53 protein-coding genes, 3 pseudogenes and 1 riboswitch (1 of these 57 only partly in view) are annotated in these 56,955 nt (G+C 61.1%); of the genes and pseudogenes, 31 read left to right on the forward strand and 25 right to left on the reverse strand.

Translation table 11 applies throughout. The annotated features are described in order from the left end of the window. Positions 1-212: transposase (locus tag A9D60_RS06955; RefSeq protein WP_141117798.1), on the forward strand; the 212-nt coding region annotated here is incomplete at its 5' end. 159 nt (positions 213-371) lie between these two features. Here A9D60_RS06955 and A9D60_RS06960 read toward each other — a convergent pair. Next, positions 372-1,136, reverse strand: a complete 765-nt coding sequence (locus A9D60_RS06960) for an IS110 family transposase (protein ID WP_175392912.1) — start codon at positions 1,134-1,136, stop codon at positions 372-374. Between the two features lie 140 nt (positions 1,137-1,276). Between A9D60_RS06960 and A9D60_RS06965 the strand changes: the two genes are divergently transcribed. Genes A9D60_RS06965 through A9D60_RS06975 form a run of 3 tightly spaced genes read left to right on the forward strand, consistent with a single transcriptional unit; the run spans position 1,277 to position 4,877 of the window. Beyond that, on the forward strand, positions 1,277-2,509 hold the full coding sequence (locus tag A9D60_RS06965) for a site-specific integrase (protein WP_065266902.1): 1,233 nt from the start codon (positions 1,277-1,279) through the stop codon (positions 2,507-2,509). Next, positions 2,506-3,876 (forward strand): tyrosine-type recombinase/integrase, encoded by a 1,371-nt coding sequence (locus A9D60_RS06970; protein ID WP_065266903.1) that lies wholly within the window; start codon positions 2,506-2,508, stop codon positions 3,874-3,876. The genes A9D60_RS06965 and A9D60_RS06970 overlap by 4 nt, the downstream gene beginning before the upstream one ends. After that, the gene (locus tag A9D60_RS06975; protein ID WP_065266904.1) at positions 3,873-4,877 is read left to right on the forward strand and encodes a tyrosine-type recombinase/integrase; all 1,005 of its coding nucleotides are present in this window, start codon (positions 3,873-3,875) and stop codon (positions 4,875-4,877) included. Before A9D60_RS06970 ends, A9D60_RS06975 begins: the two co-directional genes overlap by 4 nt. A 111-nt stretch (positions 4,878-4,988) precedes the next feature. Here the strand turns inward: A9D60_RS06975 and A9D60_RS06980 are convergent. After that, a pseudogene (locus tag A9D60_RS06980) lies at positions 4,989-5,240 on the reverse strand (IS110 family transposase); the annotation flags it as partial. A 53-nt stretch (positions 5,241-5,293) separates the two neighbouring features. On the opposite strand from A9D60_RS06980, the gene A9D60_RS25445 reads away from it, so the two are divergent. Further along, positions 5,294-5,803 carry a transposase gene (locus tag A9D60_RS25445; protein WP_217492041.1) on the forward strand — a complete coding sequence of 170 codons (510 nt, stop codon included), beginning with the start codon at positions 5,294-5,296 and terminating at the stop codon, positions 5,801-5,803. A gap of 48 nt (positions 5,804-5,851) precedes the next feature. Here A9D60_RS25445 and A9D60_RS06985 read toward each other — a convergent pair. Next, a pseudogene (locus tag A9D60_RS06985) lies at positions 5,852-6,031 on the reverse strand (IS110 family transposase); the annotation flags it as partial. Positions 6,032-6,198: 167 nt separating this feature from the next. After that, a complete protein-coding gene (locus A9D60_RS06990) occupies positions 6,199-7,362 on the reverse strand; it encodes an S-(hydroxymethyl)glutathione dehydrogenase/class III alcohol dehydrogenase (protein WP_065266906.1) in 1,164 nt (387 codons plus the stop codon). Positions 7,363-7,395: 33 nt separating this feature from the next. Between A9D60_RS06990 and A9D60_RS06995 the strand changes: the two genes are divergently transcribed. Next, positions 7,396-8,493: a GlxA family transcriptional regulator gene (locus A9D60_RS06995; RefSeq protein WP_217492044.1), complete on the forward strand. Its 1,098-nt coding sequence runs from the start codon at positions 7,396-7,398 to the stop codon at positions 8,491-8,493. Positions 8,494-8,527: 34 nt separating this feature from the next. Here A9D60_RS06995 and A9D60_RS07000 read toward each other — a convergent pair whose 3' ends face one another. The 5 genes from A9D60_RS07000 to A9D60_RS07020 all read right to left on the reverse strand — a co-directional run bounded on the left by A9D60_RS07000 (position 8,528) and on the right by A9D60_RS07020 (position 14,146). After that, positions 8,528-9,163, reverse strand: coding sequence for a DUF1826 domain-containing protein (locus A9D60_RS07000; RefSeq protein WP_065266908.1), 636 nt, complete (start codon positions 9,161-9,163; stop codon positions 8,528-8,530). A 109-nt stretch (positions 9,164-9,272) separates the two neighbouring features. Then, positions 9,273-10,484, reverse strand: a complete 1,212-nt coding sequence (locus tag A9D60_RS07005) for a GTP-binding protein (RefSeq protein WP_065266909.1) — start codon at positions 10,482-10,484, stop codon at positions 9,273-9,275. Next, positions 10,474-10,947 carry a Fur family transcriptional regulator gene (locus A9D60_RS07010; RefSeq protein WP_065266910.1) on the reverse strand — a complete coding sequence of 158 codons (474 nt, stop codon included), beginning with the start codon at positions 10,945-10,947 and terminating at the stop codon, positions 10,474-10,476. The genes A9D60_RS07005 and A9D60_RS07010 overlap by 11 nt, the downstream gene beginning before the upstream one ends. 17 nt (positions 10,948-10,964) lie before the next feature. Continuing rightward, the gene (thrS, locus tag A9D60_RS07015; RefSeq protein ID WP_065266911.1) at positions 10,965-12,884 is read right to left on the reverse strand and encodes a threonine--tRNA ligase; all 1,920 of its coding nucleotides are present in this window, start codon (positions 12,882-12,884) and stop codon (positions 10,965-10,967) included. A gap of 107 nt (positions 12,885-12,991) precedes the next feature. Next, complete coding sequence (locus A9D60_RS07020) at positions 12,992-14,146, reverse strand: CobW family GTP-binding protein (RefSeq protein WP_254656641.1); 1,155 nt, start codon at positions 14,144-14,146, stop codon at positions 12,992-12,994. Positions 14,147-14,196: 50 nt separating this feature from the next. Between A9D60_RS07020 and hisI the strand changes: the two genes are divergently transcribed. Next, on the forward strand, positions 14,197-14,670 hold the full coding sequence (hisI, locus tag A9D60_RS07025) for a phosphoribosyl-AMP cyclohydrolase (RefSeq protein WP_065266913.1): 474 nt from the start codon (positions 14,197-14,199) through the stop codon (positions 14,668-14,670). Positions 14,671-14,705: 35 nt separating this feature from the next. On the opposite strand, the gene A9D60_RS07030 is transcribed toward hisI, so the two are convergent. The 9 genes from A9D60_RS07030 to nrdH form a co-directional block, all read right to left on the reverse strand. Continuing rightward, the gene (locus A9D60_RS07030) at positions 14,706-14,888 is read right to left on the reverse strand and encodes a hypothetical protein (protein ID WP_065266914.1); all 183 of its coding nucleotides are present in this window, start codon (positions 14,886-14,888) and stop codon (positions 14,706-14,708) included. A 431-nt stretch (positions 14,889-15,319) separates the two neighbouring features. Continuing rightward, the gene (locus tag A9D60_RS07035) at positions 15,320-15,823 is read right to left on the reverse strand and encodes a flavin reductase family protein (protein WP_302621841.1); all 504 of its coding nucleotides are present in this window, start codon (positions 15,821-15,823) and stop codon (positions 15,320-15,322) included. 122 nt (positions 15,824-15,945) lie between these two features. Then, positions 15,946-16,989: a methionine synthase gene (locus A9D60_RS07040; protein ID WP_065266915.1), complete on the reverse strand. Its 1,044-nt coding sequence runs from the start codon at positions 16,987-16,989 to the stop codon at positions 15,946-15,948. Between the two features lie 61 nt (positions 16,990-17,050). Then, positions 17,051-18,016, reverse strand: coding sequence for a DUF1852 domain-containing protein (locus tag A9D60_RS07045; protein WP_065266916.1), 966 nt, complete (start codon positions 18,014-18,016; stop codon positions 17,051-17,053). Positions 18,017-18,247: 231 nt separating this feature from the next. Further along, positions 18,248-19,120: a LysR family transcriptional regulator gene (locus tag A9D60_RS07050; RefSeq protein WP_065266917.1), complete on the reverse strand. Its 873-nt coding sequence runs from the start codon at positions 19,118-19,120 to the stop codon at positions 18,248-18,250. Between the two features lie 73 nt (positions 19,121-19,193). Next, a complete protein-coding gene (gene nrdF / locus A9D60_RS07055) occupies positions 19,194-20,165 on the reverse strand; it encodes a class 1b ribonucleoside-diphosphate reductase subunit beta (protein ID WP_065266918.1) in 972 nt (323 codons plus the stop codon). A gap of 13 nt (positions 20,166-20,178) precedes the next feature. Further along, a complete protein-coding gene (gene nrdE / locus A9D60_RS07060; RefSeq protein WP_065266919.1) occupies positions 20,179-22,302 on the reverse strand; it encodes a class 1b ribonucleoside-diphosphate reductase subunit alpha in 2,124 nt (707 codons plus the stop codon). Beyond that, complete coding sequence (nrdI, locus tag A9D60_RS07065) at positions 22,284-22,700, reverse strand: class Ib ribonucleoside-diphosphate reductase assembly flavoprotein NrdI (protein WP_065266957.1); 417 nt, start codon at positions 22,698-22,700, stop codon at positions 22,284-22,286. Before nrdI ends, nrdE begins: the two co-directional genes overlap by 19 nt. Before the next feature lie 12 nt (positions 22,701-22,712). Beyond that, entirely contained in the window at positions 22,713-22,937 is a 225-nt protein-coding gene (gene nrdH, locus A9D60_RS07070; RefSeq protein ID WP_065266920.1) for a glutaredoxin-like protein NrdH, read from the reverse strand. Positions 22,938-23,023: 86 nt separating this feature from the next. After that, a riboswitch (cobalamin riboswitch) is annotated at positions 23,024-23,215 on the reverse strand. Positions 23,216-23,749: 534 nt separating this feature from the next. On the opposite strand from nrdH, the gene A9D60_RS25450 reads away from it, so the two are divergent. The 11 genes and pseudogenes from A9D60_RS25450 (at position 23,750) to A9D60_RS07125 (ending at position 32,401) form a co-directional block, all read left to right on the forward strand. Continuing rightward, entirely contained in the window at positions 23,750-23,986 is a 237-nt protein-coding gene (locus A9D60_RS25450) for a recombinase family protein (protein ID WP_441295056.1), read from the forward strand. Then, a pseudogene (locus A9D60_RS07080) lies at positions 23,934-24,341 on the forward strand (integrase core domain-containing protein); the annotation flags it as partial. The gene A9D60_RS25450 and the pseudogene A9D60_RS07080, both read left to right, overlap by 53 nt. Before the next feature lie 486 nt (positions 24,342-24,827). Then, a complete protein-coding gene (locus A9D60_RS07085) occupies positions 24,828-26,189 on the forward strand; it encodes a lysine N(6)-hydroxylase/L-ornithine N(5)-oxygenase family protein (protein ID WP_065266922.1) in 1,362 nt (453 codons plus the stop codon). Positions 26,190-26,200: 11 nt separating this feature from the next. Beyond that, positions 26,201-26,632, forward strand: a complete 432-nt coding sequence (locus A9D60_RS07090) for a cupin domain-containing protein (RefSeq protein WP_175392914.1) — start codon at positions 26,201-26,203, stop codon at positions 26,630-26,632. Next, positions 26,632-28,152 carry a class I tRNA ligase family protein gene (locus A9D60_RS07095; protein ID WP_065266924.1) on the forward strand — a complete coding sequence of 507 codons (1,521 nt, stop codon included), beginning with the start codon at positions 26,632-26,634 and terminating at the stop codon, positions 28,150-28,152. The genes A9D60_RS07090 and A9D60_RS07095 overlap by 1 nt, the downstream gene beginning before the upstream one ends. Beyond that, on the forward strand, positions 28,145-28,705 hold the full coding sequence (locus tag A9D60_RS07100) for a DUF3291 domain-containing protein (protein ID WP_065266925.1): 561 nt from the start codon (positions 28,145-28,147) through the stop codon (positions 28,703-28,705). Before A9D60_RS07095 ends, A9D60_RS07100 begins: the two co-directional genes overlap by 8 nt. Positions 28,706-28,742: 37 nt before the next feature. Continuing rightward, a complete protein-coding gene (locus A9D60_RS07105) occupies positions 28,743-29,429 on the forward strand; it encodes a LysE family translocator (protein WP_065266926.1) in 687 nt (228 codons plus the stop codon). A gap of 12 nt (positions 29,430-29,441) precedes the next feature. Next, complete coding sequence (locus A9D60_RS07110) at positions 29,442-30,509, forward strand: ABC transporter substrate-binding protein (protein WP_065266927.1); 1,068 nt, start codon at positions 29,442-29,444, stop codon at positions 30,507-30,509. Beyond that, on the forward strand, positions 30,506-30,853 hold the full coding sequence (locus A9D60_RS07115; RefSeq protein WP_217492042.1) for a cupin domain-containing protein: 348 nt from the start codon (positions 30,506-30,508) through the stop codon (positions 30,851-30,853). The genes A9D60_RS07110 and A9D60_RS07115 overlap by 4 nt, the downstream gene beginning before the upstream one ends. After that, on the forward strand, positions 30,837-31,892 hold the full coding sequence (locus A9D60_RS07120; RefSeq protein WP_175392915.1) for an FAD-dependent oxidoreductase: 1,056 nt from the start codon (positions 30,837-30,839) through the stop codon (positions 31,890-31,892). Before A9D60_RS07115 ends, A9D60_RS07120 begins: the two co-directional genes overlap by 17 nt. Before the next feature lie 38 nt (positions 31,893-31,930). Then, positions 31,931-32,401 (forward strand): GNAT family N-acetyltransferase, encoded by a 471-nt coding sequence (locus tag A9D60_RS07125; RefSeq protein ID WP_065266929.1) that lies wholly within the window; start codon positions 31,931-31,933, stop codon positions 32,399-32,401. Positions 32,402-32,447: 46 nt separating this feature from the next. On the opposite strand, the gene A9D60_RS07130 is transcribed toward A9D60_RS07125, so the two are convergent. Together A9D60_RS07130 and A9D60_RS07135 are read right to left on the reverse strand one after the other, a co-directional pair. After that, complete coding sequence (locus A9D60_RS07130; protein ID WP_065266930.1) at positions 32,448-32,843, reverse strand: nuclear transport factor 2 family protein; 396 nt, start codon at positions 32,841-32,843, stop codon at positions 32,448-32,450. Positions 32,844-32,860: 17 nt separating this feature from the next. Further along, positions 32,861-34,057, reverse strand: a complete 1,197-nt coding sequence (locus A9D60_RS07135) for an MFS transporter (RefSeq protein ID WP_217492043.1) — start codon at positions 34,055-34,057, stop codon at positions 32,861-32,863. A 246-nt stretch (positions 34,058-34,303) separates the two neighbouring features. Here A9D60_RS07135 and A9D60_RS07140 point away from each other — a divergent pair, with 246 nt between their 5' ends. From A9D60_RS07140 to A9D60_RS07195, 11 genes are all read left to right on the forward strand, one after another. Continuing rightward, complete coding sequence (locus tag A9D60_RS07140) at positions 34,304-35,269, forward strand: GlxA family transcriptional regulator (RefSeq protein ID WP_065266960.1); 966 nt, start codon at positions 34,304-34,306, stop codon at positions 35,267-35,269. Positions 35,270-35,620: 351 nt separating this feature from the next. Next, positions 35,621-36,892, forward strand: a complete 1,272-nt coding sequence (gene ectB, locus A9D60_RS07145) for a diaminobutyrate--2-oxoglutarate transaminase (protein WP_254656643.1) — start codon at positions 35,621-35,623, stop codon at positions 36,890-36,892. A gap of 75 nt (positions 36,893-36,967) precedes the next feature. After that, a complete protein-coding gene (locus tag A9D60_RS07150; RefSeq protein ID WP_065266932.1) occupies positions 36,968-38,305 on the forward strand; it encodes a SidA/IucD/PvdA family monooxygenase in 1,338 nt (445 codons plus the stop codon). Between the two features lie 18 nt (positions 38,306-38,323). After that, positions 38,324-39,631, forward strand: coding sequence for a trans-sulfuration enzyme family protein (locus A9D60_RS07155; protein WP_083194126.1), 1,308 nt, complete (start codon positions 38,324-38,326; stop codon positions 39,629-39,631). After that, complete coding sequence (locus A9D60_RS07160; protein ID WP_065266933.1) at positions 39,628-40,623, forward strand: ketoacyl-ACP synthase III family protein; 996 nt, start codon at positions 39,628-39,630, stop codon at positions 40,621-40,623. The genes A9D60_RS07155 and A9D60_RS07160 overlap by 4 nt, the downstream gene beginning before the upstream one ends. Before the next feature lie 232 nt (positions 40,624-40,855). Then, positions 40,856-41,482: a hypothetical protein gene (locus A9D60_RS07165; RefSeq protein ID WP_141117871.1), complete on the forward strand. Its 627-nt coding sequence runs from the start codon at positions 40,856-40,858 to the stop codon at positions 41,480-41,482. A gap of 731 nt (positions 41,483-42,213) precedes the next feature. Further along, a complete protein-coding gene (locus A9D60_RS07175) occupies positions 42,214-42,891 on the forward strand; it encodes a hypothetical protein (protein ID WP_065266936.1) in 678 nt (225 codons plus the stop codon). After that, positions 42,891-43,217 (forward strand): hypothetical protein, encoded by a 327-nt coding sequence (locus tag A9D60_RS07180; protein ID WP_065266937.1) that lies wholly within the window; start codon positions 42,891-42,893, stop codon positions 43,215-43,217. Before A9D60_RS07175 ends, A9D60_RS07180 begins: the two co-directional genes overlap by 1 nt. Then, positions 43,217-45,376 carry a Mu transposase C-terminal domain-containing protein gene (locus A9D60_RS07185; protein WP_141117872.1) on the forward strand — a complete coding sequence of 720 codons (2,160 nt, stop codon included), beginning with the start codon at positions 43,217-43,219 and terminating at the stop codon, positions 45,374-45,376. The genes A9D60_RS07180 and A9D60_RS07185 overlap by 1 nt, the downstream gene beginning before the upstream one ends. Before the next feature lie 2 nt (positions 45,377-45,378). Next, positions 45,379-46,356, forward strand: coding sequence for a TniB family NTP-binding protein (locus A9D60_RS07190; protein WP_065266938.1), 978 nt, complete (start codon positions 45,379-45,381; stop codon positions 46,354-46,356). Positions 46,357-46,358: 2 nt separating this feature from the next. After that, positions 46,359-48,203, forward strand: a complete 1,845-nt coding sequence (locus A9D60_RS07195) for a TniQ family protein (protein ID WP_254656644.1) — start codon at positions 46,359-46,361, stop codon at positions 48,201-48,203. Between the two features lie 163 nt (positions 48,204-48,366). On the opposite strand, the gene A9D60_RS07200 is transcribed toward A9D60_RS07195, so the two are convergent. From A9D60_RS07200 to A9D60_RS07220, 5 genes are all read right to left on the reverse strand, one after another. After that, entirely contained in the window at positions 48,367-49,617 is a 1,251-nt protein-coding gene (locus tag A9D60_RS07200) for an aminotransferase class V-fold PLP-dependent enzyme (RefSeq protein WP_065266940.1), read from the reverse strand. Positions 49,618-49,736: 119 nt separating this feature from the next. Continuing rightward, on the reverse strand, positions 49,737-50,465 hold the full coding sequence (locus A9D60_RS07205; protein WP_065266941.1) for an aspartate/glutamate racemase family protein: 729 nt from the start codon (positions 50,463-50,465) through the stop codon (positions 49,737-49,739). After that, a complete protein-coding gene (locus A9D60_RS07210; RefSeq protein ID WP_065266942.1) occupies positions 50,462-51,727 on the reverse strand; it encodes an NAD(P)/FAD-dependent oxidoreductase in 1,266 nt (421 codons plus the stop codon). The genes A9D60_RS07205 and A9D60_RS07210 overlap by 4 nt, the downstream gene beginning before the upstream one ends. Then, the gene (locus A9D60_RS07215; protein ID WP_065266943.1) at positions 51,724-53,949 is read right to left on the reverse strand and encodes a TRAP transporter permease; all 2,226 of its coding nucleotides are present in this window, start codon (positions 53,947-53,949) and stop codon (positions 51,724-51,726) included. Before A9D60_RS07215 ends, A9D60_RS07210 begins: the two co-directional genes overlap by 4 nt. Positions 53,950-54,067: 118 nt before the next feature. Then, positions 54,068-55,078, reverse strand: a complete 1,011-nt coding sequence (locus tag A9D60_RS07220) for a TAXI family TRAP transporter solute-binding subunit (RefSeq protein ID WP_065266944.1) — start codon at positions 55,076-55,078, stop codon at positions 54,068-54,070. Between the two features lie 153 nt (positions 55,079-55,231). Between A9D60_RS07220 and A9D60_RS07225 the strand changes: the two genes are divergently transcribed. Continuing rightward, the gene (locus A9D60_RS07225; RefSeq protein WP_065266945.1) at positions 55,232-56,155 is read left to right on the forward strand and encodes a LysR family transcriptional regulator; all 924 of its coding nucleotides are present in this window, start codon (positions 55,232-55,234) and stop codon (positions 56,153-56,155) included. A 177-nt stretch (positions 56,156-56,332) separates the two neighbouring features. Further along, positions 56,333-56,955 carry the beginning of a thiamine pyrophosphate-binding protein gene (locus A9D60_RS07230; protein ID WP_065266962.1) on the forward strand. The gene runs 1,069 nt beyond the window's last position, so the window shows 623 of its 1,692 coding nt (coding positions 1-623); the start codon lies at positions 56,333-56,335; its stop codon lies off the right edge, out of view.

Consider the following 56,955-nt stretch of genomic DNA (forward strand, 5'->3'; position numbering starts at 1 on the left):
TACCGGTTACCAATGCCATTGAAGCGCTGAACTCGAAAATCCGCCGCGCGGTCCGAACCCGCGGCCATTTCCCCAGCGATGAGGCGGCGGCCAAGTTGATCTATCTGGCGCTGAATGCTACCTCAGCGGAGTGGAAGCGGTCAGTGCGCGAATGGCATGCGGTGAAAAGCCAGCTCGCCATCATGTTCGAGGAACGCTTCCCATTGGCGTAAGAAATGGCGCCGGGGCACAAAATTCCGCACAGTCTCCACGTTAACGGGCTATGGCGCCCTGACAACACCACGGGGTGTTCCGGTTGCGGCTGCATTGATCATCATCACGCCGATTGCTCTTGCATCCTTGTTTGCGACAACTTGCTTGCCGCACGAAGTTTATGCAGTGCGGTGAGTTTCTCCTTTTGCCAGAATGGCCCAAGCGATCCTGGCGGTCTTGTTGGCCAATGCAACGCTGACCAACCGTGGTGGTTTGCTCTCCAGCAGGTGACGCACCCATTCTCCAGTTCGTGTTTGTGCTTGGATCGCTCGTCTGAGAACAGCCGTTGCGCCAATGACAAGAAGCTTGCGCAAATAAGCGTCCCCCATCTTCGTTATGCGTCCCAATCTTTCCTTGCCGCCCGATGAGTTTTGTCGTGGCACCAGACCAAGCCAGGCCGCGAACTGGCGGGCGGATCGGAAGAGGGCCGGATCACCAACAGTCGCTGCCAAGGCCGTTGCGGTGAGCACTCCGACCCCCGGTATTGTAGCCAACCTCTGGCTGGCCTCGCTCTGCCGGTGCCAGGTCCGTATCTCTCGATCGAGCCGAGAAATCTCATCTTCCAGGCCATCCATCTGACGGATCAGGCTTTGCAGGGCAGATTGGGCGACCTCGGGGACGCTGCAACTGTCATCCTGCAGATGGATGAGGAGTTCGCGTATCTTGTGCGGCCCGCGCGCGGCGACGATGCCAAACTCTGCCAGATAGGCACGAAGCGCATTGATCAGCATCGTGCGTTGTCGCACCAGAAGATCCCGCGCACGATGCAGCATCAGAACCGCCTGTTGATCGGTACTCTTGATCGCGACGAAATGCATATTCGGTCGATTGACGGCTTCACATATCGCCTCGGCATCCGCCATGTCGTTTTTCTGACGCTTCACTTATCATCAGGTGGCCATAATGCGGAGGACCGTGGGACAGGCGCATGAATTCCCCGCATTTCTGCCGCTAATCGACGGCTTTGCTCCGCATTATTTTCGGCCGAACCTCTGCGGTTGTTTGACCAGCGGAGGAGCCAGCGATGACAAAAGCCGATCGCCAAGTAATCACCGAACTCGAAACCGAACTGACCAGCCAAGAATACAGCCCGGTGGTGGTCAGGAATTACTGCGCCTATGCGCGTGGCTTCCTTGACCATCTTGCGCAGCGGAATATCCCGGTCGCGGATGTAACCGAAGCCCAAGTGGAGCAATACCTGCGCGAAGCGGTCACTCTGTTCCAGCGCCGTCACGGCCGCCGTCCCGGTCCGCGCTGGCACCAGATTCCGTGCGCGGGCATTCACGCGCTGCTGCGGCTTGTGCAGGGCCGCTGGCCACCGGCTACAAATGCGGCCTGTGCGGCCGACGCGTTGCGATTTACGATCTGCAACGAGTACGAGGCCTGGCTTCTCGATGAGCGTGGCCTTGCCCGGCCCAGCATCGATGCGCTTCTGTGGGAGGCCCGACACTTCCTGGCCTGGCAATTCGAACGATGCGGTGCCGAAGGCCTGATGGATCTGAGTGTCGGCGACATCGACCGCTATATGGATCTGCGTGCATTGAAGCTGACGCGCAGCTCGCTGAAATCTGTTGCGGAGCGGCTTCGTTCGCTGCTGCGTTATCTCTATAGGGCGGGCCACATTGCGACCGACCTGTCGCCGCACATCATCGCGCCGTTGCTCTACGCCTATGAAGGTGTGCCCTCGATCCTGGAACGGGGCCAAATCGCCGCGGTACTGGAAAGCGCGAGGGCGGACAAGACACCGGCGGGGCTGCGGGACTACGCGATCTTGCAACTCCTTGCAACCTATGGGCTGCGGTCTGGAGAAATCCGCAATCTGCGGATCGAGGACATCGACTGGCGGAGCGAAACCATCCGTGTCCGTCACAGCAAAACGGGAGCCTGCTCGTTTCTGCCCCTGATGGCGCCTGCGGGCGAGGCCGTTCTCGCTTATCTGCGTTCCGGACGGCCAGCGGCCGATGCCAGGGAAATCTTCCTCCGCACGCGCGCGCCCTATCGCAAGCTTGAGAAGCTATACAGTCTGGTTCGACGGCGGCTCTGCGATGCCGGCATCAAGCCGCCAGGCAAATGCGGGCCGCACATCTTCCGCCATGCGCGTGCGGTCGAGATGCTGCGCACGTCAGTTCCGCAAAAAGTCATCGGCGACCTTTTGGGGCATCGCTCAACCGCGTCGACGGCCCCCTACCTCAAGCTTGCCACCGAGGATCTCAGGGCCATTGCGCTTGATGTGCCGGGCGCGGAGGGGCTGGCATGACCGCTCGCTGGCCCGATCCCGATCGCACGATCATTGACCGCTATCTCGCAGGCCTTGGTCTGCGCAGCATGAAAAGCCGAACCTGCTACCGGCAGGTCTTGCACAGCTTCCAGAACGTCGCCGAGCATCACAGCGAACTTGGTCAGGACGTGCTGGTCGCGTGGCTGCCGGTATCGGCTGAATGCTGGGCAGCGACTACGCTGCTGCACCGCACCCGCATCGTTGACCGGTTCCTCGATCACCTTCTGAATACCGAGGCGATCGACCGCAATCCCGTCACCACCCTGCGCGAAGCATGCAATATCAAGCAGTGCATGCCGGTCTGGCGCGCTCTGGCGTCGCGCAATCCGGAAAAGGCCCTTGCCGAATTGCGCCGGCCCCGGCCGTTCGGCAGCGTGCTGGGAGAGGTTTTGGCTGAGCACGTCGCGCTGATGCGGAACCGGGGATACAAATACACTTCGCAGTCTGCCCGGTTGTTGAGATTTGACCAGTTCCTGCAGCTGAACCCGGCGCTCCAGGAACAGCCAATCGGGGTGATGCTCGATCACTGGGCGGCGGCGAAATCCACGCGCAATCACGCTGCCGAATGTGAAAATCTCAGGCGTGTCCTCACGAAAATCTTCCGTCACCGGGATCCATCGATCCCATCGCGCCGACCGGACCCGCGACCGCAGAAGGACGTGGTCAAGCAATGGCGCAAGCCCCACATCTACTCGCCTGCCGATATACGGCGGATGCTCGACGTCGCTCGTTCTTACCCCTCACCACGGTCACCACTTCGCCCGCTGACGATCTACACCATGCTGGTGCTGGCCTATTGTGCAGGCTTGCGGCGGGGCGAGCTTGCCCGTCTCGATCTTGGCGACATCGATCTCCAGAGCGGTACGATCACGGTTCGCCAAACGAAGTTCTTCAAAACCAGAATCCTGCCGCTGCCCGCCAGCGTGATGGCCGAGCTTCGAGCCTATATCAAAGCCCGGCGCCGTGCCGGCGCATCGCAGGATCCATGTGCCGGTCTGTTCTGGCACGAGCAGGGCCGCACCCGCCGCTACACGCCGGAAATGATCACCTGGCTGCTCACTAACGTCATACGGCGCGCCGGGTTGAAGCCACTGCGAGGGCGAACCGGGCCGCGCGTTCACGATCTGCGCCACTCGATGGTCGTGAACCGCATCTTGGAATGGTACAAAGCGGGCATCAATCCGCAGGACCGGCTGCCGTTCCTCGCGACTTACCTCGGGCATCGGGATATCAATTCCACCCTGGTCTACATCACCGTCACGCAGGATCTTCTGCATCACGCCAGCGAACGGTTCAGAGCCGTGGGCGCACCCTGCCTCGACCTTGGGCGGGAGGTGAGGTCATGAACAAGGCGAACCCGTTCCCGAACCTGATGCGCGCGTTCTTCTATGAGTGGCTTGTTGAGCAGCGTAACGCCTCCGTCCATACGGTCCGATCCTACCGCGACACTTGGCGGCTGTTTCTGCGGTTCGCCGCACAGCGCGCAAAAAAGACGGTTGCGATGATCACGCTGGCCGATCTGACTGCCCGCGACGTTGCTGCGTTCCTGAGGCACACTGAACATGAGCGCGGCGGCACAATCGGCACGCGCAACTGCCGGCTTGCCGCGATCCGCAGCTTCTTCAACTTCGTGGCGACCAGAGATCCAGCATCGGTCGCTCAATGCGCGGAAATCCTCAACATCCCGGTCAAGCGAGCACCGGTATCGGAACCCTGTTATCTGGAACCGGCGGAAGTGGCAGCGATCCTTGCCCAGCCAGACCGCTCGACCCTCGAAGGCATGCGCGATCACACGCTGCTCTCGTTCCTTTACAACAGCGGCGCACGAATACAGGAAGCGCTCGACCTGTGCCCCGATATGATCCGGTTTGATAGCCCAAGTTGCGTGCGGCTGACAGGCAAGGGCCGCAAGGAACGCATCTGTCCGCTCTGGCCAGAAACCGTGCTGCTGTTGAAAAAGCTGTTGGAACGAAAACCGCGAGCACCGGACCAGCGGCTGTTCGTGAACCGCTATGGCGAGCCGCTCAGTGCCTCGGGCGTCCGGTTCAAGCTTGCGGGCTATGTGAAAGCGGCGGCCGGAACCGAGCCATCGCTGCACGCCAAACATGTGACGCCGCACAGCTTCCGCCACGCCACCGCCGTGCATCTTGTCTCGGCCGGTGTCGACGTCACGGTCATCCGCAGCTGGCTTGGCCACGTGAGCCTCGACACCACAAACCATTACGCGAAGGCGAACCTGGAAACGAAGCGAAAGGCACTGGAGCAAGTCAGTCTTCCGGCAACGGCAGTTCATCCGCCGTCATGGAAACGGGATGCGAGCCTGCTCGCCTGGCTCGATACGCTCTGAAATAATGCGGAGGAATGTGGGGCGAAAACGCCAGCAAACAGCAAGTCTGCGCAGGTTCCTCCGCATTATGGCCAACTGATGATAAGTGAAGTAATGGAGAGGTGATCATTACTTGACATAAGGTTTGACGTAAGCTGGCGGGACCAGACGCACATCGTGGCCCAGAGCTGAAATCTCACGTCCCCAGTGATGCCCGGTCGCGCAGGCCTCCATGCCAATCAGGCAGGGACTGAGTTCAGTGAGAACATCAATCAAGGCGCGACGCCGGACTTTCTTTCTGAGAAGGACGTTCCCATCTGCATCGACTCCGTGAAGTTGAAAGACAGACTTGGCAATATCGATCCCCAATGTTGTAATCTGCATGTGGATGGCTCCCTTTTCTGTTGGGTTCAACAACTCCAACATGGCACATTGCGATGCCGCTGCGTGGGGCTGTCCACACCATCACGTTCATTGCTGAGATCGGCAATGCCCGCCGTTTTGAAACACCGGTGAAACTCGTGGCATATCTCGGACTCGTGCCAAGCGAATACTCTACTGGCAAGACGAGCCGGAGCGGCGGGATCACCCGGGCAGGCAATGCTCGCGTCCGTCACAAGCTGATCGAAGGGGCTTGGACCTATCGCTATCCGGCCCGGCCAGGAGCAAGAAAACTCTATATCCTGCGTGACACAATCTCCCGACGTTCAGGACATCGCCTGGAAGGCGCAATCCCGGCTGACGGCCAGCTACCGGGCGCTTCGCCGGAACGGAAAGAAGACAACCGTCATAACGACGGCCATCGTTCGCGATATGAAGGCTTTCATGCGGGACATCGCGCGACGCACCATGCCAGCGTACTAAGAAAAATCCACATGCGCCCAGTGGCAGGCGCGAGGTCCTCGGAAGGGGAATATTCTCCTTCGCGGACTTCGGTGAGCCTTTAGGCGCTTCTAATTGCGCCCAGAGGCTCATTCCTGTTTGGCTCATAGGTTGATCCTTTCGTCTACCCGGAGCCAGTCGCCATAGAGCCCAAGGAGGGTGGTGCGCATCCGAGGTGAGATTTCTGCCCGCCGATTTTCAAGGATCGCCTCAAACGAAGTCTGCAGTGCATGTCGTCCAGCGCGCACGGTGATGCTTTGCTCAATCAAGAAGCCAATCTGCGGGATAGCTGCGTTGAGCTGCGAGCGGCCTAATTCGGACACAGACATACGGCGTTCAGAGAGGCCAGTTCCAAGATCAATCGCGCTAAGTAATTACCGCCAATCCAGATGAAAAATCGGTACGCAAGGGCTTCACAAGGCCACGCAGTCCGCAGCTAGCAGCTGCGGACTCTGATTGGTCAGGCCGGAACGATGACGCCCGGCAGATCGTTCAAAAGCATGGTGTCATTCGGTTGGAAATGGATGACAGACCGGATCGACTTGCCCGCATGCAGCAAGTCGAAGGCTGTGTTGATCTGCTCATGTGTCATGTTGTGGGTGATGTACGGGTCGACATCGAAGTCCCCTCGCAGCCATTCGTCTACCATGCCTGGCAACTCGCTGCGGCCCAGCACACCGCCAAAGGCGGAGCCGCGCCAGACGCGCCCTGTAACCAACTGGAAGGGGCGTGTGGCGATTTCCTCACCTGCGCCGGCCACGCCGATCACGGTGCATTCGCCCCAGCCCTTATGGCAGCATTCCAGCGCCGCACGCATCACATTGACGTTGCCGATGCACTCAAAGGAATAATCGACGCCGCCGTTGGTCATCTCGACGATGACGTCCTGGATCGGCTGCGAGAACTCTGTTGGGTTGATGCACTCGGTTGCGCCAAGGTTTTGAGCCAGCGGGAATTTGTTCGGGTTGGTGTCGATGCCGATGATGCGGCTTGCGCCAACCATTTTTGCCCCCTGGATCGCGGCCATGCCAACCGCGCCAAGGCCAAAGATCGCCACGGTCGAACCCGGTTCGACCTTTGCCGTATTACGCACGGCGCCGATGCCGGTGGGGACAGCACAGCCCATGACGCTTGCCTTGGCCAGCGGCGCTTCCTTCGAGATCTTGGCAACCGCGATTTCCGGCAGGACGGTGTATTCGCTGAAGGTCGATGTGCCCATGTAATGATGGATCAWCTTGCCCTTGTAGGAAAACCGCGAGGTTCCGTCGGGCATCAGCCCCTGGCCCTGGGTCTTGCGAATGGTCTGGCAGAGGTTGGTCTTGCCTGACTTGATGAAGGGGCAGTTGGGGTCTTCGGGTGTGTAAAGCGGGATCACATGGTCACCCGGCACAACTGAGGTCACGCCGCGGCCGACCTCTTCGACGATGCCGACGCCTTCGTGGCCCAGAACTGCCGGGAACAGCCCCTCAGGATCCCGGCCCGCCAGGGTGAACATGTCGGTGTGGCATAGGCTGGTGGTCACGATGCGGACAAGGACCTCACCCTCCTTGGGGCCTTCCAGATCAATTTCCTCGATTTCCAGCGGGCGGTTTGGTTCCCAGGCGATGGCTGCTCGGGTCTTCATGGCAGTGCTCCTTCTTCTATTCAATTGATCAGAATGTTATATCGTAACCACATCACGCCGAAGGCTGCTGACCGGTCACATCCGGCCATTCAGCACGTCAAACCAGCCCAAAAGGACAGACGCATGACCCAGACTTCAAACCCTTTGCCAGAGAACAGCCGTTCTGTGGTGCTCGTGGTTTATCCGGGTTTTAAAGCGCTTGAGGCGATCGGCGTGCTTGCCGTGCTGAGTTACGCGGGCCAGCATCTGCAGGCTGCCAGATTGAACGGCGGTTATGACGTGACAATCATAGCGCCCGAACCCGGCCCGGTACGCTCTGACACCCTGATGTCGCTGGAGGCCAGCGCAGCCTTGCCCGAGGAAGAGTTGCTGGGCACGGTATTTATCGTTGGAGCGCAGGATATCGAAACTGTGCTAACGCGCGAGGCTGCGCTGGTGGACTGGTGCAGGCGGCGGGCCTTTGAGGCCGAGCGCTTTGCAGCCCTCTGCACAGGGAGCTTCATCCTTGCCGCCGCAGGGCTTCTGGATGGGCGAAAAACCGCCACGCACTGGAACTATGCGGCTCGTCTGCAAGCACTGTTTCCGGAGGCCGATGTCGATGCCAATGCAATCTTTGTACAGGACGGAATGCTGTGGACGTCGGCAGGAGTCACAGCGGCAATTGACCTTGCTCTGGCCTTTGTGGAACAGGATTTCGGGCGCGATATTGCGCTGCGGGTGGCGCGCGACATGGTTATGTATCTCAAGCGTCCGGGCGGGCAATCCCAGTTCAGCACGATGCTGACCGGCCAAATGAGCGGCTCTTCGGGCATGCGCGATATCCAGAGCTGGTTGAGTATGCGCTTTGATCAGCCGATGACGCTGGACGACATGGCTGCGCAGGCCAAGATGAGTGTCCGCAACTTCACGCGCGCCTTTGCCACCGAGTTCGGGGCAACGCCGATGGCCTATCTCGAAGGGCTGCGCTGCGAGCGGGCCAAGACGCTTCTGCTGGATACAGATCTGCCAATGAAGACTGTGGCCTTCCGGTCGGGGTTCCGCTCGGACGAGCAGATGCGCAAGGTGTTCCGCCGGCGCTTTTCCCTCTCGCCGCGCGATTTCCGGGCAAGGTTCAGGACGGCAGGCACATGAATGGACTAAATCCCGCCGCCCTGGTTACCCACTGTCAGTGGATAGGTGCGCCGGGCTTGTGATCGATAGCCGGATCAATCACCGCAAGAAGGCGGGTTTCGCCCGTGCCCTCTATCGGGGGCGACCGGTGCAGCAGCCCCGTTTTCTCTGTGCCGGGCCAGCGGCGGCCTCGCAACAGCACGGCACTGCAAAGGGAAACGGAGAGCGGCGAGGCCTCTGCACCTGGTTGGGCAAGCTGGGTTCCCGATCCCCGGTAGGTGCAGAGCATCCGCGCAGTCATGTTGTCGACATGGAACCTGCGGCAGGCGTTTGTGGACACAACATCCAGGCGCAGATGCAGCAAGGGCGTTTCCATGATTTCACCCATAAGAAACCCAAGTGCAGCGATGTCGCTTGCCAGCATGTCGCGCTCGGCCCCGGCAGGCGTTCCGGCCAGGCTGCAGGCCGCATGGATACAGCCTTCCACAGCATCAACACCAACAAGCGTACGCAGCTTCGGCAATTGTTCTGGCGGCATTTTTGAGATCCAACCGGCAAATTCGGACGCTGGATTGCGCTGCCAGATCGCGGCCGCGACACCCGGCTGATTGATCCCGGACAAGATCGACGCGTCGCGCGCCTGCAGGACGGAGCGTGCTTCGGCACGGATGGGAAGTTCGATAACACTCATGATGCAGAGCCCTTTCGGTACGGAAAATTGACCCGCAGCGCCGTGGTTGCTGCCTCCGCCAAGAGGCGGAGCGGCGCTAGCGGGATCATGTATTTCTAGCCGTCGCAGATCAGGCGACCTGACGCGTTCCCCACTGCGGGAAGGGATCTGGCAGCGCAGCCCAAGCTCCCGGTGTAAACTCGGCAGTATCAAGCAGAGCCGCGTTCAGCTTGGCGCAGATCGCCTCACGATCCAGCCCGACACCGATGAAGACAATCTCTTGCCGCCGGTCACCCCAGGGCTCCGCCCAGCGGCGCGCAATTTCGGCCTGTGCTTCAGGGTGGGTCGGCAGGCGGTCCTCGGGAATCGAGGCCCACCAGAGCCCAAGCGGCGCCACTGAAGACATGGCTCCAGCAAGACTGAATTCGGCGGCCCAATCAGGACGTGTTGCAATCCAGAAGTGGCCCTTGGCCCGGATCACGCCCGGCAGATCGCTATTCAGCACTGCGTGGATCTTTGCCGGATCAAATGGCGCGCGAGCATGGTAGACAAAGGAGGTAATGCCGTATTCCTCGTCCTCCGGCGTGTGATTGGCAAAGCCGTACAGTTCTTTCGCCCACATCGGATGCTCATGAGCCTTGTCGAAGTCAAACAGCCCGGTGTCGAGGATCTCGCCGGAGGGGACGTCGGAATGGTTCGCCTCGATGATCTTCGCATCGCCGTTCAGGCTGTGGATGATTTGGCGGGCAGCCTCGGTGCGCTGAGGTCCGGCATCGGCGGTTTTGTTCAGGATCACCACATTGGCAAATTCAATCTGCTCGGTCAGCAGGCTGACAAGGCTGCGGTTGTCGCCTTCTCCAAGGCTTTCGCCTCGATCGGCTAGGAAATCGTGGCTGGAAAAGTCCTTGAGCAGGTTCACCGCATCCACGACCGTCACCATGGTGTCCAGGCGCGCCGCATCCGACAGACCCTCCCCGCTCTCATCCCGGAAGTCGAACGTCGCGGCAACCGGCAGCGGCTCGGAGATCCCGGTGGATTCGATCAGCAGGTAATCGAAACGCCCCTCCTCCGCGAGGCGCCGGACCTCCTGAAGAAGATCGTCGCGCAGGGTGCAGCAGATGCAGCCGTTGGGCATCTCAACCAGCTTCTCTTCGGAGCGCGAGAGCTCGGCACCCTCACGGACGAGGTCCGCATCGATGTTCACCTCGGACATGTCGTTGACGATCACCGCGACGCGGCGCCCTTCGCGGTTGTTCAGCACACGGTTCAGCAGGGTCGTTTTGCCCGCGCCAAGGAAGCCCGAGAGGACGGTGACGGGAAGGCGGGTGTCTTTATTGGTCATGAGTACCTCGTGAATGTTTTTGTTTCCGGTCTTCGTCAGGCGCCGTCAGATGACCCCTGCTGTTAAGGTCGGCAGTACCGCAATCGCTGCACTGCCCGTGAATTTCGACCACGTGATGCGTGGGTTCGATCCCTGACTGCTGCGCCATACGTGTGAGTGAAACCAGCACCTCGGGCGCCACAGTCTCTCGTAAGGCGCCGCATTCGTCGCAAATGGACAGGATCACCGGGCCATCGGTATCTTCCGTTTGGCGCAGAGCATAAGCGTTGAGCGATTCGATCCGCAGCACTTGAACGTTGGCGCAGAGTGTCTTGAGAGCACGGTAGACCGTCATTGGTGCAAGCCGGGGAGCGGCCTTACGGAGCACGGCGAGAATGTCATAGGCCGACATCGCCTGATCCGCTCCGTGCAGCAGATACAGGATATCGGACTGCATCGCTTCGCCCTTAGTGCTCTTTCGCATGGCTTGCCGCTCTCCGCTCAGGTTGCAACTGGCGGCTGCGCGTCCTGCATTAGAATTGCGACGGCCTCGGCTAGGGGAAGCGTTTGCGTCCCGGTCCCGCCATGGCGGCGTATGGTAACCGTCCGCTCCTCCGCCTCGCGCATGCCGAGCGCGATCTGAACAGGGATTTTCTTCAGCGCGTGCTCCCGCACCTTGTAGCTGATTTTCTCATTGCGCAGGTCCGTCTCCACCCGCAGCCCGGCCGTGCGTAGAGTTTGGGCGACTTCTGCAGCCCACTCATCTGCAGCCCCAGTGATCGTCGCGGCGACTACTTGCACCGGCGCCAGCCACAGCGGCAGATGGCCCGCGTGATGTTCGATCAAGATGCCGGTGAAACGTTCCAGGGACCCAAACAGAGCCCGGTGCAGCATGACCGGCGGGAGCTTTTCGCCGGAGGCCGCGACATAAGAAGAGCCGAACCGCTCAGGCAGGTTGAAATCTACCTGCAGAGTGCCGCATTGCCAGTCCCGCCCGATGGCGTCCCGCAGGACATATTCAAGCTTGGGCCCATAAAACGCGCCTTCGCCCTCGAACAGCGTGTACGCGTGCCCGGACTCGTCCAGCGCTCTGCGCAGGGCATCTTCAGCCCGGTCCCAGCTTTGTTCGCTGCCAATCCGGTTTTCCGGCCGGGTGGACAGCTTGATGCGGACATCCTCAAAACCGAAAACGCGGTAGATGGAAAGAACCAGGTCGTTGACCTTCAGGCACTCCTCAGTGAGCTGCTCAGGCGTGCAGTAGATATGCGCATCATCCTGAGTAAAGCTGCGCACACGCAGAAGTCCGTGCAGCGCGCCGGACGGTTCATAACGATGCACCTTGCCGAATTCGGCGAGCTTCAGCGGCAGGTCGCGGTAGCTTTTGGTGCCTTGCCCGTAGATCAGCATATGGCCGGGGCAGTTCATCGGCTTCAGCGCGTAGTCGCGGTCATCCTCGGTTTGCGCAAGGAACATGTTGGCGCGGTAGTTCTGCCAATGGCCTGAGGTCTCCCACAGCGCGCGGTCCATGATGTCGGGCGAGTTCACCTCGACATAACCCGCCGCCTCCTGACGGTCGCGCATGTAGCCGATCAGGGTCTGAAACAGGCGCCAGCCGTTCGGGTGCCAGAAGATGGAACCCGGCGCCATTTCTTCGAAGTGGAACAGGTCCATCTCGCGCCCCAGGCGCCGGTGGTCGCGCTTTTCCGCCTCGGCCATCATTGTCAGATGCGCATCCAGATCAGCCCTAGAGGCGAAGGCCACGCCATAGATCCGGCTGAGCATAGGATTGTTGGCATCACCGCGCCAATAGGCCCCGGCAACGCGGGTCAGTTTGAAGGCAGCCCCGGCGTCGCCTGTGTGGCGCATATGCGGGCCGCGGCAGAGATCCAGCCAATCACCCTGCCGGTAGATGGTCACCGGCTCGCCCTCGGGGATCGCATCCAGCAGCGCCAGTTTGTAGCTCTCGCCTGCGGCTTCGAAATGCGCGCGCGCCTGGTCGCGGGTCCAGGTTTCGCACACGAAGGGTGTGCGGCTTGCGATGATCTCGCGCATTTTGGCTTCGATCACCGGAAGGTCCTCGGGCGTGAAGGGCGTCTCACGCTCGAAGTCGTAGTAGAAGCCATGTTCGATTGCTGGACCGATAGCGGTCCGGGTTCCAGGCCAGAGCGTTTGCACGGCTTCTGCCAGCACATGGGCCAGGTCATGGCGGATCAGCTCCAGCGCGCGGGGGTCATCGCGGGAGACAAGCTCCACCGCGGCCCCATCAGGGAGCGGAGCGGACAGGTCAGCCAAATGCCCGTCGACCGCTGCTGCCACAGTGCGTTTTGCCAGACTAGGGCTGATCGCCGCGGCCAAGTCAGCGGCAGTCGCGCCAGCAGAGAGCGCGCGGGCTGCCCCGTCGGGCAAGTGAACATGGATCATAGTGGTCGTTTCCTGGATGTTTCAGGCGGCACCGGGTCGTACCCCGGCACGTCCCATGGGGTGTTGAGCTTCAACGGCGCGAAAATTTGTGTGGAGCAAACGCAAGGTCACAAGGCCTCCGCGCTCAAGGTGTGAACGGTTACGCCCTGCGTTTCGTCCCTTTCCTTCGGACGCATGCGCAGCATAGCCAGGCTTTGCTCAAGGTCCTCCAGGGGGAAATCCCGGGCGATCACGACAACACGGCTGGTATGGTCGCCTGCGGGCCAGTCCTTCAGGGGCACGGGAGGTTCGAAAACGTGCTGGACACCGTGAAAGACAAAGGGCGTCGGCACATCCTCGATATGGACAATGCCTTTCAGCCGCAGGATGTCTGCGCCACGCAAAGCGATGAGCGTATCCAGCCAGAAATCAAACACCCGGGTCGGTATCGGCGTGTCGATTGTCACCGATGCGGTGACGATCCTGCTGTCTGTGGCATGGTGCGATTGTGCGCCGAACTCCGGCAGCGGGTCTGCCTTCGGCAGGTCAATTCCGGAAAGCCCCGCCAGAGGGTCCACCTGCGCAGCGGCAGGAGACGCTGCAAGCCAGTCAAGAGCATGATTGCGCGAAACTTCCTTGCGCATGGCGCTCAGCCCGAACAGCGCCCCTGAGGGTACTTTGCCCCGATCGGCTTCGATACGTTCTGCGCCTGGGTTCAGCCGGTCAAGCCGCCGCTCCAGCGCCCGCCTGGCAGCACGGTTCGCGAGGTCCCGCTTGGTCAGAACAATCCTGTCTGCCATAGCAACTTGCGCTTGCGCCTCGGCATGGCGGTCCAGCGTGTCAGCCGCTAGCACTGAATCAACCGCCGTGACAATGCCGTCCAAAGCAAAATTTGCGGCGAGATCCTTGTCTACCAGCAAGGTGTGATGCACCGGCCTGGGGTCTGCCAGTCCTGTTGTTTCAATCACTACCCGGTCAAACGATAGCTCCCCTTTTGTGCGGCGTTTCAGCAAGGACATCAGCGTCCTCGACAAATCGCCGCGGATCGTGCAGCAGATGCATCCGGCCGCCATCAGAACCACATCCTCGGCGGTTTCTTCGATCAGGTCATGATCCAGACCGGCATCCCCGAATTCGTTGACAACAACCGCAATGCGGCCCGCGGCGGGGTCGTGCAGCAAGCCGTTCAAGAGTGTGGTTTTTCCCGCGCCCAGGAAGCCAGTGAGCAAGGTGACAGGTATCTGGGTTTGCATGTCGTGCCGCTCTTTCGGGTTGCGAAGCATGATTGATCGTGATTGTTATGATATAACATATCAAACTACAAGGTATCCAAGTGAACAAAATTCGTTTCGCCGCCCGCCAATCGGTTGAGGAAGTCGAAGAGGGCAATGTACTTGCGCCCAAGTTCGGCCCCGACGGACTCATGCCCTGTATCGCCACAGATGCCGACAGCGGCGAAGTTCTGATGCTGGGCTGGATGACTGCCGAGGCCCTGCAGCTGACGCTTGAAACCGGCGAGGCGCATTATTTCAGCCGTGCCCGGCAGACGCTCTGGCACAAGGGCGCAACATCCGGCCTGATCCAGCAAGTTATCGAAGCGCGCATTGATGACGACCAGGACGCCGTCTGGCTGCGTGTGGCGGTCGCAGGCTCAGGTGCCTCCTGCCATGTGGGCTACCGCTCTTGCTTTTACCGTTCAGTTCCAACCGGAAGCGAAGCAGGCGCCCCGCTTGTCTTCATGGAAGATCAGAAGAGTTTTGATCCGGTGGCCGCTTACGGCGATGCGCCGAACCCGACGCAGCTGTGAGCTTTGCCGCTCAAATCAAAGGGAAGGCTGCCACGCTATGGCATATCCAGCGCGTAAAGCGCATGGTGCGTGAAATGGCCGGTGCCGGGCAGCTTGCCCTGATTACCGTTGTCGAAATCGACTGCGACGATCCTGACTGCCCGGGACCAGCCACTCAAATCACCATCCTGGGCCCGGATTTGGTCCGGCGGGGTTTCACCATTCATCTGCCCGTTCATGCGATCCGACCTGCTGACCTGTCGGCAAGGCCGTGCAGACGAGGAACCGGAATTTTTGAGCGGAATACAAGCGGCATCGAAAACCAGCTTCGCGACAGCCCTTAGATGTAGTGGCTTAAGATTATCTGGGTTTGAGCGCGAGATTATCCACGATTTCGGCTCAGATTATTTGAGACTGTAAGTCGATTTGGGATCATATTAGTTGCGACCGGGCTCAGAATAATTGAGACAGGCTCACATCGCTGAGACTGGGATCGTTGGGATGAGACGATGGACCACATGAGCGGTCGTCCGTAGCGTGGAGCATGAACTGCAAGTTTGAGCGGCCCCAGCATCGGTGTGATGATATTGCGCAGAAATTTGGTGACTGATCGACGCCCCATGCTTGCACTGCAAGGCAGCATTGATGTGTATGCCGGTTTCAGAAAGTCTCAATCGTCTGGGCGGGTGGCCAGACTGTTAAACTGTCCTGCATGGAACAGGAGAGGCGTGGCGGCCGAGTCACGGATCAGATGACGGACATGGCCTAGAAAAAGGACATGATCCCCCGCCTCGACCTGTTGCATAAGATCCGCGGTGATCACCGCAGCGGCGCCTCGCAAGACAGGCAGACCTTGGCTGGACAGGAATAGATCCATCAGGCGTTCGTCTGAGCGCCCTGCAAAATGCAAGGCGTGAGCTTTCATGCCTTGTGACAGAATGTTCACCGCAAACCGACGCGAGACTTTCAGCCGAGGCAACATCTTCGCGCGACGGTCGAGTGAAACTGCGATCAAAGGGGGATCAAGAGAGACCGACATGAAAGCGCTCACCGTCATGCCATGATCGCCCTCAGAGGTGTGGGTTGTGATGACAGTCACGCCCGTGGCAAAGCTGCCGCAGCATTCGCGAAAGGCACGTGGATCGATAGCGGGAACAGTGGCCGTATAAGACACAGGGATCCTATCTGATCGTGGCAATAGCGTAGATCCTGTCGGCCGTGCCATATCAGCGGACAGGTAACAGAATTCATTAGGCCGGTTTGCGGGCATCCTATATCCCGCAACCCGGCAGCGGTTTATGCGGCGGTTTTCTGTGCTGCGAGCTCCTTGCGAACGATCTCGGCCCCGGCACTCAATGCGTCAAGCTTGCCACGCGCTACGGTGCGCGACAGCGGTGCCATGCCACAGTTGGTGCAGGGATAGAGCTTATCTGCATCCACGAATTGCAGTGCTTTGCGTAGAGTTGCGGCGACTTCTTCTGGCGTTTCGATGGCATTGCTTGCCACGTCAATGGCCCCGACCATCACATTTTTGCCGCGAATGAGTTCGATAAGATCGATTGGAACGTGGGAGTTGTGACATTCCAGAGAAATCAAATCGATGTTGGATTTCTGGAGCTTGGGGAAGGTCTCTTCATACTGGCGCCATTCGGAGCCCAGCGTTTTCTTCCAGTCGGTATTGGCCTTGATGCCATAGCCATAGCAAATATGAACAGCGGTTTTGCATTTAAGCCCCTCGATGGCCCGCTCCAGCGTGGCAATGCCCCAGTCATTCACCTCATCAAAGAAGACGTTGAAGGCAGGCTCATCAAACTGGATGATGTCGACCCCGGCAGCCTCCAGTTCACGCGCTTCTTGATTGAGGATAGTGGCGAATTCCCAGGCGAGTTTTTCGCGGCTCTTGTAGTGGGCGTCATACAGTGTGTCGATCATGGTCATCGGCCCAGGCAGCGCCCATTTGATCGGTGCATTGGTCTGCCCGCGGAGGAATTTCGCGTCCTCGACAAAGACTGGCTTTTCGCGGGACACCGTGCCCGCCACAGTTGGAACGCTGGCATCATAGCGGTCTCGGATCCGAACCGTCTCGCGTTTTTCGAAATCGACACCGCTCAGGTGTTCGATGAAGGTTGTGACAAAATGCTGACGGGTCTGTTCGCCATCGCTGACGATATCGATGCCCGCGCGCTGTTGCTCGGCCAGCGTCACCCGCATCGCATCCTGCTTGCCCTCGACCAGGGCATCATTCTCCAGTTTCCAGGGGGACCAGAGTTTTTCCGGTTCGGACAGCCAGGAGGGTTTCGGCAGGCTGCCGGCAGTGGAGGTGGGGAGAAGTTTCATCATGTGAGGGGACCTTATGCTGTGTGTAGTTTGCCTTGGTTCAACGTTTTTATTGAGCGGCGTATTACGCGCTCCATGCGTCGAGAAGGGTGCGATAGGGTTTGATGAAATGGTCCTTGGCAAATTTGCCCTGCTCGGCGGCCAGTTGGCTGCGTTCTTCGCGGTCATAGACAACCCGGGTCAGCGAATGATCCTGATGTGTCAAGCTTGGTTTGAAACATTGGCCTGCGGCAGAATTCGCGTTGTAGATCTCGGGTCGGTAGATCCGCTGAAAGGTCTCCATCGTGCTGATCGTCCCGATCAGTTCGAGGTTTGTGTAGTCGTTCAGCAGATCGCCGACGAAGTAAAAGGCCAACGGCGCGGCGCAGCCCCGCGGCATGAAATAGCGGACATCCATCCCCATTTTGTGAAAATACAATTCGGTCAATGAGGAGTCGTTCGGCGTGAATTCGGTACCGAGCACCGGGTGTTTGTTGACTGTGCGATGATAGGTCTTGTTGTCGGACACGCTGAGACAGATCACCGGCGGTTTGCGGAAATGCGCCTTGTAGGKTTCCGAGATGACGAAGCATTGAAAGATCTTGCCATGCAGGTCGCCAAAATTGCCGGGGATGCTGAACCCCGTGCCTTCCTTGTTGTGTTCCGGCAGGACAATGCTGAAATCATAATCGCGCAGATAGGAGGAGAAGTTGTTGCCGACGATCCCTTCGATGCGCTGGCCGCTGCTTTGATCAAGGATCGTGGGTTTCAGAACTTCGATCGCAGGAAAACTCTCGCCCCGGCCTTCGATATCTATCTCGACGGAAATGATGTCTAGTTCCACTGTGTATCGGTCGCGGGCGGGATTGTCCCATGAGGCCAGATCGTTGCAGCGATTGTCGATCATCCGCAGCGCGTTGCGCAGGTTCTCCAATCGGCTTTCTCCGCGCGCAAGATTGGCGAAATTGGTTGTGAGCCTGGTGTTGCGAGCGGGCGTGTAGTTCTCGTCGAAACGGATGCTTTTAATCGTGAAAGTAAAATTGTCAGTCATCATATTTTGCTGTCCTGGCAAACCAAAATGTATCGTCAAACCGTAGGCCACAGGGCGCTGAAAGGCTCAGGAGCTGTATGACGCAGCCTTGCCATGAGAAAAAATGACATCTTTTGAGGGTTCCATGACAGGATGTCATGTCTGTGCTGTCTGATCCGAATTCAGGGAGGTCCCCACCGCGGCCGCTATTGTGTGCGTCGGCAATGATTGCCTGCATACGTCAAGGGTTACTCAGGCTTGCACGGACTGGGCCAAACGGATGAAACCGTCCATGTAATTTGGTGCTGGACCAGCGCGGTAGCCGAGGTGGATGGACTTGGCTATGCCCTCACCGATCCGCACGCCCTTCACTCCTTTAACCCCGCACAGCAGCCAATCAGGCGTGGCACTGACGGCACGCCCCGAGGCCACCAGACGCAGCATCAGATCGGTCGTCTCGACCGTGCGATGACGGCGCGGCAGGGCCTGGGCCGGGACGAGGAAGCGAGTAAAGATATCCAGCCGCTCCCGGGTGACGGGATAAGTAATCAGGGTCTCGCCTGTCAGATCCACTGGCACGACCCGTTGTTTTTGTGCCAGCGGATGGGTCTCGGCCACCGCCAAAACCAGCTCATAATCAAAAACCGGCTTGTATTCGAGTCCCGGGCGTTCGATCGGGTCGGGAGTGACAAGGATGTCGATCTCATGACCCAGAAGCGCCGCCAGACCGCCGAATTGGAAGGCGGAGGTGACATCAAGCTCGACATCGGGCCAATCCGCCAGAAACGGGTCCACTACTCGCATCAGCCAATCCTGACAGGGGTGGCATTCCATCCCCACCCTGATCGCGCCCCGTCGCCCACGCGCATAATCTTCGAGCACCGCAGCACCGTGTTCCAGCTGCGGTAGGACCCGCAGAGCCACCCCCAGAAGATAGTCCCCCGCAGGCGTCAGGCGCAGTTTGCGGCCCTCGCGCTCCCAGAGTTTCACCTCGTAGCGTTCTTCAAATCGGCGGATCGCATGGCTGACCGCCGATTGACTGAGACATAGTTTGTCCGCCGCCAGTGTCAGGCTGCCGGTCCGCTCGATCTCGCGCAGGATGGCCAGAGGCTGGATGTCGATCATTGCGCGTGAAACCTGGCCATCAACCGCTGTGCTATGCAGGTGTGACCTGGAGCAGCCCATACAGAACGCGGGATCAGAAATCCCAATCTTCGTCCTCGGTTGCGACCGCCTTGCCGATCACATAGGAGGAACCGGAGCCGGAGAAGAAGTCGTGGTTTTCGCTGTCGGGGCTGAGGGCGGCGAGGATGGCCGGGTTCACCTCGGACACTTCGGGGGGGAACAGCGCTTCAAACCCGAGGTTTTGCAGCGCCTTGTTGGCATTGTAATGCAGGAAGACTTTCACGTCCTCGGTCAGGCCGATTTCGTCATACAGCTCTTCGGTGTACTGGTTTTCGATGCCGTAAAGCTCAAACATCAGGCCGAAGGCATAGTCTTTCAGCTCTGCCTGTTCGGCCTCGCTCAGCTTTTCATAGCCGCGCTGGAATTTGTAGCCGATGTAATAACCATGGACAGCCTCGTCGCGGATGATCAGGCGAATGAGGTCGGCGGTGTTGGTCAGCTTGGCGCGGCTGGACCAGTACATCGGCAGGTAAAAGCCCGAGTAGAACAGGAAGCTTTCCAGAAACACTGAGGCAATTTTGCGCTTCAGCGGGTCGTTACCCGGCACATAGGTGTCCAGGACCGCCTTGGCTTTGGCCTGCAAATGCGGATTTTCCTCCGACCAGCGGAAAGCCTCGTCGATTTCCCTGGTCGAGCAGAGCGTCGAGAAGATCGAGGAATAGCTGCGCGCATGCACCGCTTCCATGAAGGCGATATTGGTCAGCACCGCCTCTTCGTGCGGGGTGATGGCATCGGGCATCAGCGCCGGCGCGCCGACCGTGTTCTGGATGGTGTCCAGCAGGGTCAGCCCGGTGAAGACGCGGATGGTCAGCTGCTTTTCGTGACCGGTCAGGGTGGCCCAGCTTTGGATGTCATTGGACAACGGGACCTTCTCGGGCAGCCAGAAGTTCACCGTCAGGCGGTTCCAGACCTCCAGGTCCTTGTCGTCCTCCAGCCGGTTCCAGTTGATGGCGCGCGGGATGCGGGTTGCGGTCATGTCTTTCATCGTCTTTCTCCGCTCACAGCGTGCAGGATACGCAGCCCTGAACCTCGGTGCCCTCCAGGGCCTCCTGGCGTAGCCGCACGTAGTAGATGGTCTTGATGCCTTTTTTCCAGGCGTAGATCTGGGCGCGGTTGATGTCGCGGGTGGTGGCCTCTGCCGGGAAGAACAGGGTCAGCGACAGGCCCTGGTCCACATGTTCGGTGGCCGCCGCATAGGTGTCGATCAGCGCCTCGGGGCCGATTTCATAGGCATCGCGGTAGTATTCCAGGTTCTCGTTGTTCATGAAAGCGGCCGGGTAGTAGACGCGGCCGATCTTGCCTTCCTTGCGGATCTCGATCTTGGAGACGATCGGGTGGATCGAGGAGGTCGAGTTGTTAATGTAGGAGATCGAGCCGGTCGGCGGCACCGCCTGTAGGTTGCGGTTGAACAGCCCATGCTTCATCACGTCGGCCTTCAGCGCCGCCCAGTCGTCGCGGGTGGGCAGGGAGATGCCGTCACACAGCGCCTGCACGCGCTCGCTTTCCGGCAACCAGTCGCGGTCAGTGTATTTGTCAAAGAACGTGCCGGAGGCATAGCCTGACGCCTCAAAGCCTTTGAAGGTGGCCTTGCGCTCCTGCGCCAGATCGCAGGAGGTGCGGATCGCGTGGTAGGCCACGGCGGCGAAGTAGACCGAGGTGAATTCGACACCCTCAGGACTGCCATAGTGAATATGCTCACGGGCCAGGAAGCCGTGCAGGTTCATCTGGCCCTGGCCGATGGCGTGGCTTTCGTCATTGCCGCGGCGCACGGACGGCACCGAGTTGATGGCCGACATTTCCGACACCGCAGTCAGCGCCCGGATGGCAGCGCCGACGGTGCGGCCAAGATCCTTGCCGTCCATGGTCCTGGCGATGTTAAGCGAGCCGAGGTTGCAGGAGATGTCGGTGCCCAGATGGCTGTAGCTCAAATCGTCGTTGAACTCAGATGCCTCGTTCACCTGCAGGATCTCAGAGCAGAGGTTCGACATGTTGATGCGCCCGTCGATCGGGTTCATCCGGTTCACCGTGTCCTCGAACATCACGTAAGGGTAGCCGGATTCGAACTGGATCTCGGCAATGGTCTGGAAGAACTCGCGCGCGTTGACCTTGGACTTGCGGATGCGCTTGTCGTCCACCATCTCGGCGTATTTTTCGGTGACCGGGATTTCCGAGAACGGCACGCCGTAGATCTTCTCGACGTCATGCGGCGAGAACAGATACATGTCGGCGTTTTTCTTGGCGAGCTCAAAGGTGATGTCGGGGATCACCACGCCCAAGGAGAGGGTCTTGATGCGGATTTTCTCGTCGGCGTTCTCGCGCTTGGTGTCAAGGAACCGCATAATGTCGGGATGGTGCGCGTTCAGGTAGACCGCACCTGCCCCCTGCCGCGCACCCAGCTGGTTGGCGTAGGAGAAACTGTCCTCCAGCAGCTTCATCACCGGAATGACGCCCGAGGACTGGTTTTCAATGCCTTTGATCGGCGCGCCGTGTTCCCGGATGTTGGTCAGAAGCAGCGCCACGCCGCCGCCGCGTTTGGACAGCTGCAGAGCGGAGTTGATGCCGCGGCCGATGCTTTCCATGTTGTCTTCCAGCCGCAGCAGGAAGCAGGAAATCAGCTCGCCGCGCGACTGCTTGCCGGCATTGAGAAAGGTGGGGGTGGCGGGCTGGAACCGGCCCTCGAGAATTTCCTCCATGAACGACATGGCCAGGGCCTCGTCGCCGCGGGCCAGCGCCAGGGCGGTCATCACCACGCGGTCCTCGTAGCGTTCCAGGTAGCGCTGCCCGTCGCGGGTCTTGAGCGTGTAGGAGGTGTAGTATTTGAAGGCGCCCAGGAAGGTGGGGAAGCGGAACTTCCTGGTGTAGGCCGCGTCCCAGATTTCGCGCATGAAGTTCTTGGTGTACTGATCCAGAACCGCTTCTTCATAATACTCTTCGGCCACAAGATAGCCGAGCTTTTCATCCAGCGAGTGGAAGAAGACAGTATTCTGGTTCACATGCTGCAGAAAATACTGGCGCGCCGCCATGCGGTCGGCGTCAAAGCGGATGTTGCCGTCTGCATCATACAGGTTCAGCATCGCGTTCAGCGCGTGGTAGTCCAGTTCATTCAAGGAACTGTCGAGCATGTCTTTCTCCCCAGGATTTTCAGCCCAGCCCGTACACGGGCAATATCTGTTTCGGTGCCGGCCAGCTCGAAGGTATAGAGCAGCGGCACCTTGCATTTTTGCGAGATGATGCGGCCGGCCAGGGCATAGGTCGCACCAAAGTTGCGGTTGCCGGTTCCGATTACCCCGGCCAGCCGGGTGCGGCGGGCCGGGTCATTCAGGAAGTGGATCACCTGTTTCGGCACTGCGCCCCGGCCTTCGCCATCGGCATAGGTCGGGCAGATCAGAACGAATGGCTTGTCCGGCACGGGAAGCCCTGCGCCCTCTTCAACAGGAATGCGCAATGCATCCACGCTTAGTCGTGTCACGAAACGCTGCGTGTTTCCCGATTTCGAAGAGAAGTAGACGAGCCCCGGCAGCCCGCCGGACACTTACGACGCCAGACGGGCGATCATATCGGGGCGAAAGCCGGACCAGTGGTCGGCACCGGCGACAACCACCGGAGCCTGGCGGTAGCCCAGCTCGGTTACATGAGTGAGAGCTGCATTGTCCTGGGTCAGATCCACCACGTCATAGCTGACGCCTTTGGCATCCAAGGCACGGGTGGTGGCGGTGCATTGCACGCAGGCGGGTTTGGAATACACGATAATGCTCATTTGTCCTCTGTCTCTCTTGTTCAAAGCCGAGGACGCAATGGACGGATACCGCCCAAAGCGCGCCCCCGAACCCTCCGTTCGCGGTCATCATCATTCGCGCTGCGGCAGGTCTCCTGACTCGCGGATCAATGCTTGGGCCGGCCTTCCCGAAAGCTCGCTTTCAGTGGCGTAGTTAGCCTAGCTCACCGCTTACAGTTGCGGGGGCAGTGCCGGATTTCCACCGGCTTCCCTCTTAGCTTCCGACGGGAATCGGAAGAACCGAATCTACACGATATTGGTGTTTGGAGGGGTGCAATGTCAATATATAGCTTTCGAAGCCGCGGCTTTTTCGGGGCGGCGACAGGGCCCTTCCTAAGCCTGCCAAGCCTGGACCGCAGATTGCACAGACGCAATTCGGCTGAGGGCTTACACTTGCGATCATTTTGTTTTGCCTCAGCGAACCTCGGAGTTAGACGCTTTCGAATTTTGCACGCCGAACGAACGGCAGTTTGTTCGGCTGCGGGGCGGCGCGATTAGCAATACGCTTGCAGCTGCGCTTGTGTTGCCTGCGCACCCTGCGAGAAAGTTGAATGCTTAGGATGGGCTCTTTCGTTGAATTGGCCGCGCGACGCGTGCAATTCCGATGCGGCTGACAATCACTTTTCGGTTTAGAAATCATAAGGTAAACGGACGTTTTTCTTGTAGTCCCGGCGACGGTCAAACGTCCACGCGAACATCACCAGAAAAACCGTTGCGGAAATCATAATGAGGTTGCATCGTGCATCTTGTCTATTCTGGCGGGGCGAGTTGCCATGCTCATCTGATATGTACGGGTGTCGAAGGCGGATGGGAGCCAGCTCCTTGATTTGCAACGCGATGCGCTGATTGAAGCCGGTGTCGATGCCGAGCGCATCTATGAAGACAAGGCATCCGGACGAAAAGACCATCGACCAGGACTTTATGCCTGCATGAAAGCGCTTCAGCCGGGTAATTCTCTGGTGATCTGGAAACTGGATCGCCTCAGGCTGCGATCAGGCTACGGTCGCCTATCAGCCACGGCTGCTGAGTGATAATGGCAGCAGCTACATCTCCGGGGAACTGGCTGACTGGCTTGCTGACGAGGGCATGGATCACGTCCGTGGCGCACCCTGCCACCCTCAGACACAGAGCAAGATCGAGCGCTGGCACCAGACCCTGAAGAACCGTATCCTGCTCGAGAACTACTACCTGCCCGGGGCACTCGAAGAAGCAGTGGCCGCCTTCATCGGCCACTACAACCACCACCGCTACCACGAGAGCCTGGGCAACATCGCACCCGCCAACGTCTATCTCGGCAACGCCGAAACCATCCTCAAACGACGAAAGGAAATCAAAGCCAAGACCATCGTGAAGTGCCGCTTGCTGCATCGCCAGACCGCGGCATAGACTGAAACCACGACGAGCCAGGCCCTCCGTTCCAGATCAGGCCCTCATGTTCCAAATCATCTGACAACGGAAAGGTTCTTACCCTGCTTGTCTCGTCGGGCTGACCCATGGTTGTTGCGGGCTGCATCCTTCATCTCAACGTGAGAGCCACCGTAGACGCCGTTTTGGCGTTGACGGGTGTGTGGGGAGGTTTTCAGCAGCCTGGTAAGTTCCACGTTAAAAACGTTCCCCCTCCTTGAGACCAGTAAGGGCTAAAACTGGTTGGCTTTTTTTTGTCGCTCGCAGCAGGATCATCCCGCTGCCTCCGTGGCTGACTTTCGCACCACCGCTAACACACCTGGAGGCAGTGACGGAGAGGCGTTTGGCTCAATTCCTGGTTTTTTTGGCGCTTAATCTTCCGGCGGCTTGTGCATCACCGCAGCGAGGCATGCATCTGGCACCCGCGCCTAGCCTTGCCCTCCAAACTATAACAGACGGAGCACGGACGTGTGTGAAGACAGCCCGCATATCTACCGGTGTATCGGCATTGGTTTCGGCCCCTCAAACATCGCGCTGGCAATCGCGCTTGAGGAAGCAGGGGAGCTAGACAATGTGCTGTTTCTTGAGAAAGCGGCAGCACCGGACTGGCAGGGGGAATTCCTGATCGATGGCAGCGACATCCAGCACAACCCGCTGCGTGATTTTGTAACCCCGCGCAACCCGGCCTCCCCTTACGGGTTCCTCAGCTATCTGAAGGCACAGGGGCGCCTGTTCGAGTTCCTTAACCTCGAAGCGCCTTATCCGCCGCGAACCGAATACGCTCGTTATTGCGTGTGGGTGGCACGTCAGTTCGACAGTGCGGTGCGTTACAGCTCGGCAGTGCGCTGCCTGAAATACACCGTGGCAGGGGGGCTTCCGGCAGTGCGGATCGAGCTGGAGAGCGGGCAAGTGTTCCTTGCTCGCAGCGTGAGCTTTGCACCGGGCCGGTCGATCCATGTCCCGGCGCCCTTTGCCGCGCATATGGGAGGGCGGATGGTGCATGCGGCGCAGTACCGATCCGCTGTGGCCCGCTGGCAGGACGAGGGCGTTATCCGGCGCATTGCCGTGATCGGCGCCAGCCAAAGTGCGGTGGAAATGCTGCTGGATCTTCCGGGCCACTTCCCGCAGGCGCAGATCACCGGCATCTGCCGGTCCTTTGGCTACAAGCAAAAGGACCTCAGCCCGTTCACCGAACGGGTGTATGAGCCTGAGTTTGTCGGCCGTTTCTACGATGCGCCTGAGGAGGCACAGAACAGCATGCGGCGGGAGCTGTGGCGCAGCAACTATGGCGCCGCCGACCATGACGTGATCGCGGCGCTGCAGTTCCGCATGTATGAGCAACGGGTCACCGGGCGCTCGCAGATCGTGCTGCTGGACAACAAGACCACGCTGGATATCACGCCGCTGGACGGGGCAGGGGGCTTTGAGCTGACACTGCTGGACCGGATGGATCGCAGCGAAACCCGGGCGGAATTTGATGCGGTCATTCTGGCAACGGGATTCCTTAACCACGGCAGCGCGCCGGAGGGCGAGCCCTTTCACCCGCTGCTGGCCGGCATTGCCGGTGAGGCCCGGTTCCGCGCGGATGGCGCGATTGCCCAGGCGCGGGATTACCGGCTGCTGACCAAGCCGGGCCTGACCCGGGCGCCGGTCTTCCTGAACGGGGTTTCGGAAACCAGCCACGGCTTTGGCGATGCCGGCTCCTTCAGCCTGCTGTCAGTCCGCTCGGCAGAGCTGGCCGGGTCGATTGCCGGAGTGCCGCTCCGGCCGCGGAACATTTCCACCGGCGCAGGGCAGGACACCCCCGCGCGGACGGTCCAACCCGCATGATGAGGCAGATTATGTTTGCATTGAAAGACAGAGAGACCTTTGACATCGAAACCCTGGTGCGCCGCGGCGAAAGCGCGGTGGCAACGCGCGAGTACAACGCCGACCTGCGGCGGCTGCTGCCCTGGCCGGGGCATGTGAACAGCAAGCGCCCGCTGACGGAATTCGGTGCCATCCTGGTGACCATCCGGCCGCAGGAGGACGTCGATGCCCACCGCCACGACGAGGAGGAGTGCTTCATCGTGACCGCGGGCCAGGCGGATTTGGAGATCGAAGGCCAGTTAACGCAGCTGTCCGTTGGCGACGTAGTCTATATCCCCCGCTTCTGGATGCACAAGCTGCGCAATCCGAACTCTGAATCCTTTGTTTTTGTTGATCTTTATTGGGATGGCAAGGGGCGCAGCTTTGAAACCTATTGTGCGGCTGAGCTTGAAGAGGCCCTGTGATGAAACCCGCTTCTGTCACCCCCGATTTCATCGTCACCCTGCCGCCGCCGACCCCGAACGGGGGGCTGCATGTGGGCCATATGGCGGGGCCATTTCTGGCCGCAGACATCTTTGCCAAGGCGGCTCAGGCGGGCGGCCAGAGCGTGCATGTGCTGTCCTTCAGCGACACCAATCAGTCCTATGTGCGGGCAACCGCCGAAAAGCAGAACCGCGATCCGGCGGAACTGGCCTCCGGCTGGACCCGCGACATTCTGGACACGCTAGAGATCTACGGCTGCCAGGTCGACAACTACTTTGAGCCGGGCCCGGCCTCGGACGGCTTTGTGCGGGACACGCTGCTGCGGCTGTATGAGCAGGGTGTGCTGAAGAAAAAATCTTTTCCGTTCTTGTATTTGCCGGATCAAGATCAGTTCTTGGACGAAGCCGGCGCCAGCGGGCTGTGCCCGCGCTGCCTGGATGACTGCAAATGCGGCATCTGCGAGGCCTGCGGGTTTCCGACCCAGGCGGACACGCTGCTGAACCCGCGGTCCACCAACGATCCCGCCGCCCGGGTTGAGGTCCGCCACGCCGAGGTGCTGGTGCTGGAACTGGAAGCCTGGCGCGATGCTTTGCGGCGCTTCCACAACTTCGGCACCGCGATCCGGCCAAAGTACCGCTGGCTGGTTGATGACGCGCTAGCCGGGCCGCTGCCGGACTTTCCGGTGACTGTGCCGGGCAGCTGGGGGATCAGCGCCGGGCACCCGGATCTGCCAGGGCAGGTCGTCAATGCCTGGCCGGAACTGGCGCTGAACTTTGTGCATGGCTACAAACAGGCGGCCGCCGCTGGCGGGGCGCCGAAGATTGTCAATTTCTTTGGCTACGACAACTCCTATTTCTACGCGATCGTGCATGTGGCCCTTCTGCATGCTACGGGCATGGAGCAGTTCCTGCCACATGCCACGGTGATCAATGAGTTCTACAACCTGGAAAACGCGAAATTCTCCACCAGCCGCGGGCATCTGATCTGGGCGCGCGACATTGCCGCCGCCTATCCGGCGGACCTGGTGCGCTTTTACACCGCGCTTTCGGCGCCGGGGTTCGAGCAGGGGAATTTCAATGCTCAGGACATGCAAGAGGTTGTTGAGCGCAGGCTGCTGGCCCCTTACAGCCGCATAGCAGCGGCAGCAGACTCCGCTGGCGGCAGTGCCGGGCTGCCGGATACGGCCGTGCGTGCGGCGGCGGCGATGGAAGCGCGCGTGGCTGCTAGCCTGTCGCTGGAGCGGTTCAACCTGCGGCAGGCTGCCGAGGACGTGCTGAAAGGGCTGGGCGCCATTGAGAGCGTCCAGGCGGCGCCGGGGGCGGGCAGGGACKGCGTGATGCAGATGCTGGGTGCCTGGGCGCGCGCCGCCGCACCGCTGATGCCGTCCCTTGCCAGCAGCCTGCAGCGGGTGCTGGAGGCCGGGCGCATCCCGGCGCAGCTGGCCGGGCTGGACACGGCAGGCGGCGCCGGGGCCCCGGCAGAGGAGCTGGCCGATGCCTGAGCAGATGCACCTTGCCTTCATGACCTTTTCCGTGCTCAAGGCGCCTTATGGCGATCCCGCGGTGCAGGAATTTGACGACCGGACGCCGGACACCTTTGCCGAAGCGGAAAGCAGCGATGGCTTCATCGCCCGCGCCAAGCCGGTGGAGGAAATTGCCTGGATGACCAACTACCAGAAGGACTGGGGGTGCTGGGGGCCGTTTGCGGTGCCGCGCTTCTATCCCGGCGGCACCTCCAGCGGCAGCTCCTACCAGGCGCAGACGCTGTCGGTCTGGCGCGACCTGCATTCGGTCTGGACCTTTGCCTATCGCGGTGCCCGCCACCGGGCTGCGCTGAAGCAATCCGCAGAGTGGTTCGGGCAGCAGGACTGGCCGATTTTTGCGGCCTGGTGGATCCCGGCCGCGCATCAGCCCGTCTGGCCGGAGGCCTGCGCCCGGCTGGAGCACCTGCACGACCAGGGGCCAACCCCGCATGCCTTTACCTTCAAGTCGGCCTTTGACCCGCAGGGCAGGCCCTGTCGGCCGAATGCCAGGCTGGAGCTGGAGCCTGCCTGAGCGGGCACGCAGGATGACGCAGACAGGATGAGGCAGCATGACCTTCGATCTTGAAACCTTTGCTGCGGTCATCGCGGTTTACGTGATGATCGTCATCAGCCCGGGACCTAATTTCGTCCTGATCACCCGCTACAGCCTGCGGCACACGGTGCCGCTGGCCTTTGCGGTGACATTCGGTCTGGCGGCGGGCGCAACGATCAATGCCTCGATCACCATGTTCGGCGTCGGGTCGCTGATTGTGGCTTACCCGGTGTTCGGTTTCATGGTGTCGGTCGCGGGCGGCGGGTTCATGGGGTACCTGGGGCTGAGCGCAATCGTCTCGGCCCTGCGGGAGCGCGCGCAGCTGCAGCCAGCAGGCCACGCCGGGCCGGTGGCGGCAGAGCAGCTGGAGACGGTGCCAGAGGCTGCACCCGCAGGGGAAAGCCTGGTTTCGGCGCTGAACAAGGGACTCTTGGTCAATCTGCTCAACCCGAAGGGCATCGTGTTCTTCATCGGCCTTTATGCGCCGCTGATCGCGCGGACCAGCCTGGCCACCAAAGGCGCGGTGCTGGCCGCGAGCTTTGTGATCGAGATCCTGTGGTACGGTCTGGTGATCCTGATCCTGGCCCGGCCCAGGTTCCGCGGCCTGTATGAGCGGGTCAGCTTTTCCATCGACTGCCTTCTTGGCCTGGTGCTGCTGCTGATCGGGATGCGGATCCTGCTGCAGGCCGGCACGTATCTATAGGAGCGAAAAGCCATGAGCGAATTCTCCGGCCACCGCCCGCAGCTGATCCTGCCGACCGCAGCCCGCCGCCCGGTTCCCGTCTTGCCGGAGTGGTTCCTGGACCGGCAGAACAGCACTTCTGACAGCGGCGGCGCTTGCGTGCTGCTGGCAGAGAGCGACGGGGAGAACTTCGAGGACCTGCTGGCAGCCTGGTGCCTGAACCTGGGGCGGCGGTGCGGTGTGCGGGCGGTGGTGCTGGATGATCAGCGCGATCCCGGGATATGCGCCCGGACTTTGGAGGGAATGTTTGCCGACGGGCTGCGCCCGGATGCAGCCATTGGCCATTTCTCCTCGCCGGTCGCGCGGCGGGCGGCACAGTGCTATGGCGCGCATGAGGTGCCGTTTTTTGCCCCGGGTTCCTCTGCCGATGATTTGGCGCAGGGCGCGCGCGCGCCGGTGTTTCAGGCCTTTGCCCGGGACAGCGGCCAGATCGCTGTGCTGTGCAGCGCGCTGAGGGGGGCGGGGCAGGCGGTGGCGCTGGGTCAGCCCGGCAATGCCGGTGCGGGTTTGCTGAACGCCTTGCAGGCGGCGCAGCCGTGTCCGCTGTCCGGATACAGCGGCATTGCCGGGGTGCCCGCCGGTCAGGTCGCGGGAAACCCGCTGGTGCTGCTAGGGTCCAAGGAATACGCGGCTGAGGCCCTGGCGGCCCTGTCCGGACAGGCTTTGCCCTCAGCCGTATACCTGTCTGATGACAGCCTGAATGCGGTTGCGGTCCGGCGGCAGGCGGCGCGGCTGGGGTGCCCGGTTTTTGTTGCGGCGCTGCACAGGCCCCGGCAGCAGGCCTGCCTTCTGGGGTTTTCGGTGGACAGTATCGAGCGTGATGCCGCCCGGCTGCTGGGGCGGCAGCCCGGGCCTTACTTTCTGACCGCCTGGATGGCGGTCTATCTGGCGCTTCGGGGGCTGCAGCGGGGCTGCCGGACGCCTGCGCAGATGCTTCACAGCCTGCAGGGGCAGAGTTGGCAGACAGTGTATGGCCCGCTGATCTTTGATGATTGCGGGCGGGCCGAGGGGTTTTCCTGGGAATTGAGGAGGGTGGCATGAGCCATGCAACAGATGCGGTGCGGCTGCGGCCCGCCGAAATGCGCAACAGCATTCCGGGCGCGGGCGGCGAGCGGTTTCATATCGGGCTGCTGCGCGGCGAACTGCAGGTCGAGCTTTATGTGCCGCAGAACGAAGACCTGCAGCAGCCGCACAGCCGGGACGAATGCTATGTGGTGATCCGCGGCTCCGGCCGGTTCCAGATGGGGGAGGACACCGTGCCCTTTGAGGCGGGCGATTTCCTGTTTGTTCCGGCGGGCATGGAGCACCGGTTCCTCGATTTTGGCAGCAGCCTGGAAACCTGGGTGATCTTCTACGGGCCGGAAGGCGGTGAGCAGCTTGGCTGACAGCCCACCGCATATTCTGGTTGCCGGGGCGGGCATAAACGGGCTGATGGCTGCCTATTGCCTGACCCGGGCCGGGGCACGGGTGACGGTCTGCGAGGCCGGGCCGGTGCCCAATCCCGGCAGCGCGTCGCATGGGGCGCACCGGCTGATCCATCCCTGGCCGCCTGCCGGGCGTCCGCAGGAGGCGGCAGCGGCAGAGCAAGCCCTGCCGCTTTGGCGCGCACTGCTGCAGGATTTGGGCTGCAACGGATTTGTGCAGACGGGGGTGCTTGTGGCCGCGCCGGAGGCCGTTGGCCCGCTCCCCGGGCCGCCGCCACAGCGGCTGCCGCCGGCCCGGGCCGATGCCATGCTGGCAGGTGCGGCGGAGATGCCCGGGACGGTTTCCTATGCAGAGTACGGGGTGCTGCTGGCAGAAAAGATCCTGATGGCGCTGTGTGTCGGTTTGAAGCGCCGCGGTGTTGCGTTCCTGCCAAGGGCTCCGCTGCGCGGCCTGGACACCGCATCCGGCAGAGCGGAGATCGCGGGCAGGGCACCGCAGCGTTTCGACGGGATCGTCTGCGCTTTGGGCTGGAAGGCGCGGGAACTGGCGCAGATTGCCGGGGCAGGGGAGATCCTCGCGCAGTTCAGCCCCCGCCGCAGTTACGTTGTCTACCTGCCCGAGGCAGAGCTGCCGGAAGCCAAACGCCCGCGAACGGCCTGGACGAGGTTCCTGGGGCAGGACTTGTGGGGGATGCCGGCGCTTGGCAAGCATGACTCCAAGTTCGGTTGCGGCCTGCTGACACACAGCGCTGATGAGCCGGTGCTGCCCGATGATGCGGTCCGAGCCACGATGGCTGCCGCCTATAGCTGTGCCGATCCGGCTTACCGGGCGCTGCTGAAGGGGCGGGTTGCATCAAACGTCTGGGCCCGGTGCCCGTTTCCCGGCATGGTTCAGCAGCGTGGGCTTTGCACAGTGATAATCTCGGACTCCGGCGGCGGCTTCAAGACCGCACCGCTGGCGGGGCAGGCCGCCTGCGAGGCCGTGCTTGCGGCGGTTTGAAGCGGGCAGGACCAGGAAACACAAAAGGAACAGAAGACATGACTGCAAAAGATCTGGAACTGCGCCCGCTGCGGGAAGGCGACAGAGCGGAATGGGCGCGGCTTTGGACCGGCTATCTGGCGTTTTACGGGACCGTGCTGGGCGAGGATATCTACGACGGGACCTTTGCGCGACTGATGTCGGGGGCAGCCTGGGAGCCGTCGGCGCTGGTGCTGGCATCCGCGGGAGGCGGGGAGGGGCCGCAGCCGCTCGCAGGGCTGGTGCATTTCCTGTATCACGCCCATTGCTGGAAACCATCGCCAGTCTGTTATCTGCAGGATCTCTATGTGGACCCGCAAGCGCGGGGGCAGGGGCTTGGCCGGCGGCTCATCGAGGGGGTTTACGCGGCGGCGGATGAGGCCGGTGCCAGCGGCGTCTACTGGATGACGCAGCATTTCAACAGCCAGGCCCGGCAGCTGTATGACCGCATTGGCGTGGAAACGCCCTTCATCAAGTATCAGCGCCCGTAAAAGGGTGAACGGAACCGGGTGCGCGGGGCCCGGTTCCGCCTGTGCGTCAGCTGTCTGCGGCGACCTCATCCAGGTGCCATAGCTTGGCGACGATCCGCCATTCGGAGCCGTCATGAGCAAACATCAGGTGGTCGGAGAACCGGTTGTTGTGGATCCTGACCCGCACTTTCACGGTTGCGGCGGCGTCTGACAGCATATCCACGAACAGGACTTCGTCCTCGCGCGGGGCGTTCAGGGAGGCGGGCGGAGACCGGCGCAGAATGGTGTCGCTGTAGCAGCTGATTGGGTCAGCAAAGATACGGCCGTCATCGGCGTCGAATAGGCTGGCAGCGGGGTGAAAGACCCGCTGCAGCAGGTCTGTGTCGCAATAGTAGAGCGCGTCGAAATACCGGGTAACAGCCTGGGTAAGCCCGGCAGGGGCATGGGTGGCATCCAAAGCCATGGCAAAGTCCTGTGAGTTTAGTGTTGCACGAGAGTCGAGGTGTTTGACACCGCCTGGCGCTGCTTGAAGCTGGAGAAGGCAACCACGGCTGCGAAGCCCAGCAGAACCGCTGCGATCATCGCCCAGCCAACGGAAGCGATCATCAGGCCGGAGCTGAAGGAGGCGAGCGCCGCGCCAAGCGCGATGCCGGTGTCGTTGATGCCCTGGAACAGGGATTTTTCGCTGTCCAGAAGCTCAGAGTTCAGCAGCGTCGTTGCGCCGACGAACCCGAAGTTCCATCCCAGCCCCAGCAGGATCAGGGACACGTAGAAATGGACCAGTTCAATCCCGGCAAGGGCGGTCAGGCCGGACAGGGCCAGCAGGACAGCGCCGGTGACGACGATGGCATTGGCGCCAAAGCGCGTAATCAAGGAGCCGGTGAAGAAGCTGGGGGCAAACATGGCGACCACGTGCCAGCGGATGACATCGCCGGCCTGAACGTCGCTGAATCCGCAGCCGACCATCGCCAGCGGGGTGGGCGTCATCAGCAGCATCATGCCGGCAAAGCTGCCGACCCCGCACAGCATCGCCCACAGCAGCCGCGGGCGGTGCCAGAGCGGCGCGGTCCTGCCGGGGGAGGTGTCCTTGGCGGCCTTGGTCTGCGGTGGTGCGAAGCGGGCGGCCGCAATTGGCAGTATGCCGGCCAGGGCGATGGCGGAGACCGCCAGATAGGCGCCCGCCAGCGGGACCGGGGCCAGCGCATCCTTGAACAGGCGGAAAACCTCGGGCGCCAGCAGTGCGGCGACCAGCCCGGAGCCAAGCGTGAGGGAGATCGCCTTGGCCTGGTGCGGGGCGTCAACCAGCTCTGCCGCGGCAAAGCGGAACAGCCCGAAGCTGACAACTGCAGCGCCAAGCAGCGCATGGGCAAGGCACAGCAGCACAAACAGCCCGTTGATTAGGCTGTAGGCCGCAAGCGCCCCGCCCAGCACCGCAAACAGCGCGGCCAGCAGGAACCCGGCCTTGCGTCCGCGCGCGCCCATCAGCATGGACATTGGCGTTGCGGTGAACAGCCCGGCCAGCAGCTGGACTGACACGGGCAGCGTGGCCAGGCCTTCGCCCGGCGACAGCTGCAGGCCTGCCAGCCCGCCAAGAATGATGAGCATCGGCATCGGAATCGTCAGAACTGTCGCGCCAAGAAGCACGAGCAGGAAATTTGGGCTTTTGATCAGCAGCATGGGTCCGTCCAAAGGTTTACATGCAGAGGGGATACAGCTTCAGGCACCGGATTTTATGTCAACGGCACGGTGATTCCGGCCAGACCGCGGACGGCCGGCGCCAGCGGAGCCCTGCAACCTGTGGAAAGTTTGGAAAAATCCTCTCTACTGATGGTAAAGTTGTGCTACGGCGCCGCAAAAGAGACGTTACGCGACGTCACAATTTGCTATGCGGGACCAAAGGCAAGCCGAAAGGGGGGCATGCGGATGGCGGCTCAGGAACGCAGGAAGATCAAAGTGGTCATGTTTTCCGATTCCCAGGTGCTGGATATTTCCGGCCCGGTGACGGTTTTTGAAGGCACAAACAAGCTGCTGCCGCCGGAGCTGGGGTATGATGTCTCGCTGATCTCGCCGGGTGGCGGGCCGGTTGCCACCAATGGCTGTATCGCGATCCAGGCGCATGGCAGCGTCGAAGCCGAGGATCTGCAAGGGGTGGACACGCTGCTGATCCCGGGCGGCAGCAAGGGCACGCCGCAGGCGATGCGGGATCCGGCCTTGCGGCGACTGGTTCAGCGCGCCAACGGCGAGAAGATCCGCATCATGTCCATATGCACCGGAGCCTTTGTGCTGGCGGAGGCGGGTATCCTGGACAACCGCAAATGCACGACGCATTGGGCCGAAATCGGCAACTTCCGGCGCCTGTTTCCCGGAATTACCGTCCTGACCGACGTGATTTACCACACTGAGGACAACATATGGACCTCGGCTGGGGTGGCCACTGGGATTGATATGGCGCTGGCCGTTGTCGCAGAGGATTTTGGACCGGACATTGCCCAGCAAGTGGCCCGGAACCTTGTTCTTTACCTAGCGCGGCCGGGTCATCTGGAGCAGATCTCGGAGTTCCTGCGCAATGTGCCGACACTTGAGGAAAAGCTCAACGAGCTGGTCATGTACATCCGCACCAACCCGGCCGCCAATCATGACGTGAACCGCATGGCGGAACGCTGCAACATGAGCACCCGCAGCTTCACGCGGAAGTTCAAGTCCGCCCTGGGCAAGACCCCGGCGGCGATGGTACGGGAAATCAGAGCCGCGCGGGCGGCGTTTTACTTGAAGAATACCGATTACAGCCAGAAGCGGATCGCAGCGCTGGCGGGCTTTTCATCGGTTGATGTCATGCGCCAGTGCATGAAGGCGGTTCAAAAGGACGAGGCGGACGCTGACTCCGGCTGAAAAATGCGGCAGCTGTCACGCTGCCACAAGTTGGTCCGGAATTGGACTGCCTGTGAGGGCGGCCTGGGGGATCATTTCCAAAGCTAACGCGCCCGGAAGGCAATGGCGGCCAAAGTTACCGCCAAATCGGCCAATACAGGAGACCTGCTGCCCGCGGGCTGGGAGATTCCCTTTCCCTGCCGCGAAAGGTGCTAATCCCTTAGTTGATTAACTGGTCAATGAATCTGCCAAAAGTGTCTTGAACTATCGTGAACTTGGCCGGAATTCCCAAAAGCTCCTGCCTAGGAAAACGGAGAGTTTATCACGTTTTTGCAATTTTGGAGTGCAGGGGAAATGATCGGAAACAGGGTAATGGAATCAAATGTGCGCAGCTACAACAGGGCGTTCGGGAGTACATTTGACCGGGCGGTAGGCGCTGAGATGTTCGACGAAACCGGCGGCAGGCATCTGGATTTTCTCGCAGGCTGCGGGTCTCTGAATTACGGGCATAATCACCCGGTGCTCAAGGCTGCGCTGATGGATTATGTGGCCCGTGACGGGTTGTGCATGTCGCTTGATTTGAACTCTACCGCGCGGTCGGTGTTCCTTGAGCGGTTTGAGCGCATTGTCCTGACGCCGCGCGGGCTGAATTATCTGGTGCAGTTTCCTGGCCCGACCGGGGCAAACTGTGTGGAGGCGGCAATCAAGCTGGCCCGCAAGGCGACCGGGCGCAGCAATGTCATCAGTTTTACCAACGGGTTTCATGGCTGTTCGCTGGGGGCGCTGTCGCTGACCGGAAGCAGCCATCACCGCTCCGGTTCGGCGGCCTTGCTGCAGCAGGTGAGCCGGATGCCCTATGAAGGCTATCTTGGTAACGGGCTGGACACCGCGGATTATATTGACCGGCTGCTGGACGACCCAAGCAGCGGCATTGATGCGCCTGCGGCCTTTGTGGTGGAGCTGGTGCAGGGCGAGGGCGGTCTGCAAACCGCATCCGCAACCTGGGTCCGGCGCCTGCAGGAGATTGCGCGCAAGCACGGGGCGCTGCTGATTGTGGATGACATCCAGGCGGGATGCGGCAGGACAGGCACCTTCTTCTCGTTCGAGCCGCTGGGCATCGTTCCGGATATAGTCTGCCTGGCCAAGGCGCTGTCCGGCTACGGGCTGCCGATGTCGCTGCTGCTGCTGAAGCCGGAACTGGATTGCTGGGAGCCGGGCGAGCACAACGGCACCTTCCGCGGCAACAGCCACGCCTTTGTAACCGCTGCTGCCGCGCTGGAGCATTTCTGGGCTGATCCTGAGTTCGCACTGGCCCTGGCGGACCGCTGCGCAGCGATGCAGCGCCACTGCGCACAGCTGGCGGACTGTTTTGGCCTGCGTGTCAAAGGGCGCGGCATGATGATGGGACTGGAATTCGCCGATGGCAGCCAGGCGGCGCCCGTGCAGGCGGATTGCGTCCGCCGGGGCCTGATTATCGAACGCTGCGGGCCGCATGACGAAGTGCTGAAGTTCCTGCCGCCACTGACGCTCAGAACGGAACAATTGGACGAAGGGTTTGCGATCGTCCGGCAGGCGCTGAGTGCGGTGCTGGGGGATAGGGATTGTACCGCTCAGCCTCATGTGCCGGAGCTGGAACCGGCATAACCCCTTTATTTTTTTGATCTTTTTCAACGTAAGGCAGGGCGGACCTGCTTTGCCCAGACAGAAATGAGTCCTGAAATGGCAAAAACTTTTGATGTCGCCGGTATCGGCTTTGGCCCTGCAAATATCGCCCTGGCAGCGCTGTTTGACGAAGAAGGCCTGTATCCGAATGCAGTGTTCCTGGATAAGTCGCACAATCCGGTCTGGCAGCAGGAAATGCTGTTTGAAAACGCGCTGGATATTCATTCGAATATTCAGAACATCCCGCACCGGGATCTAGCCACTCTGCGGTCGCCGCGCAGCAAATACACGTTCATGAATTACCTGCACAGCACCGGAAAGCTGCTGAGCCATCTGAACATGGATCTGCTGATGCCGATGCGGCCGGACTTTGCCGCCTATGTCGGCTGGGTTGCGGAGCAGCTGTCCGGCAATTTGCAGACCGGATGCGGGGTGGAGCGGATCACCATGCTGGACGAGGCGCACCAGCATGTCTACCGGATCGACATGCAATCGGGCGACCCCGTCTTTGCCCGCCATGTCGTGGTGGGCACCGGCCGGGAGCCCTATATCCCGCCTGCCTTTGACAAGCTGACTGCCTCTGGGCGGGTGTTCCACCTCAGCCGCTACAACAGCGCGCATAAGGCGCTGCTGAACAAGGGCGCCCGGAAGTTCGCTGTTGTCGGCAGCAGCCAAAGCGCGGTGGAAATTCTGTTGCATCTGTCCAAACATGAGCCGCGCCTGGAACTGCACAGCTTCATACGCCGCTTTGCCTTCCCGCTGAAGGACACCAATCCGTTCATGAGCGAGATCTACTTCCCGTCCTTCACCGAAATGTATTTTGAGGCCGGTAAGGAGCTGAAGGGGCGGATCGACCGGGATGTCTACCGCACCAATTACGGCGCCTGCGACATGGATGTGCTCGAGGAGCTGTACCGCCAGCTGTACTATGACCGGATGCACGGGGTGAACCGGATCACCATCAACCGGCTGACCGATATTCTTGCCGCCGAAGAGGCTGCCGAAGGGGTCCGTCTGACAGTCCGCGACGGCGAGACGGGCGAAACCCGCAGCGAAGTGTTTGACGGGGTGGTGCTGGCAACCGGGTTTCGCAATATCGGCAGCGACAGCCGGTCGGTACGGGTGCCGGGCATTCTGGAAGGGGTGCAGGCGCAGCTGGCGCTGGACGAGGAAGGCTGCGTTCAGGTGGACCGCTCCTACCGCGCGCAGCTGCAGCCCAAATATGCCAGCGCCGGCGCACTGGTGCTGAACGGGTTGTGCGAAGCGACCCACGGCATGGGTGATGCGGGTTCCCTATCGCTGCTGGCGCCCAGGGCGCAGACCATCGCCAACGCGCTGCTGCAGTTGGATCACGATTCCCATGCCGGTCTGGCGAGCGGCGTTGCGGCCCAATAGGCGGAAGGGTCTTTCAACATGCGTTTTGATACAATCGCGGTGCGCGGCGGCTATTGCGAGCCGTCGGCGCTGGCAAACGAAGGTGCGATCTGCGAGCCGGCCTATCTGTCGCCTGCCCAGCATTTCGCCTCTTCCGAACACATGCGGCGGGCGCTGAGCGGGGAGGCGGACGGCTGGGTTTACACCCGGATCGACAATCCGACCGTGCGCCAGCTGGAGACCACAATCGCGGCGCTTGAGGCCTATGGCGGCGGGTTCAGCGCCACCGCCACGGTGTTCTCCTCTGGCATGGCGGCGCTGTTCATGGCGGCCACCGCGCTGGTTGCAGATGATCCGGCCCGGCCCAGGGTGAACATTGTGCTGCCCGCGGCCTGCTATGGCGGCAGCTTCATGCTGTTCCGGGAACGGTTCCAGCAGGACCGAGGGATTGAGCTGCGCTGGATCCAGGACACGCTGGATCTGGGCGAATGGGAGCGCGCGATTGACGGCAACACCCGGTTCGCGCTGTGCGAGGTGCCGTGCAACCCGCTGCTGCGGATGACTGACATCCCCGCGCTAGCGCGCATCACCGCGGCCCAGGGCGTGCCGCTGATGGTGGATGCCACCCTGTCCAGCCCGGCGGTGATGCGGCCGCTAGTCCTGGGGGCCGATATCGTGGTGCATTCGGTCAGCAAGTCCATGTCGGCGAGCGGCCTGAGCATTGCCGGTGCCGTGGTGTCGCGGCCCCAAATCTGCTGCCCGCACCCGCGGCAGGAGATGCGCGACGACTTTGCCGGGTACCTCAAGCGCGGGCCGCAGCGCGACACCGGCGTCATCCTCAGCCCGTTCAACGCGCTGCAAAGCCTTGCGGATCTGCGCAGCCTGCGCAGCCGGATGCAGACCATGGGGCGTTCAGCCCGGCGGCTGGCAGAGGTGCTGGCGGCGCATCCGGCGGTCGCAGAGACCTTCTATCCCGGGCTGCCGGACATGCCAGGCCATGAGATCGCCCGGCGTGACATGGTGCTGGTGGACAGCGAATTGGAGTCGGGCGGGCAGGAGAACTGCTTTGGCTATCTGATGTCGGTGCGGATGCGCGGTGGCATTCCGGCGGCCCGGGCCTTTCTTGACGGGCTGCAGATCTTCTGGCGGGCAAACGATCTGGGACGCATCAAGAGCACTGCAACCATCCCCTCGATTTCGACCCATTCGCAGCTCAGCGAGGCGGAAAAGAAACTGGGCGGCATCCCCGGCGATCTGGTGCGTCTCAGTGTCGGCTGCGAGCATGAGGATGACATCATTGCCGATGCCGCCCAGGCGCTGGACCAAGTTCTCAAGGTGGCAGCATGACAGCGGACGTTTATGTCTCTGGCGTGAGCGCCTGGCTGCCGGACACCGTTTGCACGGTGGAGGAGGCCATCTCGCAGGGCCGCTATAATGCGGCCCGGGCGACCACGGACGGGTTCACCTCAGTCTGCATCGAACAGCATCTGAGCCCGCCGGAGATGGCGCTGCGGGCTGCGCGGCCGCTGCTGCGGCCCGAGGACGCAAGCGCCATCAATTCGCTGTACCTCTGCAGCATCCACCGACATGGCCACAAGCTGTTGTGGCCGCCGGCAAGCTATCTGCACCGGGCGCTGGAACTGGACAGCCGCACCCGTGTCATGTCCTTGAACCAGGGGTGCAATGGCGGCTTCACCGCGGTTTCCCTAGCCTATGATCTGATCCTGGCCGGGCTGCCGGGAGACCAACTGGTTCTGGGCGCGGACCGGTTTTCGGGTTCGGCTTTCGACCGGTTCAATTCGGATCTTGGGACGCTCTACGGCGACGCGGCATTTGCGTTGCGGCTGAGTGCTGATCCTGGTCCCTACCGAATTATCAGCCTTGAACTGGAGTCGGAACCGGCGCTTGAGCCGATGTACCGGGCCGCCAGGCCAGAGCCGGAGGGGCCGGGTGACCACGATGTCAAATCCGCCAAGAAAGCGTATCTGGAGGCGTATGGCCGGGACGGGTTCAACGCGCTGTTCATCCCGGCCTTGCAGCGGTTACGGCGCAGGCTGCTGGACAGCGCAGACCTTGAATCGCGTCCGGCGGACTATGTGATCTATCCCAATGTCGGCGCCGGATTGAGCGCCCAGTTGTACGCAGGCGCCTTTGCGAATCTGGCGCGGCAGGATCTGTGGGGCTTCGGCCGCAGCATCGGGCATACGGGGACCGCTGACCAGTTTCTGGGCCTATGGGAGCTCGACCGGAGGCAAGCGCTTCGCAAGCATGACCGTGTGCTGATGATTGGAGCTGGAAACGGTCTTGGACTTGCCGGCATGCTCGTGGAAAAAATCTAGCAGACCGCTGAAGAAGTCGGGTCTCGACGTGGCTTGAGGAACATGATGCCCTGCTAGCGTGGGTCTGGTTCTTAAGGACGCTGCTTTTGCCGATGCAGATTGGTCGGCTTCACCTACTTGGAGGGGCTGAGCAGGCCACGTCAAACTTAACGGAAAAAATATTTCCGAAAAAATATTGACGGCATGATGCGTGGTGGGTAGAAAACTTCCAACCACAGGCAGAGGCAGCAGTATGGCAACGGTCAATCAAATGAGAGCAGGGCTTGCGCGTCTCTTCGGCTGCAGTGAAATGCGGCTGAAAGCCCTGAGCCAGAGCCTTGCAGCCACCGGACTCCGAACTGAAGGCGGGGCTGGGCGTGGCGCCGCCCAAATGAATGGCCGGGATGTAGGTCTTCACGCAGTTGCACTGGGATATGACCTGGCTACCAAAGATGCAGCTGAAGTTCTGGCGCCGATTGACGCAATGCCGCTTCAAGAAGGGCTATGGCTGCATCGCAACACGGTCAGATGGACCTTCGAACGCGGGATGCTTGGAAACAGCAAACTTCTTACCGCACTCTCAAAGGCATACAAAGGCCCGGCAACCGATTTGCCCGTCCCCTATGACTTTGGAGAGTTCATCGGAATGTGGGTCGATGGAATTTTTGAGCCGCAGCTTGGAACCTATTTGGACGGCCGTGCCGAACTGACAATTCACCGCACGGGGCCAAAGGCGCATTTCCGGTTCGAACGCCAAGGAGACCTGATGGAGCTGACTTATGCCGCTGCAGACTGCAAAGCGGCTGAAAAACCGAAGTGGGATCAGCTGCTGGTCATCCGCGAAGAGCTGTTTCAAGAGCTGGCCACGATAGTCCGCTGAATGATGTGAAACCGGCGACTTGTGAGTGTTTGCAGCGGCGAATCGGTTCTGGCTGCAGGCTAAAAGCTCCCGTAGTTTTGGCCGTAGGCTGGCAGGTGTTTTTGAGCAGTTTGCGAAAACATGCAGCGGCCTTTTCTTTTTCGGATTTCTGCCCGGCCGGTAGGACTGCTGAAACTTGTGCCACAGTCTGGCGCAGGCACAATTTGTAAGGTGCTGATCTAGCGGCCGGGAGTGAAAACGGAACTTTGATTTGCGTTGTATCACGTTGAAACAAAACAACAAAAATCCTTCTCGGAAGGCGATCAGGTTGTTATCGTCTCCGGGTGCCCGGTGCTGGGATTTTCGCTCAGGCTCCGGCGTGATTTGGAACTGATTGAACGAGGAGAAATGCCAATGAAGAAATGACCCCTTCAAAATGAAAGCGCCCGAACCTCGGCAAAGGAACGAGCGCGTTCATAAGGCAGATCAAAGTCCACCTGTCTAGCAACAGTTCAATAGCAAATCCGGCTCCGGATTTCAAGGACGGCGACTGCCTCACCAATACAGCTGCATCCGGCCTGGACGCCTTGCGTCCGGGACCGATGGAGCACGCGCTGCACCGGTCAGCTCCCAGCTTTCGCATTCGGTTTTCACCGGGGCGGAGCGCCGGAAGAGCTGTGCCTGGTGACGGCCGAGAGCGATCACCGCTGCCCAGTTCCGGGCCGCGGGCCACTCAACTGTGAGACACATCAATGTCCTATCCTTTTCAGCAGGAAGGCATCCGGCTTCCTGAACCCAGCCTTGCCAACCGCGATGTCGCGGCGGCCTCCAAGGGGCACTTCACCGGCCACGCCGTCCTGGGCGATGGTCCTGGACGCATTGTCCAACTCGAAAGCCATCACGAGCTGCAGTTCTGCCTTTGCCTGGCCGCCCGGCCGGAAACCGGCGAGATCTACGAGCAGGTTAGCTTTGAATGGCACGATGCGGACGGCGAGCTCCACCCTCACTACTTCGACTTCGTGGTGGTGCAGACCGATGGAGCGGTTATCGCCTATTCCGTGCGGCCAACGTACGGCGTGAGCGACGAGTTCTTTGAGGAGATGTGCCGGATCTCGGATCAGGCGCGGAAAGCAGGCTTCGTTGCCGATGTCCGCCTGCTGACGGAAGAGGACCTGGACCCGGTCGAGCTGTTCAATGCCGAACTGCTTCATTCCGTTCGCGAGGAGGATCCGGAGGCCGATGAAGCGGCGCGGAAAGCCGTTCGGGGCATGCAGGGCATCGAAACTCTGGAGGTTCTCAGGGACCGTGCCGGCTGCGGCGCCATGGGCTTCCGGGCTCTGATCCGGCTGATCCGGTCCCGCCATCTCCAGCTCGTCAGCCACGAGCGCATTTCCCCGAAATCCCAGGTCTTCAAAAGGGAGCAGGTCTGATGAAGCTGTCCTACGACTACCACAATGCAGCCGCACACGCGGCGTTCCAGCCGGTTCTGAACGTGCTGGAGCTGCACCATCCGCACCGGCGGATTGAGATCGATGACTGGAAAATCGATCTGACGACGCTGATGCATTCCAGCGGCCGCATCGACTTTTTCAATGAAGAGGAATGGCTCCTGTTCGGAGTGACCACCGGACCTGAAACCGGTGAGGTCTGCGAACAGGCCGGCTTCGAATGGCACGATGAGGACGGCGTTCTCCAGCACGTCAGCCACGAGCATATCTCCCCGAAATCTCAGGTCCTCAGGAAGGAGCAGGTCTGATGGGAATGATGGAGTTGTCTTACGACTATCGCAAAACCCGCATCGCAATTGGTGCCTTCGACCGCATTAACGTCAACGAGGTGTCTTACAGCTTCCTCTTCGAGAATGAAGCTGGGAAAACGCTGAAAATGGAGGATGGAACAGGCCGGGCCTATCAGTTCTCGCATGAGGAACTGAGCCGCCTGTCGTCGCTGGGCCGTCTTCGCATTGAGCCGGATTTCTTCCATCCGGAAAAGGCGGCCCGGCAGCAGCAGTCCAGCACCAGCCTTCTGTCCGCTTTGCCGTTGACCCATAACGCCCGGGTCGCAAAACGCAGCGCCTATGTCGAGGCCTTCCTCGAAATGGAGCGTGAGGGTAAGATCAACCGCACCGATGCTGCGATCAAGGCCAACACCGAAGTTCTGATCGGCAAGGCAACGCAATTTGCGGAAAACCTCAATCCCTTGGGCGTAGCCAAACCTGGAAAATCGGCGGACATTTCGATTCCGCCAAAGCCCCGGACGCTGCGAAACTGGGTCAAGGCTGCTGAACTTGATGGCCAGGCGGGCTTGCTGGACGCGATGCATTTGCGCGGGAACCGCAACCGGGTTCTTGGACCGGAAGAAGTCGGTCTGCTGATGAAGGAAGTGCGCGGCTACATGAGCCTTGAGAGGCCAACCATCAAGACGATCCACGAAAATGTTCAGATCGCCTTTGAGGACCGGAATGCCGAGCGGAAAGAACGCGGGCTGCCTTCCCTCAAAGTGCCCAGCCGGGAAACCACACGCCGTGCGATCCGGGCGCTCGACCCGTTTGCGGTGATCACGGCCCGCTACGGCGAAGCGGCTGCCCGCAAAAAGTTCAAGCCGGTTCTGAACGGGCTCAACCTGACCCGCCCGCTTCAGCGGGTCGAGATCGATGAATGGGAAATCGATCTGATGACGCTGATGCATTCCAGCGGGCTCATCGACCTGTTCACTGAAGAGGAACGCCTCCAGCTCGGCCTGGACAAGACCACGAAGCGCTGGACGCTGACGGTGGCGATCTGCTGCACCACCCGCTGCATCGTGGGGATGGTCATTTCCACGGCGCCGAAAGCGCGGGCCGCGGTACAGGTGCTCCAGATGGTCGTGTCCAACAAAGGCCAATGGGCTGATCTGGTTGGCGCACTCGGTCATTGGGACATGTATGGTATTCCGGAACTGATCGTCACGGACTGCGGAGTTGCGTTTAAGTCGCAGGCCTTCCGCTTCGCTTGTGCCGATCTTGGGATCACCAAGGAACTGGCAATCGCGGGCTGCCCGGAAGTCCGCGGGACCATTGAGCGTGTGTTCAACACTGTCGCCTTGGACCTGCTGCCCCGCCTGTCCGGGCGCACGTTTTCCGACGTCGTCAGCAAGGGGGACGCAAAGCCAGAAGAGCGCGCAGCTCTGACCTTCGACGACCTGGCCTTCGTTCTGGTGCGCTGGGTTGTAGACATCTACCACAACACTCCGCATCGCGGTTTGGACGGCAAGACGCCCGCCGAGACCTGGCGCCGTTTGATGGGGAAATGGGGCGTTCGGCCGTCTCCGGACATGCGCCGCAGCCGGCTCGTCTTCGGCCACCGGATGACACGCGTTCTTAGCAAAGAAGGCTTGACCGTTCTTGGCGTCCGCTACCATTCGGAACGGCTGGCCGACTGGATGCTGCGCAAGGACAAATGCGATGTCGACGTGCGCTGGCACCCCAAGGACATCGGCGCCATCGAAGTGCGGCTTGGCAGCGACTGGTTCACTGTTCCCGCCATCGACCATGAGCTTGATGGCGTGCCCGCGCAGATCTGGCTGTCGGCCACCCGGGACGTGCGTTCTAGGAACCCCAAGGCAAAGCGGATCAACACCGAGGTTGTTCAGCAGGCGATCAAAGCGATCTCCGAACGCAACGCCGAGGCCATGGCACTTGCCAATCTGGTGGTCGAGGACTGGTCGCCGGAGCGCATTGCGCGGGAGGAAAAACGGATCTTCCGGGGCGTCCGGTTCGGCAAGCCCAAACAGCTGCAGAAGGCCAAGGACGGCATCGGCAGCTCTTTCCCGGCACCAGAAGCAGAAACCAGCAGAACCGAGAAAACCGCCAGCAAGAAACCGGCCTCCGCACGCCGTAAATCCAACGCCACCGACTGGACCATCGAGGACAACTGATCATGACTGAGCAAGCAAAAAAAATCGCCGACACGCTGGAAACCCTGCGCAACCTCCATGTTGGATCTCCCAGGGACGCGGAATTTGCGTCCCACCTCGACCGGCTCCTGAAACGCGACCCCTCGGGCAACCTGCTGCCCGAGGCCTTGCGCTTCACCTCCACCGGCGAGACGCGCGGCATCCTGGTGATCGACGGACCCGGCGGCGGTAAATCCACTTTGGTGGACCGGGGCCTGTCCCGGCACCCTGTGCTCTCCCAGATGCCGGAGGGGCGCCCTCTCTACCTGGATACGGTGGTACCGAGCCCCGCGACCCTGAAGAGCGTGACGCAGGAGCTTTTGACCCGCAGCGGCTACCCCGTGAAGTCCGGCCGCAGCGAGGTCTGGAGCCAGCTCCATGTGTTTCGTGAACGGCTCCACTTGCTCGGGATCGCCGTCCTGTGGATTGACGAGGCGCACGATCTGTTCTGTGCCGACCGGAACCTGATCCTCAGGGCGGTGAAGACGCTGATGCAGGGGGAGCACCCGGTGATCGTGATCCTGTCCGGTACCGAAAGGCTCCGGGAAATCATCCGCACCGACGCGCAGGTCAAGCGCCGGTTTTCCACCATCAACCTGAAACCGGTCGCTGTCCATACTGACAAAGAGCAGTTCGCCGCCCTGATCGAGCAATACTGCGCCCGCGCGGAACTGGAACCGCCTCAGCAGGAGGATCTGGTCGACAGGCTGTTCCATGCCTCCCGCTACAGGTTCGGGCGCTGCATCGAGACTATCAATGCGGCAATCGAGCAGGCGCTGAACCATGGTGAGGCGGCTCTGGATATCTGGCATTTCTCGGAAGCCTGGGCGTTCGACGAGGGATGCCCGCTCGACCAGAATGTGTTCGAGGTTCCGGAATGGTGGACGATCGACCCGGATGCGTCCGATGAGGAGGAAGAGCCCAGGAAACCGGTCAAACGCAAGCGGAAGCAGAGGGCATGACCATGGACAAGCTGTATCCCTCTCTTCCGTTTGCACCTGGCGAGACGCCGCTGTCCTGGGCTGCGCGTCTTGCAGCCCTGCACACCGGTGGCGGCCTCCGGCCTTTCCTCAATGACATGGACGTGCCGTTCATGCGGCTCGCAGGCGGGCATGCAGATGCGATCCGGCGCCTCTGTGATCTGGCTTGTCAGGACCACAAGGTGGTGGAGCACAATACCATCCGCAGTCTTGACGGCAGGCGTTTTGAGCTGCGCGGCGAGGCGTTTTCCGCGGAATTTCTGACCGGCTCCGTGACTCGCTTTTGCCCTGCCTGCCTGGCCGCAGATGAAGGCGGCGCCAGCCGTCCCCACGCGCAGCGGCGGGGGCGGCTTGAGTGGCTGCTGGCTCCGGTCAGGGTTTGCCCGCGCCATCAGCAGCCGCTCATGGAGCGGCAGCGTGATGCTTGGGACGGCAAGGCCCGGGAACTGCAGCTGCTGGTGCCTGAAGCCGGTGCTGCTCTGCAGGCGCTGGCTGAACCTCTGCCGGAACGCGCACCGTCACCGCTTCAGGACTATGTCCTCGGCCGTCTGGAAGGCGCCAAGGGGCCGGGATGGCTTGATGATCAGGGGATTGAACAGGCCGTCCGCGCAACCGAGATGCTGGGAGCTGTTTTGACGTTCGGCTCTCGAACAAAGGCGAACGAACTGGATCAGATGGATTGGGATGCGGCAGGGCAGGCAGGCTGGCGATATGTAACTGGCGGGGAGGACGGCGTCAGGACCGCATTGGAGCAGCTTTTGGAACGTGCCCGGATGACGGTGGACGGCCCGCTGCGGCGTCTGTCGGCATATGGAATGCTGTACTCTTGGCTGGGGTCCTCAAAGCTGTCAAAAGACCCTGGCCCGATTAGGGACATCCTTCGCCAGCACATTCTGGACAACATGGACGTGCAGGCTGGCCAGCTGCTGCTTGGAAGGGCCGTGGTGAACCCGCCCCGAAGCAGCATTGCCTCCTTGGCCGCTTCCGAAGGCGTGCATAGTGCCACTTTGAAAAATGCTCTGCTGGCCAAAGGCATGATCACTGAAGCTGAGGCAGAGCTGCCTGGTTCCCACGTCCTGGTGAACTATGAGACAGGTAAAGCCGTCTCCGAGGAAGTGAAACGGGCGGTTGCAGTTACCCTACTGCCGCAAATGCTCAATGCATCCAGGAATATGGTTGCAGCGCTTTTGGACGGGGGGATCTTGACCCTATTGAACGACGGCGGGTTGTCGAAAGCCAACATCAAACGGGCGGTCGACCGAGAGCAGGTAGACGCGCTTCTTACGCGTCTTGGGCGCATTGCTATGCCCGTGTCCAAGGCCCCTGGAACTATGGTGCGGCTGACGAAGAGTGCTGCTATCACCCAGGAGATTATGCCCTTGGTATTGGCCGCTCTGTTTAACGGCCAGTTTCGGCGTGTCATGCGGCTGGAAGCAACGCCTGGCATCGGCGGCCTCCTGGTCGATCCGAAGGAGATCAAGGCTCTCACATCGCGCAGTAGGCCCGGCATGTCCGCCAGCTGTGCTTTCATGATGCTGGGTATTGGGGAAGCTGCGGGTAAGCGGCTGATTGCGGCAAAGACAGGCGAAGTTGTTCTGGAAACAGTTTCCATACCGGGTGAAGCCGAGCCGTGGGTTACGCCCGAAGCCATGGCCAGCTTCCGCAGCAAGTTCGTGACTTTCAAAAGCCTTCTGATCGAGGCGAAATGCAAGCAGACACAATTAAAGTGGGTACTTGCTGCACATGAAGTGAAGCCAGCTTTCGACCCAAAGACCTTGGGCGCGATTCTCTACAGACGGGCTGATTTGCCGAAAGCCTTGGAGCTCTAGCGCTCCAGCGTACGAACCATCCATATTGCCGCCTTCGGGCGGCAATTTTTTGGATCTTTCGATGGCAGATAATCCTGTGGAAAATGGCAGAAAAGCCGCCCCACCTGGTTTTGTGCAGATCTGAGGTGTTTAAAAACAACATCTTACAAGGCGGCCGTGGGCATCAATGGCATTTTTTCAGTGGTTCCGACAACTTCGCCACTTCGCCGATGCTGTTGTAGTGGCACATGGAGACGCGCACGCAGCTGTCCATGCCAAGCGGGGCCAGGATGTTGCCGGAATAATGATCCGCCTTGCGCAGATGGGTGCGGATGCCCTGTTCGTTCAGGCGTTTGACCACATCAACCGAGGGCACGCCGCCGACGGTCAGCGAGACCAGCCCTTCGCGTGCCGGGTTGTCCGGACCGCCCAGAATGGTGACGCCTGCCATCTCCGCCAGGCCGGGCAGGTTGCCGGTTCCAAAGATCATCGCGTCGGTCAGGGCTTTCTCGTGTGCATGGATTGCTTCGCCAGCGGCCACGAATTTTGCGCGCCGGTCCGTTGCATCGCTCACCTCGCCGCCGAGCCACTCCAGATAGGCGGCTACATCGGACAGCGTTGCATAGCTGCCGGTGTCGCGGGTGCCCATTTCCCAATTGTCCGCAGGTCCGTCGATCAGGCTGTTATGCGGCAGCGCGGTCAGCCGGTCCGAGATCCAGGCGAGTCCGTAGCCGTGGCGCGAGAACATCTTGTAGGGCGAGATCACATAGCCATCGGCGCCGTATGCGGTCAGGTCGATGCGCCCGTGGGCAGCGTGCTGAATGCCGTCCACGATGATGAAGCACTCTGGCGCAACTTCACGGATGGCGGCGGCGCAGGCGGCCACATCCACGCCCATGCCGGTGACAGGCGAGGTATGGACGATGGTGGCCACAACCGTGTCCGGAGTGACTGCCTTGGCGTAAGCCTCGGCGGTGATCGTGCCACTGGCATCATCATGCGGGATCAGCACATGGGTCTGCCGCGCCACCCCGGCCCAGCGGGCGCAGGCGGAACGGGTGGCGGGATGTTCCAGCGTCGAGCCCAGCACGGTGCCGCCCTCTGCCGTGCCGAGGCAGGCGTTCATGATCAGCCGGAACAGCAACTCTGTACCGCTTTCACCTGCGAAAAACTGGCCGCCGGGCGCATTCATGAAAATGCGCATGTCGTCCTTGGCCTTGTTGATGACCCGGACCAGCTCGTGGCTGCCGGGGTTGTCGCGGCCCTGGTTGTCGGGGATCGCAGCATAGCGTGCGGATGTTTCCACCACCGAATTGAGCGTCAGCGCGCCGCCGGCGTTTTCAAAGAATATACGGCTGCCTTGTTCGGGGCAGTTGTCCACCTGGGCAAAACGGGCGCGGATCTGGTCCAGCAAGGTGTCGGAGATATAGGGCATGGCACATCCAGCAGCAAAGGTTTGTTCCGCGCCACAGTAGGAGGATTGCACTGCCGTGAGATACAAAAATATCCGGGGCTGAGGGCTGGAAATCTCTGTGTCAGCCCTCAGCGTTTTTGTCAGGTGATGAAACCGTGGAAAGGCGCGCGTAATGCTGCCCTGTGCACCATCTCAGACAGCGTGATGATGTCGAAGACGGGCCGGTTCAGCGCCGCTTGCAGGGTGTGGGCATAAGGCGGCAGGTCGGTGCATTCCAGCACAATCGGGCCTATTTCCGGGTTGCGTGCGATCATGCCCCTGGCGGCGGCCAGCAGTTCGGCCTCAACCTTGGCCAGATCCATTGCGGTGCGTTCATTGCGCAGGATCACGGTGGAGAACTCTTCTGCGTCATCCAGCCCCTGCACAACCACGGGCGTGTTTTCAGCGCCAACGCCGCGCAAATGCGCCTCGGTCAGACTGGCGGCAGAGGCGGTGATCACCCCGACGGTGCGGCCTGTCATCTGATGCGCCAGCGGCACCTGGATCAGAGAGGAGACAAACACCGGCACATTCACCGCGGCTGCGATCTCTTTCTGGAAGATGGCGAGGAAGCCGCAGGAGCCGGTGATGGCCCGAACGCCTTTGGCCTCCAGCCGCCGGGCGGCCTCGATCAGCCGGTCCTTCATTTCGCCGGTCGGGTTGGCCAGCAGTTTCGGCACGGTGATCCCGTCCAGCATTTCATACAGCGTGGTGAACGGCAGGCTGGAGGGGTTCTTGATATGGCCGGGCGGTTTGGGAAAGTAGCTTTCCAGCGCCAGCACGCCGATGGAGACGCCGCAGATGTTCTGACCGCCAGGGTGGATGGTCATGCCTTGATCCTTTCGTAGCGCCGTGTGCGGAACGGCGAGAGGTCTTCGTTCACGGGTGTTCCGCTGACGATATCCGCCACCAGCCGCCCGGTTTTCGGGGCCATCATCAGGCCGTAATGGCTGTGGCCGAAAGCGGCGATCAGGTCCGGGAACCCTTCAACCTCGCCAATGCAGGGCAAGCTGTCGGGCAGGCTGGGGCGCTGGCCGGACCAGGTTTCCATCTCGTCTGCGCGCAAGCCGGGCAGCAGGGCTTTGGCAAGCTCCACAAGCCCGTCGAGCCGTTTCTGGTTCAGCGGCTGATCAAGGCCCGCAAACTCGGCGGTACCGGCCACCCGCAGCCCTTCCTCCATCGAGGAGGCCACGAATTTCATGTCCATATCCATGATCGAGTTGTTGAGCGCGACGCCGGGGTTCTGAAACGACACGTGGTAGCCGCGTTCGGATTCCATCGGGATTTTGATCCCGAGCGGCTTCAGCAGCTCGCCGGACCAGACGCCCATTGCCAGCACCAGCTTGGGGGTCCAGTCCTGGCCCGCATCGGTGGCATAAGTCCAGCCGCCGGTTTCAGACGGCAGAATACCCCGCACGGTCCGGTTCTGGATCTCGCCGCCCATGGATTGAAATTTCTCCGCCAGCACAGCGCCGATCCTGCCGGGAGAGAGCGCCCGGGCCTGGCCCTTGATCAGGATCGCGGCCTGAAACTCCGGTGTGAGGGCTGGCTCAAGGTCCCGCAGATCGGCGGCACCGATCCGCTCCATGTCAGCGCCCTGTGCCGCCCGCAGCCGGTTGCCGAGACTGTTCAGATCGGCCTCCTCCGGATTGCGCGAGGCATGGACGTAATAGCTGTCCTTGACGAGAGCTTCGTGGCCGGTACCCGCCAGATGCAGCCGGAACCCTTCGACACAGTTGCGGCAGAGGAAACCCATGGCGTCAGAAATCCGGTGAATCCGCCCCTCGCGCCCCTCGGCAAGGAACCGCAGGCCCCAGGGGGCGACCTTGGGCAGGTAGCCGGGCTTTACCGTGACAGGCCCCAGCGGGTCCAGCAGCCAGCCCGGCACCTTCTTCCACAGCCCCGGCATCGACTGCGGCACCACCGACCAGGGGGAGATGATGCCGGCATTGCCGTATGACGTTGCCTGGCCTGGCGCGTCCCGGTCGATAAGCCGGACCTTGAGGCCCCGCTCGGCCAGGGACAGGGCCGAGCAGATGCCAACGATTCCGGCCCCCAGGACCGTCACATCGGGGGGGACGCTTGCGCTCATTGCACCGCCTTTGCTTGCAGCTTGCGCTGCTGGCCCAACTGCTGGATCAGCACCGGTGCCATCGCAACCAGCGCTGCAATGTCAGAGCCGCCGGAAGGCGCCACCAGCAGCAGCCCGCCGATGGCCATCAGCAGCCGCCAGATTCCGCTGAGCGGTGCAAGGAAATAAGCCGAGACAGCAGTGGCGATGGCAAAGACGCCTGCGGCGCATGTCAGGGTGACCTGAGCGAAGCTTAGCAGAGTGAAGTATTCCGGCAGCACGATCAGCATGGTCGGCGCGTAGACAAACACCATCGGCACCATCAGCTTGCCCAGACCCAAGGTAAAGGCATTAAGCCCGGTGCGGAACGGGTTGGACCCCGCAATCCCTGCCGCTGCATAGGCCGAGGCGCAAACCGGCGGGGTGATCTCGGAAATCACGCCGTAGTAAAGCACGAACATATGGGTGGCGAGCGGCGGCACGCCCAGCTGGCTGAGGGCAGGCGTCGCAACCGCCACCAGCATGATATAAAGCGCCGTGGTCGGCAGGCCGGCCCCCATCAGGATGCAGGCCATGGCGATCAGCACCAGCGAGATGAACTGCTGGATTGACGGCTGGCTGAAGGTTTCAATCGATGTCCACTCCAGCAGCGGCGCAATGGCTGCAGCCATGTCCGCGGCGCCGCCGGTGACCATGAAGCCAAGGCGAAAACCGACGCCGGTGGTGTTGATCACACCCACCACGATGCCCACGGCGGCAGAGGCCGCGCCCACGGCCAGCGCGTATTGCACGCCGACGTGGAAACTGTCGAACAGGTCGCGGAAGTTCTGGCGTTCATTGCGGTGCAGGCAGCCGACGATGGTCAGCGCTGCCAGCATCCCGGCCATCACTGGAGTGTACCCCTCGCCGGAATAGGGCGACGCTTTCCATAGGATGAACCCGAGCAGGGCAAAGGGGATCAGCAATGTCGCGGGTTTGTCAAAGGCGCAGAAGCCGACAACGATACACAGGCTGAGACCGATAAAGGCGGCCATGTTCGGAGAATATCCGGAGAACAGCACCAGCAGAAGCGCGATCAGCGGAATGATCGTGTACCAGCCGTCCTTCCAGACCTGCAGGAACTTGGGCAGCTGATCCTTGGGGTAGGCGGTGAGGCCCAGTTTCTTGGCGGTGAAATGCACGATCGATATCACCCCGATATAATGCATCAGCGCGGGCACGATCGCCGCAATCACGATGGTGGTGTAGGGCACCTCCAGATACTCGGCCATCAGGAAGGATGCCGCGCCCATGATCGGCGGTGTGATCTGCCCGCCGGCTGAGGCCGCCGCCTCAACTCCGCCTGCGAAATGGCCGGGGTAGCCCAGCTTTTTCATGTTGGGGATGGTCAGCGAGCCGGTGGAAACCGTGTTGGCAATCGACGAGCCGGAAATGGTGCCGAAGAAGGCGGATGAGACCACTGAGACCTTGGCCGGACCGCCGGTGTAACGGCCTGCCAGCAGCATGGCGTTGTCGACAAAGAACTGCCCCAGCCCCATCCGCTGCGCCACCACGCCGAACAGCACGAAGTGGAACACGACGGTGGACACCACCCAGAGCGTCACGCCAAAGATGCCTTCGGACGGGAAGTACATGTTGTTGACGAACTGCTGCCAGTTGACGCCCGGATGCTTGAGGATCTGTGCGGGCATGTAAGGCCCGAACAGCGCATAGATCATGAACACAAGGATGATCAGCGGCAGTACAAACCCGATGGTGCGGCGCGCGATCTCCAGCACTGTCAGGATCAGAACCGAGCCGAAGAACACATCCAGGCTGGAGGGGTTGCCCTGCCGCAGCGCCTGTTCGGCAATGTCGAAGCCGAACATGTCAAAACCGCGCCAGCTGACCCAGAGGAACAGCGCCGCCGCCATGCTGAGCCCGGTGAGCGCCCAGTCATAGAGCGGCACATTGCCGGGGCGCAGCGGATTGGGGCCGCGCCATTCCAGCCTGCGGGCTGACTTGATCAGGGGAAAGCCCACAAAGATGAACAGGAACAGGCCCGCAAGGTGAATACCCATATGCACATGGTCCACCGGGGTGCCGAAACCGGCCGTCCACAGGTGATAGAGGGCAAAGGCGATGCTGGCCCAATAGATGACGCCAGTCAGCCTGGGTCCGTTGTCGCGCGTGTTCAGAGCGGAGTCATACTGCTTCTCCAGCTCCTCAAGCGCCTTGTTGTCGAGATGGGTGTCCATGGACATCGGGGTCTCCAGTCCGGGGGGCGTGCCGGCGCGCGCCGTTCACCCGCATTGCGGACAGGGGCGCCGGGAAACAAAAACGGCAGCAAGGCGCACCCTGCTGCCGCAGTTCAGGGGAGGTTTACTTGAGCATGCCGATTTCGCGGTAGAAACGTTCAGCCCCCGGGTGCAGCGGCACACCGATGCCCTCGACGCCGTCCAGCGCAGTTTCCAGGGTGATCGCCTTGCCCTTGGGGTGGCCGTTGTCCAGCAGCTTGCGGGCGGTATCGGACCACATCGCCTTGGTGATCTCATAGATCAGGTCTTCGGACATGTTGGCATTGGTGACCAGCATCCCAGAGACCGCCACGGTGTTCACGTCATAGCCCACACCCGGATAGGTGCCCGCCGGAATGGTTGAGGGGATGTAGTAGGGCACGGTGGTGTTGGCCTGTTTGATCTCTTCCTCGGACCAGTTGTGCAGTTCCATGCCCTTGGTGTTGTCGAGCTGGATCATCGCCGCGACAGGCGTGCCGGCGGCGTAGAAATATGCGTCCAGCTGGCCGTCGGCGATACGCTCGGCGGACTGGGCGTTGTTCAGTTCCGCCTCGTCGATGTTGTCCCGGTTGACGCCGTGGTCATTCAGGATCAGCTCCACTGCGATCTGGGTGCCGGAACCGGCCTGGGCGATGCCAACGCGCTTGCCCTTCAGATCGGCGAGCCCGCCCAGCGAATGGCCCTTGGGCAGCACCAAGTGCAGGTCTTCCGGGAACAGGTTGGCAATCACCCGCAGGTCGGGCTTGGCATTGCCTTCAAACTTGCCCTTGCCGTGGTAGGCGAAATGCAGGGTCGCGGCACCGGACAGGCCCGCCTCCATCTGGCCCGCCTGGATGGCATTCACATTATGCGCCGAGGCGTTGGTCGACTGCGCCATCGCCACCAGGCCGGGCACGCCGCAGTTGCCACCTTCGTCACAGGCGCGCGAACCGGGCGGGTTGGAAATGGCGTTGGCGATGATGCCGCCAATCGGGAAATAGGTGCCGCCCGCACCGCCGGTGCCGATGCGGAAAAAGGTCATATCCTGCGCCGCAGCGGCGCCGGTCAGCATGGTGCAGGCCAATGCGGCCCCGGTCAGTTTCTTGAAAAATCCCATAGCATCCTCCCTGGAGTGTTGGCCGCGTCTCTTTCCGCGCAGCATCCAACTATGATCTTTGCATCATGGGTAAGCTAAATCATAAATTCAAATTTAAAATTATACTGTATATATAGATCATTTTTATGATACCTTCACGCCAGGAGGCAGGCCATGAACTCTCACCAGCTTGCGGTATTCCGCGAAGTCATGAAAAGCGGCTCCGTCAGCCAGGCGGCCCGCAACCTGCACCGGACCCAGCCGGCCGTCAGCGCTGCCATCAAGACGCTTGAGGAAGAGCTCGGGCTGACCCTGTTTTTGCGGGAAGGCCGCCGCCTGGTACCGGTGCCGGAGGCGCAGTACCTGATGGAGGAAGCGACAGAGATCCTGTCACGGATGGAGACCGCACAGCAGAATCTGGCCAACATGCGCGACCGGGTACAGGGTTCGATCCGCATCGTGGCGATGCCGGGGCCGTCGACTTTTCTGCTGCCGGATTTCATCAGCCGTTTTGTTGCAGGCAAACCTGAGGTGCGGGTGACGCTGGCGACGCGCTCTTCGCCGCAGGTGCGCAGCCTGGTGGCTGCCGGGAGCTTTGACATCGGCTTCTGCGACATGACCCGGTTCCGCGGAGACCGCAAGCTGTATACGGCGGAGGAGCTGCCCAGCAACTGTCTCTGCGCGGTGCCCGCAAGCCATCCGCTGGCCGAACGCACGGTGATCACCGCCACGGATCTGACTGGACAGCCAATGGGGGCGCTGCAACCGGACCACAACACCTATCAGGCCACCTCGCAGGCGTTTCTGGCTGCCGGGTCCGAGTTCAACCTGCGCTATGACGCACAGTATTTCCTGCCGCTGTTCCACTTCATCGCCGCGGGGCAAGCCTGTGCTGTTGTCGATGTGCTGAGCGCCGAAAGCTACCGTCGCAGCAATGCGGGAGAGGAGCGGATCCGGTTCCTGCCGTTCGACCCTGCGATTCCCTTTGGCTATTCGATCCTGACCCCCAGCGAGCGCCCGCTGTCGCAGCTTGCCGCCAGTTTTGCCGAAGCCTGGCGGGGATACGTGGCAGAAATGCTAGCGCCAGAGTCAGATTAACCATTGTTTTTAGAAGAAAATTTTGCACGCCAGGAATTCTGTTCTGTGAGCGGCAGAGTGAAAGAAAGGCCTGCCGGCATTTTGCCTTCACAATAGCCTACATTACTGTATACAGTTTGGAGTGCAAATTCCCGGGCTCTCCCCGGGGCAGGTTTCATGCAGGCTTGGGAGGTCCCGATGAAGAACACGATGAATGGCGCAGAGGCGATGGTGCGTGCGCTTGAGGCGCATGGGGTCACCCATATCTTCGGGCTGTGCGGAGACACCACGCTGCCCTTCTATGACGCGATGAACCGGCTGGAGCATGGCATCACCCATGTCCTCACCCGCGATGAGCGCAGCGCGGCCTATATGGCCGACGGCTTCTCCCGCGTGACCAGCCGTGTCGGGGTCTGCGAAGGCCCTTCCGGCGGCGGTGCCACATATATTCTGCCGGGACTGATCGAGGCCAATGAAAGCTCCTACGCGGTGCTGGCGATCACCACCGATATTTCCGTGGGGTCTTACGGGAAGTACCCGCTGACCGAGGTCAACCAGGAGGTCCTGATGGGGCCGCTGACCAAGTTCAACACGGTGATCAAACGCGCCGACCACATCCCGCGCATGGTGCGCCAGGCGTTCCGGGCAATGACCACCGGCCGCTCCGGCTCGGCGCATCTGGGGCTGCCCTATGACATCCAGTATGACGATGTTCCGGCGGATGACGTCTGGGGCGATCCAAAACACCAAAGCTACCCCGCCTATCGTGCAGCTCCGGAACCGGGCGCGGCAGAGGCAGCGGTGGAAGCCATCCTCACTGC

The organism is Leisingera sp. JC1 (assembly GCF_001679925.1).
In the GTDB taxonomy this organism is placed as follows: Bacteria; Pseudomonadota; Alphaproteobacteria; order Rhodobacterales; family Rhodobacteraceae; genus Leisingera.

Excerpts from the sequence above, each read along its gene's own strand:
- A9D60_RS07125 (WP_065266929.1), top strand. The coding sequence starts at position 31,931 with ATGACTGCAAAAGATCTGGAACTGCGCCCGCTGCGGGAAGGCGACAGA.
- A9D60_RS07005 (WP_065266909.1), bottom strand. The coding sequence starts at position 10,484 with ATGACCAATAAAGACACCCGCCTTCCCGTCACCGTCCTCTCGGGCTTC.
- A9D60_RS07050 (WP_065266917.1), bottom strand. The coding sequence starts at position 19,120 with ATGATCGACATCCAGCCTCTGGCCATCCTGCGCGAGATCGAGCGGACC.
- nrdF (WP_065266918.1), bottom strand. The coding sequence starts at position 20,165 with ATGAAAGACATGACCGCAACCCGCATCCCGCGCGCCATCAACTGGAAC.
- thrS (WP_065266911.1), bottom strand. The coding sequence starts at position 12,884 with ATGATCCATGTTCACTTGCCCGACGGGGCAGCCCGCGCGCTCTCTGCT.
- A9D60_RS06965 (WP_065266902.1), top strand. The coding sequence starts at position 1,277 with ATGACAAAAGCCGATCGCCAAGTAATCACCGAACTCGAAACCGAACTG.
- A9D60_RS07135 (WP_217492043.1), bottom strand. The coding sequence starts at position 34,057 with ATGCTGCTGATCAAAAGCCCAAATTTCCTGCTCGTGCTTCTTGGCGCG.
- A9D60_RS07150 (WP_065266932.1), top strand. The coding sequence starts at position 36,968 with ATGGCAAAAACTTTTGATGTCGCCGGTATCGGCTTTGGCCCTGCAAAT.
- A9D60_RS07030 (WP_065266914.1), bottom strand. The coding sequence starts at position 14,888 with ATGAACGGGCAGATGAATGGTGAAACCCCGCCGGACCAAATCCGGGCC.
- A9D60_RS07115 (WP_217492042.1), top strand. The coding sequence starts at position 30,506 with ATGAGCCATGCAACAGATGCGGTGCGGCTGCGGCCCGCCGAAATGCGC.
- A9D60_RS07165 (WP_141117871.1), top strand. The coding sequence starts at position 40,856 with ATGGCAACGGTCAATCAAATGAGAGCAGGGCTTGCGCGTCTCTTCGGC.
- A9D60_RS07000 (WP_065266908.1), bottom strand. The coding sequence starts at position 9,163 with ATGAGTGTTATCGAACTTCCCATCCGTGCCGAAGCACGCTCCGTCCTG.
- A9D60_RS07185 (WP_141117872.1), top strand. The coding sequence starts at position 43,217 with ATGGGAATGATGGAGTTGTCTTACGACTATCGCAAAACCCGCATCGCA.
- A9D60_RS07110 (WP_065266927.1), top strand. The coding sequence starts at position 29,442 with ATGAGCGAATTCTCCGGCCACCGCCCGCAGCTGATCCTGCCGACCGCA.
- A9D60_RS07200 (WP_065266940.1), bottom strand. The coding sequence starts at position 49,617 with ATGCCCTATATCTCCGACACCTTGCTGGACCAGATCCGCGCCCGTTTT.
- A9D60_RS06970 (WP_065266903.1), top strand. The coding sequence starts at position 2,506 with ATGACCGCTCGCTGGCCCGATCCCGATCGCACGATCATTGACCGCTAT.
- A9D60_RS07195 (WP_254656644.1), top strand. The coding sequence starts at position 46,359 with ATGGACAAGCTGTATCCCTCTCTTCCGTTTGCACCTGGCGAGACGCCG.
- A9D60_RS07140 (WP_065266960.1), top strand. The coding sequence starts at position 34,304 with ATGGCGGCTCAGGAACGCAGGAAGATCAAAGTGGTCATGTTTTCCGAT.
- A9D60_RS07205 (WP_065266941.1), bottom strand. The coding sequence starts at position 50,465 with ATGACCATCCACCCTGGCGGTCAGAACATCTGCGGCGTCTCCATCGGC.
- nrdE (WP_065266919.1), bottom strand. The coding sequence starts at position 22,302 with ATGCTCGACAGTTCCTTGAATGAACTGGACTACCACGCGCTGAACGCG.
- A9D60_RS07225 (WP_065266945.1), top strand. The coding sequence starts at position 55,232 with ATGAACTCTCACCAGCTTGCGGTATTCCGCGAAGTCATGAAAAGCGGC.
- A9D60_RS07010 (WP_065266910.1), bottom strand. The coding sequence starts at position 10,947 with ATGCGAAAGAGCACTAAGGGCGAAGCGATGCAGTCCGATATCCTGTAT.
- A9D60_RS07130 (WP_065266930.1), bottom strand. The coding sequence starts at position 32,843 with ATGGCTTTGGATGCCACCCATGCCCCTGCCGGGCTTACCCAGGCTGTT.
- A9D60_RS07105 (WP_065266926.1), top strand. The coding sequence starts at position 28,743 with ATGACCTTCGATCTTGAAACCTTTGCTGCGGTCATCGCGGTTTACGTG.
- A9D60_RS07100 (WP_065266925.1), top strand. The coding sequence starts at position 28,145 with ATGCCTGAGCAGATGCACCTTGCCTTCATGACCTTTTCCGTGCTCAAG.
- A9D60_RS06975 (WP_065266904.1), top strand. The coding sequence starts at position 3,873 with ATGAACAAGGCGAACCCGTTCCCGAACCTGATGCGCGCGTTCTTCTAT.
- A9D60_RS07155 (WP_083194126.1), top strand. The coding sequence starts at position 38,324 with ATGCGTTTTGATACAATCGCGGTGCGCGGCGGCTATTGCGAGCCGTCG.
- A9D60_RS07190 (WP_065266938.1), top strand. The coding sequence starts at position 45,379 with ATGACTGAGCAAGCAAAAAAAATCGCCGACACGCTGGAAACCCTGCGC.
- A9D60_RS07020 (WP_254656641.1), bottom strand. The coding sequence starts at position 14,146 with ATGCTTCGCAACCCGAAAGAGCGGCACGACATGCAAACCCAGATACCT.
- A9D60_RS07220 (WP_065266944.1), bottom strand. The coding sequence starts at position 55,078 with ATGGGATTTTTCAAGAAACTGACCGGGGCCGCATTGGCCTGCACCATG.
- A9D60_RS07180 (WP_065266937.1), top strand. The coding sequence starts at position 42,891 with ATGAAGCTGTCCTACGACTACCACAATGCAGCCGCACACGCGGCGTTC.
- A9D60_RS07210 (WP_065266942.1), bottom strand. The coding sequence starts at position 51,727 with ATGAGCGCAAGCGTCCCCCCCGATGTGACGGTCCTGGGGGCCGGAATC.
- ectB (WP_254656643.1), top strand. The coding sequence starts at position 35,621 with ATGGAATCAAATGTGCGCAGCTACAACAGGGCGTTCGGGAGTACATTT.
- A9D60_RS25445 (WP_217492041.1), top strand. The coding sequence starts at position 5,294 with ATGCCGCTGCGTGGGGCTGTCCACACCATCACGTTCATTGCTGAGATC.
- A9D60_RS07215 (WP_065266943.1), bottom strand. The coding sequence starts at position 53,949 with ATGTCCATGGACACCCATCTCGACAACAAGGCGCTTGAGGAGCTGGAG.
- A9D60_RS07175 (WP_065266936.1), top strand. The coding sequence starts at position 42,214 with ATGTCCTATCCTTTTCAGCAGGAAGGCATCCGGCTTCCTGAACCCAGC.
- A9D60_RS07160 (WP_065266933.1), top strand. The coding sequence starts at position 39,628 with ATGACAGCGGACGTTTATGTCTCTGGCGTGAGCGCCTGGCTGCCGGAC.
- A9D60_RS06995 (WP_217492044.1), top strand. The coding sequence starts at position 7,396 with ATGTTATATCGTAACCACATCACGCCGAAGGCTGCTGACCGGTCACAT.
- nrdH (WP_065266920.1), bottom strand. The coding sequence starts at position 22,937 with ATGAGCATTATCGTGTATTCCAAACCCGCCTGCGTGCAATGCACCGCC.
- A9D60_RS07040 (WP_065266915.1), bottom strand. The coding sequence starts at position 16,989 with ATGATGAAACTTCTCCCCACCTCCACTGCCGGCAGCCTGCCGAAACCC.
- A9D60_RS07090 (WP_175392914.1), top strand. The coding sequence starts at position 26,201 with ATGTTTGCATTGAAAGACAGAGAGACCTTTGACATCGAAACCCTGGTG.